Source organism: Streptomyces sp. NPDC002125, from assembly GCF_053593715.1.
Genome location: NZ_JBSFDD010000008.1, coordinates 198308 through 253409 on the forward strand (window position 1 = coordinate 198308; position 55102 = coordinate 253409).

The window sequence follows — 55102 nt, forward strand, 5'->3', positions numbered from 1 at the left end:
GTCCATGTAGTCGACGTCGTCACCGGGGATGTAGTCGACCTCTCCGCCACGACGGCGGACCAGGACGCGCGGCTCCGTGAAGCGCATGTCCTCGGAGAGCGTCGCGTTCGCCTGGGCGATCACGAAGCGGTCTTCCTCGTCGGCGGTGATGTAGTCGACCTCGTCGGTGACCTGGCCGTCGACGACCTTGCGGTACGGCGTCTCGATGAAGCCGAACGCGTTGACGCGGCCGTAGGAGGCGAGCGAACCGATCAGACCGATGTTCGGGCCTTCAGGGGTCTCGATCGGGCACATGCGTCCGTAGTGGGACGGGTGCACGTCACGGACCTCGAAGCCGGCCCGCTCACGGGAGAGACCACCCGGGCCAAGGGCCGACAGACGGCGCTTGTGGGTGAGACCCGACAGCGGGTTGTTCTGGTCCATGAACTGCGACAGCTGGCTGGTGCCGAAGAACTCCTTGATGGAGGCGACGACCGGCCGGATGTTGATCAGGGTCTGCGGCGTGATCGCCTCGACGTCCTGGGTCGTCATGCGCTCGCGCACGACGCGCTCCATACGGGCGAGACCCGTGCGGACCTGGTTCTGGATGAGCTCGCCGACGTTGCGCAGACGACGGTTGCCGAAGTGGTCGATGTCGTCGGTCTCGACGACGATCGTCCGGCCGGACTCGCCGACGGTCTCGAGCTCACCGGCGTGGAGCTTCACCAGGTACTTGATGGTGGCGATGATGTCGTCGCTGGTGAGGACACCGGCGTCGAGCGGCTCGTCGGCGCCGAGCTTCTTGTTCACCTTGTAGCGGCCGACCTTCGCGAGGTCGTAGCGCTTCGGGTTGAAGTAGAGGTTCTCGAGCAGCGTCTGAGCGGCCTCGCGCGTGGGCGGCTCGCCCGGGCGCAGCTTGCGGTAGATGTCGAGCAGCGCGTCGTCCTGGCCCTGGGTGTGGTCCTTCTCCAGGGTGGCGCGCATGGACTCGTACTCGCCGAACTCCTCGAGGATCTGCTCGGTGGTCCAGCCGAGAGCCTTCAGGAGGACGGTGACGGACTGCTTGCGCTTGCGGTCGATACGGACACCGACCATGTCGCGCTTGTCGATCTCCATCTCCAGCCAGGCACCCCGGGACGGGATGATCTTGGCGGAGAAGATGTCCTTGTCGGACGTCTTGTCGATGGAGGAGTCGAAGTAGACACCCGGCGAGCGCACGAGCTGCGACACGACGACACGCTCGGTGCCGTTGATGACGAAGGTGCCCTTGTTGGTCATGAGCGGGAAGTCGCCCATGAAGACCGTCTGGGACTTGATCTCGCCGGTCTCGTTGTTGGTGAACTCGGCCGTGACGAAGAGCGGCGCGGCGAACGTGAAGTCGCGCTCCTTGCACTCGTCGATCGAGTTCTTGGGGGGCTCGAAGCGGTGGTCGCGGAACGTGAGCGACATCGACCCGGAGAAGTCCTCGATCGGAGAGATCTCCTCGAAGATCTCCTCCAGGCCGGACTTGGTGGGGACATCTTGTCCGCTGTCCAGAGCAGCCTCGACGCGAGCCTTCCAGGCGGCATTGCCGAGGAGCCAGTCAAAGCTCTCGGTCTGCAGCGCGAGGAGGTTCGGAACCTCGAGGGGCTCCTTGATCTTTGCAAAAGAGATGCGCAGCGGGGCGGTGCTGGCACCGTTGTTCGTATTCGAGGTCGAGGCGTTGCGCGAGGCGGCCAAGAGGGGGTCCTTCCGAGGGCTCGGACTCACTACGCGCGTACCGGCCCCAAGCCGCACACGGAGACAGAAAACCCAAGGTCAGGGAATATCCGGCCATCGGTGCTAAGCGTGGGCATGCCCCTGGTGACGGGCAGGAGGCAGCTAACAGGCAGCGCAAAGGGTCAGTGTAGCCAAGTGGCACACTGATGTCCAGTCGGGGTTCTCAGAGACCCACGTTGCTCTCAACAGCTGTTCTCAACACCTATGAATAGCCCTCGCGCGGTGTGCGCTCTTCTTTACTGCCCTCTTCGCTCTCGATCCATGCCTCGGAAGCGGATCGAGATGATGACGCGTCCTGAGAATTGCGCGCCTCGTGCGGTTCGTCAAGGCCCTGAGGCCCCGGCGGACGCCCGGCGATCTTCACCTGCGCCCTGAGGACGCCTGTTGACTGCCCCCTGCGCGGCCCGGAGAAACGCACGGCGAAGATCACCCTACTCGTCGAGGGCGGAAGATCAAGGCAGCCGCCGGGGGCACGCCAAAGGGCGACCACCCGGATGGGTGATCGCCCTTTGCGATGTGACATCTCAGCCTTGCGGCTGAGAGCGCCGTGCGGAGTCAGATGACTCGCAGGGTCACTTGACCTCGACGGAGGCGCCGGCGGCCTTGAGGGACTCGGCAGCCTTGTCAGCGGCCTCCTTGGCGACCTTCTCGAGGACCGGCTTCGGGGTGCCGTCGACGAGGTCCTTGGCCTCCTTCAGACCCAGGGAGGTCAGCTCACGCACGACCTTGATGACCTGGATCTTCTTCTCGCCGGCACCGGTGAGGATGACGTCGAACTCGTCCTGCTCGGCCTCGGCCTCGGCCGGGGCACCCGGGGCGCCGGGGGCGGCAACGGCGACGGCCGCGGCGGCGGTGACGTCGAACTTCTCCTCGAAGGCCTTCACGAACTCGGAGAGCTCGATGAGGGTGAGCTCCTCGAACTGAGCGAGCAGGTCTTCCTGGCTGAGCTTCGCCATGATGGCGTCCTTCCACTAATTCGGCAGGTGCCGGATGTATATGTAGGCGGGCGTACGGGCCCGCTGCGAGCCGTGGGGCGGAGTGTTACTCCGCCACCTCGGCGTCGGCGGGAGCCGGCGTACCGGCACCGCCCTGCTCGGCCCTCTTGGCGCGAAGCGCTTCCGCGGTGCGGACGAACTTCGACGGCAGAGCCTGGAAGAGCTGCGCAGCCTGAGTCTGCTTGCCCTTCATGGCGCCGGCCAGCTTGGCGAGCAGAACCTCGCGGGACTCGAGGTCCGCGAGCTTCTTGATCTCATCGGCGGACAGCGCCTTACCGTCAAGGACACCGCCCTTGATGATGAGGTTGGGGTTGTCCTTGGCGAAGTCACGAAGACCCTTCGCCGACTCCACCGGGTCACCGGTGATGAAGGCAACCGCCGTCGGACCTGCGAACAGGTCGTCCAGCGTGTCGATCCCGGCCTCGTTGGCCGCAATCTTGGTCAGCGTGTTCTTCACCACGGCGTACTGGGCGTTCTCACCGAGCGAACGGCGCAGCTCCTTGAGCTGTGCCACGGTGAGACCCCGGTACTCGGTCAGCACGGCGGCGTTCGAGCCGCGGAACTGGTCCGTCAGCTCGGCTACCGCGGCAGCCTTGTCGGGCCTTGCCATGAGCGTCGGCCTCCTTCCGGGTGATGAGGACCGCTCAGAAGGGGCCGGTAAAGACGAAACGCCCCGGCGCAGGCGCCAGGGCGTAGCTCGACCGAACGAATTCGGGAGCTTTCCACAGTCACCTGCGCAGGTCGCCCGTTCTCGACGGATCCTTCGGTCACCGGTTCCTCTTACGAGTGCACGGCAACGACCAGCGGTCTTTGGCTTCCTGAGGAGCGTACGCGACCGGGGCCGTTCGGAGCAAATCCGTCCCGGTTCGACCGGTCGGAGAGGTTTGAACGCCTCTCGTACGGGTCCGGGAACGAGGACGGGCCCCGCAGAGCCTCTGGGAGGCTGCGGGGCCCGTACCGTGCCGTGACGGCGGCTACCGGGTGAGCGCGAGGGCTCAGACGGCGGCCGGGTCCTCCTCGACGAGGAGGTTGCGCACGCGGTTGGAGTCCAGCGGGATGCCGGGGCCCATCGTCGTGCTCATGGTCGCCTTCTTGATGAAGCGACCCTTCGCGGCGGACGGCTTCAGACGGAGGATCTCCTCCAGGGCCGCGCCGTAGTTCTCGACCAGCTTCGTGTCATCGAAAGAGGTCTTTCCGATGATGAAGTGCAGGTTCGAGTGCTTGTCGACGCGGAACTCGATCTTTCCGCCCTTGATGTCGTTGACAGCCTTGACGACATCGGGGGTGACGGTGCCGGTCTTCGGGTTCGGCATCAGACCACGCGGACCGAGCACGCGGCCGAGGCGGCCGACCTTGCCCATGAGGTCCGGCGTGGCGACGACGGCGTCGAAGTCCAGACGGCCCTTCGCCACCTCGTCGATGAGCTCGTCGGCGCCGACGATGTCGGCGCCCGCGGCTTCCGCGGCCGCAGCACGGTCACCGGTCGCGAAGACCAGGACCCGGGCGGTCTTGCCGGTGCCGTGCGGGAGGTTCACGGTGCCACGGACCATCTGGTCGGCCTTGCGAGGGTCAACACCCAGGCAGAACGCGACCTCGACGGTGCCGTCGAACTTGGTGGCGGCGGTTTCCTTGGCGAGACGGACGGCCTCGAGCGGGGCGTAGGTACGCTCCCGGTCGATCTTCGCGTCCGCAGCGCGGAGGTTCTTGCTGCGCTTCACATCTACTCCTGTGGTTTTTCAGAGTGTGGAGTCGTGGTGCGGACCAGCGCTTGGTCCTACCACTGGGGGGTGACGGGGCTGAATCAGCCTTCGACCGTGATGCCCATGGAACGGGCGGTGCCAGCGATGATCTTCGACGCGGCGTCGAGGTCGTTGGCGTTCAGGTCGGGAAGCTTGGTCGTGGCGATCTCGCGGACCTGGGCAGCCGTCAGCTTGGCGACCTTGGTCTTGTGCGGCTCGCCGGAGCCCTTGTCCACACCCGCGGCCTTGAGGATCAGCTTGGCGGCCGGCGGAGTCTTCGTGACGAAGGTGAAGGAGCGGTCCTCGTAGACCGTGATCTCCACCGGCACGACCATGCCACGCTGCGACTCGGTCGCGGCGTTGTAGGCCTTGCAGAACTCCATGATGTTGACGCCGTGCTGGCCCAGTGCGGGACCGACCGGCGGCGCCGGGTTGGCCGCACCGGCGTTGATCTGGAGCTTGATAAGCCCCGTGACCTTCTTCTTCTTGGGAGGCATTGCTCTCTCCGGGTCCTAGTGAGAGTGTTTCGCCGCCGATTCCGGTCATCCGGATGGAGGCATACCGCACAACGATAACGGGTATAGCTGCGCGACCAAAAACCGAGCAGGTCAGATCAGCTGCGAAGCCGGTCTGACCTGCTCGGTAGGCATGTGTCCAGAAGCTGGCGGTGAAGCCGTCAGTTCTTCTGGATCTGGTCGAAGCTGAGCTCGACCGGGGTCTCGCGACCGAAGATCTCGACGAGGCCCTTGACCTTCTTCGAGTCGGCGTTGATCTCGTTGATCGTCGCCTGCAGCGTCGCGAAGGGGCCGTCGGTGACGGTGACCGAGTCGCCGACCTCGAAGTCCAGCACCTGGACCTCGACCTTGCGGGCGGGAGCCGGCTTGCCCTCGGCCTCGGCCGCCTCGCGGGCCGCCTTCTCCTCGGCCTCGGGGGCGAGCATCTTGACGATCTCGTCCAGGGTCAGCGGGTACGGGTCGTAGGCGTTGCCCACGAAGCCGGTGACGCCGGGCGTGTTGCGGACAACACCCCAGGACTCGTTCGTCAGGTCCATGCGCACCAGGACGTAACCCGGGAGCTTGTTCTGACGGACGTTCTTCCGCTCGCCGTTCTTGATCTGGACGATCTCTTCCTCGGGCACCTCGGCCTGGTAGATGAAGTCCTCGACGTTGAGCGAGACGGCGCGCTGCTCCAGGTTGGCCTTCACGCGCTTCTCGTAACCGGCGTACGTGTGGATGACGTACCACTCGCCGGGCAGGCCGCGGAGCTCCTCGCGCAGGGCGGCGACGGCGTCGACGGGGGCGGCCGGCTCGGCCTCCTCCGCGTCCTCGTCGCTCTCGACCTCGTCGGCGGCCTCGTCGTCCTCGGACTCGTCGCTCTCGGCGTCCTCGTCGGACTCGACGCTCACGGCGTCCTGCTCGGCGGGCTCGCCCGCTTCGGCGTCAGCAGCTTCGACCTGGTCCGGGTCCACGGCATCCGCCGCCTCGACGATGTCGAGCTCGTCCTCGGCGGACTCGACGGCGCTCGCCGTGGGCTCGGCGTCGTCGTTCAGGTTCGGGTCAGACACGATGGCTGCTTCTTCCTGGATACAAATGGGTGGAACATGCGAAAGAGGCGCCGGTGAGGCGCCCTCCGCGGGGATCAGCCGAAGACGTACTTGATGACCCGCGCAAATCCGAAGTCAATCACGGTGACGAGACCGATCATGACGACCACGAACACGATCACCACGGCCGTGTACGTCGAAAGCTGGCTGCGCGTGGGCCAGACGACCTTGCGGAGCTCGGCGACGATCTGGCGGTAGAACAGCGCGAGACGGCCCAGAGGGCCCTTCTTTCCGCGCTTGCCGCCCTTCCGGGTCTTCTTCTTCGACTCGGGGGCTTCGTCCTCGGCATCAGGCATGTCGATGGAGCCCACGGCGTCCGTCACGCTACTCACCTGATTCCGGGTCGTGGCCGTGCCGCGCCCGGTGGAGCCGCACGGCGGTGCATTGAAGTACGTACATGCGCACACATCCTGGCGAAGGAGTGTGTAGCAGGGCCGGAGGGACTTGAACCCCCAACCGCTGGTTTTGGAGACCAGTGCTCTACCAATTGAGCTACGACCCTTTGTGGTTTCCACCAACCTACCGCATGTTCTCCGGTGACCCGGATGGAAAACGGTGCGGCTGGTGAAGGCCAACGACAGGTGAGTGTACGTGCTCAGGGGCGCCGCGTCGAACAGACAACAACCGACCGGTCCTGTCCGGATGCTGTCCGAGTGCTGTCCGGTCCCTGAAACCCCTGTGCCGACGGCATTTCCGGTCTGGGAGCATGGGGACATGAGCGCTGCAACTTCTCCGTCCGAGCGCCGGGTCTCGGCCCGCATCGGTGCGATCTCCGAGTCCGCCACCCTCGCCGTCGACGCCAAGGCCAAGGCCCTCAAGGCCGCCGGGCGTCCGGTGATCGGCTTCGGCGCCGGCGAGCCCGACTTCCCGACCCCCGGTTACATCGTTGAGGCCGCCGTCGAGGCGTGCCGCAACCCGAAGTACCACCGCTACACCCCGGCGGGCGGGCTCCCCGAGCTCAAGGCCGCCATCGTGGCGAAGACGCTGCGCGACTCCGGCTACGAGATCGACCCCTCCCAGGTCCTGGTGACCAACGGCGGCAAGCAGGCCATCTACGAGGCCTTCGCCGCGGTCCTCGACCCGGGCGACGAGGTCATCGTCCCCGCCCCGTACTGGACGACCTACCCCGAGTCGATCCGTCTGGCCGGCGGTGTCCCGGTCGAGGTGGTGGCCGACGAGACCACCAACTACCGGGTCTCGGTCGAGCAGCTGGAGGCAGCGCGCACGGAGCGCACGAAGGTCGTCCTGTTCGTGTCGCCGTCCAACCCGACGGGCGCCGTCTACAGCGAGGCCGAGACCGAGGCGATCGGCCGCTGGGCCGTCGAGCACGGCCTCTGGGTGATGACCGACGAGATCTACGAGCACCTGGTCTACGGCGGCGCCGCAGCGGCCTCGCTCCCGGCCGTCGTGCCCGAGCTGCGCGACAAGTGCATCGTGGTCAACGGTGTCGCGAAGACGTACGCCATGACCGGCTGGCGGGTGGGCTGGATCATCGGCCCGAAGGACATCGTGAAGGCCGCGACGAACCTCCAGTCGCACGCCACCTCCAACGTCAGCAACGTCGCGCAGGCCGCCGCGCTGGCCGCGGTCTCCGGTTCGCTGGACGCGGTCGCCGAGATGCGGACGGCCTTCGACCGCCGCCGCAAGACGATCGTGCACATGCTGAACGAGATCAACGGCGTGCTCTGCCCCGAGCCGGAGGGCGCGTTCTACGCGTACCCTTCGGTCAAGGGCCTGCTCGGCAAGGAGATCCGCGGCAAGCGCCCGGCGGACTCCGTCGAGCTCGCGGCCCTCATTCTGGACGAGGCCGAGGTCGCGGTCGTGCCCGGCGAGGCCTTCGGTACGCCCGGCTACCTGCGGCTGTCGTACGCCCTGGGCGACGACGACCTCGTCGAGGGTGTCTCGCGGATCCAGAAGCTGCTGGGCGAGGCCCGCGACTGATCCGCTGATCCGCGCACGCGGGTGAGGTGGCTCCCGGCTCCGGCCGGGGGCCACTTTTTTGTTCGAGGGGCAACTCGGATGGGGAACCCGCTACCGCGGCACCCCTCGTGTGCGGCAAGATCCTTCAATGGAGCGTGACGTACGGCTGTTGCCCAAGGCCCATCTGCATCTGCACTTCACCGGGTCGATGCGGCCCACGACGCTGCTCGAACTCGCGGACAAGTACGGGGTGCATCTGCCGGACGCGCTGACCGGCGGTGAACCGCCCAAGCTGCGGGCCACCGACGAGCGCGGCTGGTTCCGCTTCCAGCGTCTCTACGACATCGCCAGATCCTGCCTCCGTGCCCCGGAGGACATCCAGCGGCTGGTGCGCGAGACGGCCATGGAGGACGTCGCGGACGGCTCGGGGTGGCTGGAGATCCAGGTCGACCCGACCTCGTACGCCCCGCTGCTCGGCGGGCTCATCCCGGCGATCGAGATCATCCTGGACGCCGTGGACAGCGCGTCCAGGGAGACCGGGCTCGGGATGCGTGTGGTGATCGCGGCGAACCGGATGAAGCACCCGCTGGACGCCCGGACCCTGGCCAGGCTCGCCGTGCGGTACGCCGACCGGGGCGTCATCGGCTTCGGGCTCTCCAACGACGAGCGGCGCGGGATGGCGCGCGACTTCGACCGTGCCTTCGCCATCGCCCGCGAGGGCGGTCTGCTCGCGGCCCCGCACGGCGGCGAGCTCTCGGGGCCCTCCAGCATCCGGGACTGCCTGGACGACCTCGACGCGTCCCGCATCGGGCACGGCGTACGGGCGGCGGAGGACCCCCGGCTGATGCGCAGGCTCGCGGAGCGGGGTGTGACGTGCGAGGTCTGCCCGGCGTCCAATGTGGCGCTCGGCGTCTACGAGAAGCCCTCCGACGTACCCCTGCGCACTCTGTTCGACGCCGGCGTCCCTATGGCGCTGGGCGCGGACGACCCGCTGCTCTTCGGCTCCCGGCTGGCCGCGCAGTACGACCTCGTACGCCGCCATCACGGCTTCACCGACGAGGAACTCGCCGAGCTGGCCCGGCAGTCCGTGCGGGGATCGGTGGCCCCGGCCGAGGTGCGGGAGAAGCTGCTCGGCGGGATCGACGCCTGGATCGCTAACTGATCCCGCGCAGCAGGGTGCGCGCGAGGGAGGCCGCGAAGTCGTCCAGCGACTGCGGGGAGCCGCCCATCTCGTAGGCGAACGCGCGCTGCGAGCAGGCCCCCAGGAGCAGCGAGGCGGCCGCGTAGGTGTCTGCCCCGGCGTCGACCCTGCCCGCCCGCTGTTCGGCGCGCAGATAGGCGTCGAGGCCCTCGATCGGCTTGTGCGGCCCGGTGCCCATCTCGCGCATCGCCTCGTCGTGGCGGCGCTTGAGCCGGGGCTCGGCGTGGAGCGAGGCGAGCACGGGGAAGGTCTGCTCGTAGAAGAGCGCGGCCTGGCGGGCGATCTCGCGGAGGTTCTCCTCCAGGTCGCCCTCCCCTGCCTCCAGATCCCCCAGGAGCGGCCCCAGCCGGGGCATCCGTTCGCCGAGGACGGTAACGAAGAGCTCTTCCTTGCTCCGGAAGTACTTGTAGAGCGCCGCCTCCGAGCACCCGGCGGCCTTGGCGATCTCCTTGGTCGTCACCCGCGCGAGACCGATGCCGAGCATGAGTTCGTGGGCGGCGTCGACGATGCGGACGCGGGCCGGCTTATTTTCCATGCGTGCTCCAACAAGCCTTGACGAGGGGGTGAGTGCCCGCTCACCCTATAGGTGAGTGAATACTCACCCACTGGGGAAGGGGAGTGCGCCATGAGGCTCACCGTGTTCGGAGCGACCGGGGCCATCGGCCAGGAGATCGTGCGCCAGGCTCGCGCGGCGGGGCACGAGGTGACGGCGGTGGTCCGCGATCCCGGCAGGCTTCCGGAGGGCCTGCGGGAGGCGGAGCCGGACGGGATCGTGCGGCTGGACGACCCCGTGGCGGTCCGCGCGGCCGTCGCGGGGCGGGACGCCGTGCTCTCGGGGCTGGGGGCCCGGGGCCGGAAGGCGGGCGATGTCGCCGAGCGGCTCACCGGTCTGGTGCTGGCGGCCATGGAGGCGGAGGGCACCCGGCGACTGCTGGTCGTGAGCGCGGCGCCGGTCGGCCCCGAGCCTGCGGACGACCCGCTGCTGGACCGGACGGTCCGCAAGGTGATCGGCGCGGTCCTCAAGGAGGTGTACGCCGATCTGACGCGCATGGAGGCCGCGTTGGCGGCGAGCGCGACGGACTGGACGTCGGTGCGCCCGCCGAAGCTGACGAACGGCCCGCTGACGGGGACGTACCGGACGGTCGTGGGCGGCACGCCGCGCAGTGGCCGCTCCATCGCACGGGCCGATGTGGCCCACGCGATGCTGGCGCTGGCCGACGAGCCGGCCGCGGTGAAGCAGGGCGTGGGCGTCGCCTACTGAACGCCCGCGGGGGCCCGCCGTGCTCGGCGGGCCCCCGGGCCGTCCGGCCGTCTGGCCGTCTGGCCGTCTGGTCGTCCGGGGGCCCGCGTACTGCTCTACAGGCTGACGCCGACCGTCACCGGCTCATTGACGAGGGTGACCCCGAAGGCCTCGTGGACCCCGGCGACGACCTCGCGCGCCAGGGCGAGCAGGTCCTCGGTGGTCGCGGCGCCCCTGTTGGTGAGGGCGAGCGTGTGCTTGGTGGAGATCCGGGCAGGGCCGGTCCCGTACCCCTTGGTGAAGCCCGCCTTGTCGATGAGCCAGGCGGCCGAGGTCTTGACCATGCCCTCACCCGCGGGGAAGGCGGGGGGCGTGACCTCGGCGCCCAGGCGCTCCCTGGCGCGGGCGAGGAAGTCCGCGTACCCGGCCTCGTCCAGGATCGGATTGGTGAAGAAGGACCCGGCCGACCAGGTGTCGTGGTCCTCGGGGTCGAGCACCATGCCCTTGCCGGCCCGCAGGCGCAGCACCGTCTCGCGGGCCGCCGCGGCCGGCACCCGGTCGCCCTGTTCGACGCCCATGGCGCGGGCGGTCTCCGGATACCGCAGGGGCGCGGACTGCCCGCCCGCGTCCTCCAGCGCGAACCGGACACGGAGCACCACGAAGCGGTCGGGTTCGGCCTTGAAACGACTGTGGCGGTACGAGAACGCGCACGCCGCGTTGGAGAGCGTGACGGTCTCCCGGGCGAGCCGGTCGTAGGCGACGACCTCCGTGATGACCGAGGACACCTCCTGGCCGTACGCGCCGACGTTCTGGATCGGTGTGGCCCCGGCGGACCCGGGGATTCCGGCCAGGCACTCGATCCCGGCGAGACCCGCCTCGACCGTACGGGCCACGGCGTCGGTCCAGACCTCGCCGGCGGCCAGTTCGAGCGTCGTGCCGGAGAGCTCGAAGCCCTCGGTGGCGATGCGCAGGGCCGTTCCGACGAAGCCCTTGTCGCCGATGACCAGGTTGGAGCCGCCGCCGATGACCAGGAGCGGGGTGCCGCTGTCGTCGGCCTCACGTACGGCGGCGATCACCTCGGCATCGGTGGTGGCCGTCAGGAGGCGGTCGGCCGGGCCGCCGAGCCTGAAGGTGGTCAGGGGGGCGAGGGGGGCGTCGTGGAGTTCCTGCACGGGGACAAGAGTACGGTCCGTGCCCGGCCGCCCGGGCGGGCGGAGGGCACCGGGCGGGCCGGGCGGCGTGGCGGGGGCCGGGAGCGCGAAGGGTGCTCGGCGGGGCACAGCGCGGGGGCGGGGCAGGGCGGGCTGTGCGGCGCGATGCGACGGGCCGGGCCGGGCCGGGCCGGGAGCGTGGACGGCACTCGGACGGGCCGGGCAGCGCGAAGGGCGCCCTCCCCGGGCAGCGCGAAGGGCGCCCTCCCCGGGGAGAGCGCCCTTCGGCCTTCGTCGCGTTTCAGGCCAGGCGGACGACGGCGCGGGACATGCCCAGCACCTTCTTGCCGTCGCTCATCGCCGTCAGGTCGACCCGCACGAGGTTGTCGTCCAGCTTCGCGGCGACCTTGCCGCTCACCTCGATCTGCGCCCCGGTCTCGTCGTTCGGCACGACGACCGGCTTGGTGAACCGCACCCCGTACTCGACGACGGCGCCCGGGTCGCCCGCCCAGTCCGTGACCACGCGGATCGCTTCGGCCATGGTGAACATGCCGTGCGCGATGACGTCCGGCAGTCCGACCTCGCGTGCGAACTTCTCGTTCCAGTGGATCGGGTTGAAGTCGCCGGAGGCGCCCGCGTACTGCACCAGGGTCGCCCGCGTCACCGGGAACGACTGCGCCGGCAGCTCCGTGCCGACCTCAACCGCTCCGTAAGCGATGTTCGCCGTCATCACGCCTCCTCGGCGGCCCGGGCCACCAGCTTCGTCCACGCCGTCACGACGTGCTCACCGGACTCGTCGTGGACCTCGCCGCGGATGTCCAGGATGTCGTTGCCCGCCATCGACTTGACGGCCTCGATGGTCGAGGTGACCGTCAGCCGGTCCCCCGCCCGCACGGGGCGCACGTAGGCGAACTTCTGGTCGCCGTGCACCACGCGGCTGTAGTCCAGGCCCAGCTGCGGGTCCTGGATCACCTGTCCGGCGGCCCTGAAGGTGATCGAGAAGACGAATGTGGGCGGGGCGATCACATCCGGGTGCCCCAGAGCCTTGGCGGCTTCCTGATCGACGTACGCGGGATTGGTGTCACCCACCGCTTCCGCGAACTCCCGGATCTTCTCCCGGCCGACCTCGTACGCCGGGGTGGGCGGATAGGTCCGCCCCACGAAGGACTGGTCGAGCGCCATGAGCCCGGTACCTCCTGGTGAAAGTCGAATAGGGCTGGGAACCCAATACAACGACACGAGGCCGCCCCCAGTGGGGACGGCCTCGTGCACGAGCCTGTTTTTCAGCGCGTTTCGCGGTGCGCGGTGTGCGAGTTGCAGCGCGGGCAGTGCTTCTTCATCTCAAGACGGTCCGGGTTGTTACGCCGGTTCTTCTTGGTGATGTAGTTCCGCTCCTTGCACTCCACGCAGGCCAGCGTGATCTTCGGGCGGACGTCGGTGGCAGCCACGTGAGTGCTCCTTGGACGGACGATGGACGGATGAACGCATAAAAGAGTAGCCGATCGAAGGACCGACCCCACAATCGGCTACCGTTAGTAGCGGTGACCGGACTTGAACCGGTGACACAGCGATTATGAGCCGCTTGCTCTACCGACTGAGCTACACCGCTTTGATGCCGGGTTTCCCCGCCGAAGCGGGGAGACCCGATCACCAGAGCCCCAATGCGGAATCGAACCGCAGACCTTCTCCTTACCATGGAGACGCTCTACCGACTGAGCTATTGGGGCGAGCGAGGAAGACATTACACGGTCTCTCGCCGATCGCCCAAATCCGTTTCCGCGGCCCCCGCCCGGCCCCCGGCCACCCATGCGGACGCCCCCCTGATCAGGCCCTTGATCAGCCCGTACGCCGCCCCCGCGGGCTGCCTCCCCTCACTCTGCGGACCCCCGCTCCCCGGCCCCCCGGGAGGGCCGCGTTCGTACGACTAATGCGGCCCTCCCGGGGGCGTGCCGGACGCCCGCCTAGGCTCGGCGCTCCTTGCGCGATCTTGAACCCCTTCCAGGAGCGGCACGATGTCCGACAGTCCCGGCGACGAGGCCACGCTCCTGCTCCACGGGGCCAGGCTCGCGGACGGGCGCACGGTCGACGTACGGATCGGCGGCCCCCGGATCGAGGCGGTCGGCACGGCGGGCAGCCTCGCCACCCGGGGGAACCGTCTGGACCTGCGCGGCTGGCTGCTGCTGCCCGCCCCCGCCGAGGCCCACGCCCATGCCGACACGGCGCTCACCGGGGCAGCCGGGGGCCCGGAGTCCCAGCACCCCGACGACGTCAGGCGCCGCGCCACCGAGGCCGCCCTGCTCCAGCTCAGCCACGGCGCCACGGCTCTGCGGGCCCATGTGCGCGTCGGCGGCGTGCACGGCCTCGGCTCCCTCGAAGCCGTGCTGGACGCGCGCGCGGCCCTGCGGGGTCTCGCCGACCTGAGGGTCGTCGCCGTGCCCCGGCTGCTGACCGGCACCGCGGGCGCCGACGGTCTCGCCGCGCTCCGGGACGCCGTGGGGATGGGCGCGGACGTCGTCGGGGGCTGCCCCGACCTCGATCCCGACCCTGCCGGGCACACCGAAGCCGTGCTGGACGTCGCCGCCGCCCACGGGCGGCCCGTCGATCTGCACACGGACGGCGACGATCCCGCGCGGCTGGCCCGGCTCGCCGCCATGGCCGGCGGTCTCCGGCCCGGCGTCTGCTTCGGCCCCTGTGCGGGCCTCTCGCGGCTTCCGGAGGACGAGGCGGCCCGTACCGCCGACCGGCTCGCCGCCGCCGCTGTCACCGTGGTCTGCCTGCCCCAGGGCGGCTGCTCGGGGGCGCGCCTGCGGGGGACCCCGCCGGTACGGCTGCTGCGCGCCGCCGGGGTGCGGGTGGCGGCGGGCAGCGGCGCGCTGCGCGACGCCTTCAGCCCGGTCGGCCGGGGCGACCCGCTGGAGGCCGCCTATCTGCTGGCCTCACAGCAGGGCCTCACCCCGCACGACGCCTACGAGGCCGTCTCCGAGGCCGCCAGGGCTGCTCTGGGCCTGCCGGAGGTGCGGATCGAGGCCGGCTTCCCCGCCGAACTGCTCGCCGTGCGCGGGGACCAGCTGGCCGGGGCGCTCTCACTGGCGTACAGCAGGATCGTGGTGCACCGGGGCCGGGTCGTCGCGCGGACCAGCGCCGTACGCGAGTACTGCGACTCCGGGGCCGCCGAGGCCCTGGGCCTCCCCCGCCAGGGGCGCACCGATTCCGGCCCCGGCGGCGGGCCTTGAGCACGAGCGCGGCGTCCGGCGTACGGTCGGAAGCATGCGCATTGTCATTGCAGGTGGACATGGTCAGATCGCGCTGCGGCTGGAGCGGCTGCTCGCCGCGCGCGGTGACGAAGCGGTGGGCGTCATCCGCAATCCGCAGCAGAGCGAGGACCTCCGGGCCGCAGGGGCCGAACCCGCCGTCCTGGACCTCGAATCGGCGTCCGTGGAGGACGTGGCGGAGCTGCTGCGCGGAGCGGACGCGGCGGTCTTCGCAGCCGGTGCCGGGCCGAACAGCGGCTCGGCGCGGAAGGACACGGTGGACCGCGGAGCGGCGGTGCTCTTCGCGGACGCGGCGGAGCGGGCCGGGGTGCGCCGCTATGTCGTGGTGTCCTCCATGGGGGCCGACCCCGAGCACCCCGGCGACGAGGTCTTCGACGTCTACCAGCGCGCCAAGGGGGAGGCGGACGCCTACGTACGCGCGCGCAGCGGCCTGGACTGGACGGTCCTGCGTCCCGGGATGCTCACGAACGACGCGGGCACGGGCCAGGTCCTGCTGGCTGCGTCGACGGGCCGTGGTCCGATCCCCCGCGACGACGTGGCGGCGGTGCTGCTGGAGCTGCTGGACACCCCGGCGACGGCGGGTCTCACGCTCGAACTGATCAGCGGGAGCAAGCCGGTGGCGGTCGCGGTGAAGGACATCGCGGGCAACTGAGGGGCCATCGGGCCGGCGCCCTCCGAGGTCCTCGGCACCGGCCCGGACGGCCGTCTCCATACGCGCCCTTGATCTGCGGTTTCCTACCGTGGAGCGTGTTCGGGGTACACGCCCCGGGTGACTGCCCGCCGGCTTGGAGACTTCATATGCACCTCACGCACTCGGCTGCTCTTCCCGAGGAGCCCGCGGGCGGTATCGCGGGCTGGGCCGCCGGGCTCGTCGATGCCATGGGAGGGCCGGGAGCCGGTCTGGCCATCGCCCTGGAGAACCTCTTCCCGCCGCTGCCGAGCGAGGTGATCCTTCCGCTGACCGGCTTCGCCGCGGGGCAGGGCGTCCTCAGCCTGGCCTCGGCGCTGTTCTGGACCACGCTGGGCTCGGTGGTGGGAGCCGTGGCCCTGTACTGGATCGGCGCGGGCGTGGGCCGTGCACGCATGCACGCCGCCTGGGCGAAGCTGCCGCTGGTGAAGGCCTCCGACCTGGTGCGCACGGAGGAGTGGTTCGCGAGGCACGGCACGAAGGCGGTCTTCTTCGGCCGCATGGTGCCGGTCTTCCGCAGCCTCATCTCCGTCCCCGCCGGCGTGGAGCGCATGCCCCTGCACGTCTTCCTCACGCTGACGGCACTCGGCAGCCTGATCTGGAACTCGGTGCTGGTGATGGCCGGTTACTGGCTGGGAGACCGGTGGGAATCGGTGGGGACCTATGTCGGGCTCGCCTCCAAGGTGGTGCTGGGGCTGGCGGTCGTGGCGGTGGCGACGTACGTGTTCGTGCGGATGCGCGGCTCGAACCGCACTGGGAACCGGCGCAGTTGACGGCCTGGGGTGCCCGTGGCGCATGCACGTGGTTCGCGGCTCGGGGATAACACCTGGCGGTCCCGCCACGGACGTGAACCACGGGCCGTTGCACCACGACGCGCCGGCGACGGGGCGGTGCGCAACGAACCGTCGGCGACGGACCCGTACGCCAGGACTCGTCAACGACGGGGCGGTGCGCACCAGCCGCCGGCAGCGGGCCGTTGCACCACGAGCCGTCGGCGACACCCGGCGCCGCGAGGCGTTGCCATCCGTCGGAGCGACCGCGGGATAGCGTCGGCCGCATGGACGGTGGCCTTGATCGCCGAGGTTGGCTCCCCTGCTACGCGGGCGGGGCGGTCTTCGCCGTGTGCATGGCCGGGACCACCCTGCCGACCCCCCTCTACAGCCTCTACCAGGACAAGCTCGGCTTCTCCGAGCTGACGGTGACCGTCGTGTACGCCGTGTACGCCTTCGGTGTCATCGGGGTGCTCCTGCTGGCGGGCAACGCCTCCGACGCGGTGGGCAGACGCCCGGTGCTGCTCTGGGGCCTGGTCTGCGCGGCAGCCAGCGCCGTCTGCTTCCTGTGCGCGGCGGCCCTGGGCTGGCTCTACACGGGACGGCTGCTGTCGGGCCTGTCCGCCGGGCTGTTCACCGGGGCGGCCACGGCGTACGTCATGGAGCTGGCGCCCGGCAAGGGCTCCCCCAGAGCCTCGTTCGTGGCGACGGCCGCCAACATGGGCGGCCTGGGCTGCGGGCCGCTGCTCGCCGGAGTCCTCGCGCAGTACGCCCCCTGGCCGCTGTACCTGCCGTTCCTCGTGCACCTGGCGCTGCTGGCAGTGTCGGCTGTCGTCCTGCTGGCTCTGAGGGAGACCGTGCGCGAACGACGCCCCCTCGGCACCGTCCGCCCGCAGCGACCCGGGCTGCCGCCCGAGGTGCGCGCGGTGTTCCAGCCTGCGGCGCTCGCCTCGTTCGTGGGATTCGCGCTGTTCGGGGTGTTCACCTCGGTCAGTCCGGCGTTCCTCGCCCAGTTCCTGGACGTGGACAACCACGCCGTGGGCGGGCTGATCGTCGCGCTGGCCTTCTTCGCCTCGATCGCCGGACAGTCGGCGGTCGGCAGGATCGGCGAGAGCCGGTCCCTCCCCCTGGGCTGCGCGGGCCTCCTCGGCGGACTCGCCCTGCTGGCCTCCGCCCTGTGGTGGCAGCTGCTTCCCCTGGTCGTACTGAGCGCGCTCCTGGGCGGCGCAGGCCAGGGCCTCGCCTTCCGGGCCGCCCTGGCCCAGGTGGCCGCGGCCTCACCCGGTGACCGGCGGGCTGCGGTGATCTCCACGCTGTTCGTGGTGGCGTACGCGGGCATCTCGCTGCCGGTGATCGGCGTCGGCGTCCTCTCGGTCCACATCGGCCTCCGGGACGCGGGGCTGGTCTTCATCGCCTGCATGGCGGTCCTGGTGGCCTGCGCCGGCGCGTATCTGCTGCGACGCCCGGCCGGGGCCCGAACGTAGGCGGCTCGGACAGCGCTCAGACCTCACGCTCCGTGGGAATGCCGTCGATCTCTTCCTCGTCACGGCCGTCACCGGTGTCGAGCACGAGTCCTGTGGTCCGGACGGTGAGCCCTGAAGGCTTCGCCGGCTTCGGCTCCCCCTCACGCCCGCCGCGACGCTCCTTCTCGCCCCGGCCCCGATCCGCGCCCTCGCGGCTTCGCTTCGGCTCGTCCGGCGACGGGTTGTCCCTGTTCATGGCGCTCCTCGACCTGCCTGATGGGAACCAGCGTTACGACCAGGCTGGCACGGGGCCGAGCAGCCCGCACGCACAGCGAAGTCGCACTTCCGAGGTCGCGTTTCCGAGGGCTTCCGGGCCCCCTCGTGCACACACGAAAAAACCCCGTCCGACCTGGTGTTCAATCAGGTCGGACGGGGTTTCCCGTCCTGTGGCGGCGCCAGGGTTCGAACCTGGGTAGGCTGAGCCGGCAGATTTACAGTCTGCTCCCTTTGGCCACTCGGGCACACCGCCTGGAACGACGCGTCGGATCCCTGTTCGGGGCTCCTTGGCGACGACGTAAACGATACCTGATGCCCAGGGGTGCTCCGCCACCTGATTGATCAGCACCGGGGGCGGGCGGGGGTGGCTAGGCTTTGTGCCGTACCCAACGCATACGACGCAAGGAGCCACACGTCATGGCCGACTCCAGTTTCGACATCGTCTCGAAGGTCGAGCGGCAGGAGGTCGACAACGCCCTCAACCAGGCCGCCAAGGAGATCTCCCAGCGCTACGACTTCAAGGGCACGGGCGCGTCGATCTCCTGGTCCGGCGAGAAGATCCTGATGGAGGCGAACGGCGAGGAGCGGGTCAAGGCGATCCTCGACATCTTCCAGTCCAAGCTGATCAAGCGCGGGATCTCCCTGAAGTCGCTGGACGCGGGCGAGCCGCAGCTCTCCGGCAAGGAGTACAAGATCTTCGCCACGATCGAGGAGGGCATCTCCCAGGAGAACGCCAAGAAGGTGGCGAAGATCATCCGTGATGAGGGCCCGAAGGGCGTAAAGGCGCAGGTCCAGGGCGACGAGCTGCGTGTCAGCTCCAAGAGCCGGGACGACCTTCAGGCGGTGCAGGCGCTGATCAAGGGCAAGGACCTCGACTTCGCGGTGCAGTTCGCCAACTACCGGTAGGCGGTTCGCTGCCGTGTGCAGCGGGTCGCGGCGGGGCGGGGCGTGCCGGTCGGCATGGTCCGCCCCGCAGCCGTACCGCGGTCGTATCCGGAAGGGCGGTGCGGTGCGGGTCAGCGGCGGTCGCGGGAGTTGCCGAAGAGCAGCCGGTAGGCGATGAGCAGGACCAGGGACCCGGCGATGGCCGCGACCCAGGTGGCCGTGTCGTAGAAGTCGGTGCTGATGGGGCGATCGAGGAAGCGCGACGACAGCCAGCCGCCGAGGAAGGCACCCACGATCCCGATGAGGGTGGTGCCGACGATGCCGCCGGGGTCACGGCCGGGCAGAAGCAGCTTGGCTATGGCGCCGGCGAGCAGTCCGAGGATGATCCAGCTGATGATGCTCATGTTGGCGAACCTACCCGTCAGTTGTTCTTGCAAGCCAAGACGCCTGCGGGACGGGAACGGTTGCCGGGAGCCGGTCTAGCGGGCGGCGAAGGGCTGGTCGGTGCGGACGATCTCCTTGCCGAAGGGCATCAGCGAGACCGGGATGAGCTTGAAGTTCGCGATGCCCAGCGGGATGCCGATGATCGTGATGCACAGGGCGATGCCGGTGGTGATGTGGCCGAGCGCGAGCCACCAGCCCGCCAGGATGACCCAGAGGACGTTGCCGATGAGGGAGCCGCCTCCGGCGCCGGGACGGTCCACCACGGTGTAGCCGAAGGGCCAGAGCGCGTACACGCCGATGCGGAACGCGGCGAGGCCGAAGGGGATGCCGATGATCGTGATGCAGAGCAGGAGCCCTGCGGCCATGTAGCCGAGGAACATCCAGAATCCGCACAGGACCAGCCATATGACGTTCAGGATTGTCTTCACGGTCGATACCCTGCCATCTGCTCGAGACGGGCGATGCGTTCAGCCATCGGGGGGTGGGTGGAGAACATCTTGGACATGCCCTGGCCGGGCCGGAAAGGGTTCGCGATCATCATGTGACTCGCGGTCTCCAGCCGGGGTTCGGGCGGCAGCGGAAGCTGTTTGGTGCCGGCGTCGAGCTTGCGCAGGGCGCCGGCCAGGGCGAGCGGGTCGCCTGTGAGCTGGGCTCCGGAGGCATCGGCCTCGTACTCCCGGGAGCGGCTGACGGCCAGCTGGATCACCGAGGCGGCGAGCGGGCCGAGGATCATGACCAGGAGCATCCCGAGGAGTCCTGGGCCGTCGTCGTCGTCCGACCGTCCCACGGGGATGAGCCAGGCGAAGTTGACCAGGAACATGACGACGGAGGCCAGGGCGCCCGCGACGGACGAGATGAGGATGTCGCGGTTGTAGACGTGGCTCAGCTCATGGCCGAGGACACCGCGAAGCTCTCGCTCGTCCAGGATCTGGAGGATGCCTTCGGTGCAGCACACCGCGGCGTTGCGCGGGTTGCGGCCGGTGGCGAAGGCGTTGGGCGCCTGGGTCGGGGAGATGTAGAGCCGGGGCATGGGCTGGCGGGCCGCGGTCGAGAGCTCGCGCACGATGCGGTAGAGCTGCGGTGCCTCGAACTCACTGACCGGGCGGGCCCTCATGGCACGCAGGGCGAGCTTGTCGCTGTTCCAGTACGCGTAGGCGTTGGTGGCGAGCGCGACGAAGAGGGCCACGATCAGGCCGGTGCGTCCGAAGAAGCTGCCGATGACGATGATGAGGGCCGAGAGGCCCCCGAGGAGTACAGCGGTTTTCAGCCCGTTGTGCCGGCGGTGCACGGTACGCCCTCCAAGTGGTGCAGCAGGGGAACCCTTGCTCTGTGGTGCTCCACTCCCCAGTGGAGCCTCCTGTTCTGGTCAACGCGAGGCGAGGGGAGCTAGTTCCCTTGTGCGAGGAGGCCGGGGACACAGGCGGCAGGGGCGGATCCTGGTGGATCCGCCCCTGGGCCGTACGGGTGGGTCTGTCCGCGCCGGGCCGTACCGGGCCGCGGCGGTGGGTCAGCGCTGGGCGGGGAGCCCCGCGAGCGCGCGGGCCTCCGCGTCGGGCTCGACCTCGCTGGTGCAGTGGGCGCACCGGGTGGCGATCACGGGGATCTCGGTGAAGCAGCGCGGGCAGTCGCGGAGTGCGGCCTTGATGTCGGCCTGCTTCTCCTCCTCCTTGGCGGTGAAGCGGTTCTGGACCTTCGCCATGGGGAGGACGACCAGGAAGTAGAGGACCGCGGCGGTGATGAGGAAGGCGATGGCGGCGCTGATGAACAGGCCGTAGGGGAACTTCACGCCGTCGACGGTGTAGGAGGCCTTGCTGAAGTCGCCCGTGCCCCGGGTGAAGAGGCCGATCAGCGGCACGATGAACGCGTTGCTGAAGCCGGTGACGACGGCGGTGAAGGCAGCTCCCACCGCGAGGCCGATGGCCATGGAGATGACGTTCCCGCGAAGGATGAAGTCCTTGAACCCGTTCAGCACCGCTCTGGCTCCTCTGTGCTCTTCTTGTGTGCTCGTCCTGCGGCGCGCCGGGCGGGTCGTCCTGGCGGGACCGCCCCGTTGTGTGCTCTGTCCGTGTGACGCGTGCACGCAAGACCATGCCCTGTGGACCGCTCCAGGGGCAAGCCGGACGGAGTGGGTCAGAAGAGACTCACGGCCGCGAAGCGGAGGATGAGCTGGGGCGCCCCGGAGAGTGTGATTCCGGCTACGGCGGTGAGGACGATCGCCAAGGTGAGCGGGGTGGGGACCCGGTGTCCGCGGGCCGCGGGCGCCGCGTCGGACGCGGGGGCCGTCCCCGGGGCCCGGAAGAGCGCGGCGGTCCACTGAAGGTAGTAGTACAGCGCGATCACGACGTTGACGGCCATGACGACGGCGAGCCAGCCGAGCCCGGCGTCGACGGCCGACGAGAAGACCGTGACCTTGGCGAAGAGCCCGATGATGCCGGGCGGCAGACCGGCCAGGCAGAGCAGGAAGAAGCCCAGGGCGAGCGCGGCCAGGGGCCGGGTGGCGTACAGGCCGCGGTAGTCGCTGAGCCGGTTGCCGGGGTGGCTGCGGGCGACGAGGGCGGCCACCGCGAAGGCCCCGAGGTTCACCACGGCGTACATCAGCGCGTAGGCGACGGTGGAGCCGATCTGCGCGTCGTCGGTGTACGCGGCGGCGATCGGCACGAGGAGGTAGCCGGCCTGGCCGACGGACGACCAGGCGAGGAGGCGTACGGCGCTGCGGGCGCGGGTGGCGGTCTGCCGGAGCGCGGCGACGTTGCCCGTGGTCATGGTGAGCGCGGCGAGGACGGCCAGGGCGGGGCCCCAGAGGTCGCCGTAGGACGGGAAGCCGACCACCGTGACGAGGACGAGGCCGGAGAAGCCGACCGCCTTGCCGACGACCGAGAGGTAGGCGGCGATGGGCAGCGGGGCTCCGACGTAGGTGTCGGGGACCCAGAAGTGGAAGGGTGCGGCGGCCGTCTTGAAGGCGAAGCCGACGAGGGTGAGGACGACGCCCGCCTCGGCGAGGGTGGTGAACTGTCCGGGTACGTCGTCGAGGCGTGCGGCGATCTCCGTGAGGTGCATGGTGCCGGTGGCCGCGTAGACGAAGCTGACGCCCATGAGCATGACGGCGGTGGCGACGACGGAGGAGAGGAAGAACTTCAGGGCCGCTTCGGAGGAGCGCCGGTCGCCGCGTTTGATGCCCACCAGAGCGAACGCGGGGAGCGAGGCGACCTCCAGGGCGACGACGAGGGTCGCGAGGTCCCTGGAGGCGGGCAGGAGCGCCGCGCCCGCGGCGGAGGACAGCAGCAGGAACCAGAACTCGCCCGCGGGGAGCTTGCGGGTGTCGCCGATCGAGAGCAGCGCGGTCAGCAGGGCTCCGCCGAGCACGAGGGCCTGGATGACGAGGGCGAAGTGGTCGGCGGTGTAGCCGCAGGCATGGGTGCCGCCGGTGAGGCAGAAGGTGGAGCGGTCACCGTCGCGGAGCGGGATGAGCAGGGCGAGTGCGGCGACGAGCCCGGCGACGGCTCCGTAGCCGAGGAGGGGCTTGCGCCTCTCGCTGGTGAAGAGGTCGGCGACGAGGACGAGGAGCGCCGTGGAAGCGGCGACGACGGGGGGTGCGATCGCGAGCCAGTCGACGGACTGGACGAGGCTTGCCGCCCCGGTTGCGCTGTCGGCTGCCACGGTCACGACTTGCCTCCTGCGAGGAGCTTCTGCACGGCCGGGTCGGTGAGGCCGAGGAGGACGGCGGGCCAGAGTCCGGCGAGGACGGTCAGGGCGGCGAGCGGGGTCCAGGCGGCGAATTCGTAGCGCTGGATGTCGGCGACCTGGTGCGGCTGTTCACGGGGCTCGCCCATGCAGACGCGGCGTACGACGATCAGCATGTACGCGGCCGTCAGCAGGGTTCCGAAGGCGCCGATGGACATGAAGGTGAGGAAGGCGGGGCGGCTGAGCCCCTCGGCGGGGTCGAACGCGCCGAACAGGGTGAGCATCTCGCCCCAGAATCCGGCGAGGCCCGGCAGCCCCAGCGAGGCGACGGCGGCGAAGGCGAGGAGTCCGCCGAGCCGGGGCGCGCGGCCGTAGAGGGCGGCGCCCGTGGCGCCGGACAGGGTGTCGAGGTCGGCGGTGCCGTAGCGGTCCTTGACGGCGCCGACGAGGAAGAAGAGCAGGCCGGTGATGAGGCCGTGGGCGATGTTGGCGAAGAGCGCGCCGTTCACGCCGGTGGGGGTCATGGTGGCGATGCCGAGGAGGACGAAGCCCATGTGGCCCACGGAGGAGTAGGCGATCAGGCGCTTGAGGTCGCCCTTGGCGCCGGGCCGGGCGAGGGCGAGGCAGGCGAGGGACCCGTAGATGATCCCGACGACGGCGAACGCGGCGAGGTACGGCGCGAAGGTCTCCATCCCGTCCGGGGTGACGGGGAGCAGGATGCGGACGAATCCGTACGTACCCATTTTCAGCAGTACGCCGGCGAGGAGGACCGAGCCCACGGTCGGGGCCGCGGTGTGGGCGTCGGGCAGCCAGCTGTGCAGCGGCCACATCGGGGTCTTCACCGCGAGGCCGATCCCGACCGCGAGTACGGCGATGACCTGCACGGACGCGGTCAGTTCCCGGCCGTTGTCAGTGGCGAGTGCCACCATGTCGAATGTGCCGCTCTCCAGTCCGATGAGGAGCAGGCCGAGCAGCATGATCACTGAACCGAGCAGCGTGTAGAGGATGAACTTCCAGGCCGCGGGCTGCTTCCTGTCGCCGCCCCAGCGGGCGATGAGGAAGTACATCGGGATGAGGACCATCTCGAAGGCCAGGAAGAACAGCAGCAGGTCGAGGACGGCGAAGGTCGCGAGGGTGCCGGACTCCAGGACGAGGACGAGAGCGACGAAGGCCTTCGGGGAGGGGCCCGCGGGGAGCTTGAAGTAGCTGTAGAGCGCGCAGAGGAAGGTCAGCAGCGCGGTCAGCACGAGAAGGGGGAGCGAGATGCCGTCGGTGCCGAGGTGGATCCGGACGTCCAGTGCCGGGATCCAGCTGATGTCCGTCGTGGCCTGCATCTTCGACGGGTGGTCGTGGTCGAAGCCGGCGGCCAGGACCAGCGCCGCGAGGAGCACGGCGCCGGTGACGGTCACGCCGTGGCGGAGCACGGCCTGGTCCGGGTTCCGGCCCTTGAGCCCGGGCGGGGCGGGCAGGAGCGCGGCGACCGCGCCGAGGAGCGGGGCGACGACGATGAACGCCAGAAGGAACTGCATCACGGATGCGCTGATATCGAACACGGCTCACGCCCCGGCGTAGACGTTGGCAAAGACGACGGCGGCGATCGCCAGGACAAGGGTTCCGGCCAGCAGCGCCCCGAGGTAGGTCTGCACGTTGCCGGTCTGGGCGCGGCGGACCGCGGTGCCGAGTCCGCGGGCGATGCTGCCCGAGCCGCGCACGTAGGTGTCGACGACCTCACGGTCCAGGAAGCGGACGAGCCGGGCGGCGGCCCCGACGGGGCGGACGAACAGCGCCGTGTACAGGGCGTCGAGGTGGAATCCGGTGACGGCGTGGCGGTGGAGCGGGCCGAGCAGCAGCCGGCCGGGGTCCGAGGGGTCCGGGGCGTCCGCGATGGTGCCGTAGGCCGCCGTGTGCGAGGCCATCGCCTCGACCTCCACGAGGGCGGGTTCGGCGTCGGGGTGGGCGGCCACCGCGCCGACCGGGGGGCGGTCGGCGAGCGCGGTGGTGTGGCGCCAGGCCCCGTAGGTGACGAGTCCGCCGGCGAGTCCCACGCCGGTGGAGAGGACGGCGGTCGTGAGGGAGGGCGTGAGGCTGTGTCCGTCGAACCAGTCGGTGAGGACGCCGGCGGCGAGACCGAAGGCGATGGTGGGGACGGCGAGGACCCAGAGGACCGAGGTCATCGCGACGGGCTGCCTGCCGTGGCCGGGGACCTCGGCGCCGCGTCCCCGGAAGGCGAGGAGCCAGAGCCGGGTGGCATAGGCGGCGGTGAGGACGGCGGCGAGGAGCCCCGCGACCAGGATCGTCCAGCCCGCGGCGGCGGGGGCGACGTCGCGGTCACCGAAGGCGGTGTGCTCGGCGGCCACGAGGACGGCTTCCTTGGAGAAGAAGCCGGCGAACGGGGGGATGGCGGCGAGCGCGAGGAGGGCGACGGTCATCGTCCAGTAGGCGTCGGGGATGCGCTTGCTCAGGCCGCCCATGCGGGACATGGCGGCCAGTGAGTTGGTTCCCGCCGCGTGGATGACGACGCCTGCCGCCAGGAAGAGGACGGCTTTGAAGGCACCGTGCGACAGGAGGTGGAAGACGGCGGCCCCGCGGTCGCCGACGGCCAGGGCACCGGACATGTAGCCGAGCTGGCCGATCGTCGAGTAGGCGAGGACGCGCTTGATGTCGTCCTGGGCGAGTGCGGCGAGACCGGAGCCGATCATCGTGACGGCCGCCATGACGGCGAGCACGACGAGGGCCGCGCCGGAGGCGGCGAAGACGGGGAGGAGCCGGGCCACGAAGTAGATGCCGGCGGCGACCATCGTCGCGGCGTGAATGAGCGCCGAGACGGGGGTGGGGCCTGCCATCGCGTCGGGCAGCCAGGTGTGCAGGGGGAACTGCGCGGACTTGCCTGCGACACCGGCGAGGAGCAGCAGGGCGATGAGAGTGGGGTGGTCGAGTCCGCCGTTGTCGACGGCGGCCAGGATGCCGGTGATGCGGAAGGTGCCGGTGTCCGCTGCCAGGGCGAACAGGCCGATGAGGAACGGCACGTCGCCGAGCTTGGTGACGAGGAAGGCCTTGAGCGAGGCGGCGCGGGCCTCGGGGGTCTCCCAGTAGTGCCCGACGAGGAAGTACGAGCAGATGCCCATGATCTCCCAGCCGACCAGGAGCACCATCAGGTCGCCGGAGTAGACGACGAGCAGCATCGCGGAGGTGAAGAGGGAGACGAGGGCGGCGTACGACGGGTAGCGGGCGTCGTTCCTGAGGTAGGCCGTCGAGTAGATCTGCACACAGGTGGCGACGAGCCCGACGAGTACGGCGACGAGGACGGCGAAGCCGTCCAGGTGCAGGGCCAGATCGATCGGGACCGAGCCGGTGGGGGTGAGCTCGGTCGCGGCGTCGATGGCCCGGCCGCCGCCCTGACGCGCGGCGACGACGACGGCGATGACGGCGGCGGCGAGGGTCGGGAGCACCGCGAGGGGGCGGACGAAGCCGGGGGCGGTGCGGCCGAGGAGGAGTCCGGCGACCGCGCCCAGGAAGGGGAGGAGGGGGACGAGGACGGCGAGGGTCGTGGTGGTCACGCGGTGGCCTCTGCCTTCTTTGCCTTCCCTGCCGGAGCAGTGGCCTGGTCAGCGGTGGTGTCCCGGCCGGCGTCGGCCTCGGCGTCGTCGGGGAGTGTCTCGGCGTCGTCGGTCTCCGCGGTGTCGCGGAGGCGGTCGATGTCCGAGCTGCCGCGCTTGCGGTAGACGGCCAGGACGATCGCGAGGCCGATGCCGATCTCGGCGGCGGCGATGGCGATCGTGAAGAGCGTGAGGGCCTGGCCGGAGTGGACGGCGTCGCGGAGCCAGACGTCGAAGGCGACCAGGTTGAGGTTGACGGCGTTGAGCATGAGCTCGACGGACATCAGGACGAGGATCGTGTTGCGGCGGGCGAGTACGCCGTACAGCCCGGTGCAGAAGAGGAGGACGGCGAGGACGGCGGGATAGGCGAGGTGCATCAGCTCTTGTCCTCCCGGTTCGCGGCGGGTCGTTCCGTGCTGCCCGGGCGGTGCTGCGGGGCCCTGCCGCCCTGCTGGTCCTTGCCGTCCTGCGGGGTCTTGGTGCCCTGCGGGGTCTTGCTGCCGAGCGGGCTCCTGCTGCCGAGCGGGCCCTTGCGGTCCGGCTGGTCCTTGCCGCCCTTGCCGCCCTTGGCGTCCTTGCCGTCCTTGCGGGAGAGGACGATCGCGCCGACGAGGGCGGCGAGCAGCAGGACGGAGAGCGCCTCGAAGGGCAGGACCCAGTGCCGGAAGAGAAACTCCCCGGAGGCCTTGGTGGAGCCCTGGGCCGGGCCGTCCAGATTGATCCAGGTCGTGCGGAAGGCGTCCACGACGACCCAGACGAGAGCCCCGGCGGCGGCGACGGAGGCGCCGAGCGCGACCCACCGGTTGCCGGAGTCGGCGTCCGGGGAGCGGCCGATGGGGGCCCTGGTGAGCATCAGCCCGAAGAGGAGGAGGACGACGACGGAACCGACGTAGATCAGGACCTGCACCCACGCGATGAACTCGGCCGTGAGCAGGAGGTACTCCACCGCGATGCCGCCGAGTGCGACGACGAGCCAGAGGGCGGCGTGCACGAGCTGCTTGGTGGTGACGGTGACGACGGCCGCGCCGAGGGTGGCGAGGCCGACGAGGACGAAGGCGATCTCGACGCCGGTCGGGGAGAGGAAGCCGGGCTGACCGGCGATGGCCGCGAGGGTCACTCCTGCCCCTCCTGTTCTGCCGGCCTGCCCGGCCGGTTGTCCTGCTCCGCCTGAGCCTGCTGTGACTGCTGCGACTCCTGGGCCTGCTGGGTCTGCTGGGCTTCCAGGGCCTGCTGTGCCGCCTGGGCCTGGAGCTTGTCGGCCGTCTTGCGTGCGGCGGCGATCTCCTTGGGCTCCTCGGCCCCCGGGTCCAGCGCCGGTGGTTCGGGGACGGTCCACATCCACTCGCGGAGCTTGTCGCGCTCGTGGGTGAGCTCGTGGATGTCCGTCTCCGCGTACTCGAACTCGGGCGACCAGAACAGCGCGTCGAAAGGACAGACCTCGATGCAGATACCGCAGTACATGCAGAGGGCGAAGTCGATCGCGAAGCGGTCGAGGACATTGCGGCTGCGCTCGCGGCCGCCGGGTGCGGCGGCGGGCACCGTCTCCTTGTGGGAGTCGATGTAGATGCACCAGTCGGGGCATTCACGGGCGCAGAGCATGCAGACCGTGCAGTTCTCCTCGAACAGCCCGATGACCCCCCGGGTACGGGGCGGAAGTTCGGGCTGCACGTCCGGGTACTGCGCGGTGACCGTGCGCTTCGTCATGGTCCGCAGGGTCACGGCGAGGCCCTTGGCCAGGCCTGAGCCGGGGATCGGAGGCACTAGTTGATCGCCACCTTCACGATGCCGGTGAGCGCGATCTGCGCGAGAGCGAGGGGGATGAGCGTGGTCCAGGCGAGCTTCTGCAGCTGGTCCTCACGCAGACGGGGGTAGGTGACCCGCAGCCAGATGACGACGAACGCGAGGACGGCGGTCTTGAGCAGGGTCCAGACCCAGCCGAGCCCGTCGGCACCGAGCGGCCCGTGCCATCCGCCGAGGAAGAGGACGGTCGTCAGACCGCACAGGACGACGATTCCGGCGTACTCGGCGAGGAGGAACAGGGCGAAGCGGAGACCGGTGTACTCGGTGTACGCGCCGAAGATGATCTCCGAGTCCGCGACCGGCATGTCGAAGGGCGGGCGCTGGAGTTCGGCGAGTCCGGCCACGAAGAAGACCAGGGCGCCGACGATCTGCCAGGGCAGCCACCACCACTCGAAGGCGTTGAGGATGCCGGGGAGCGAGACGGTGCCTGCCGCCATCGCCACAGAGGCGGCGGCGAGCAGCATCGGCAGTTCGTACGCGAGCAGCTGTGCGGCGGTACGGAGGCCGCCGAGGAGGGAGAACTTGTTGGCCGAGGCCCAGCCCGCCATGAGCGAGCCGAGCACGCCGACGCCCATGATCGCGAGGACGAAGAAGATGCCCGCGTCGACAACCTGGCCGACCGCTCCCTCGCCGGGGCCGATCGGGATGGCGACGATCACGAGGAGGTACGGGAGCAGCGCCACGGCGGGGGCCAGTTGGAAGATGCGCCGGTCCGCGTCGGCCGGTACGACGTCTTCCTTCTGCGCGAACTTCACCCCGTCCGCGACGAGCTGGGCCCAGCCGTGGAACCCGCCCGCGTACATCGGGCCGAGCCGGCCCTGCATGTGGGCCATCACCTTGTGCTCGGCCTGTCCCACGACGAGCGGGACGACCATGAACACGGCAAAGACGATGACGAGGCGGAGGGCGACGTCGAGTACGTCGTTCACGCGGTATCGCCTCCGGCGGGGCGGTCGGGATGGTCGGGGCGGCGGTCGGGATCGTCCGCGCTGTCGGTGCGGTCCGTGGTGTGTGCGCGGTCCGTGTCGTCCGTACGAGCCGCGCTGTCGGAGCCGCCGGAGCTGTCTGGCCCGTCCGAGCCGTTGGAGCTGCCGGAGTCGTCCGTGCTGTCCGTCCGGGGGGCGGGCGCGGCCTGTTGCGGCGCAGCGGCCGACTCCGGGGCGGTCCGCTCCGGCTCAGGCGCAGCCTGCTCAGGTGCGGCCTGTTCCGGCGCAGCGGCCGACTCCGGGGCGGCCGGCTCCCGCTCAGGCGCAGCCTGCTCAGGTGCGGCCGACTCCGGCTTCGTGTCGAAAGCGGGGCGGGCGTCGTGCCAGGGGGCGTCCGCGCTGCCCGCCGCGCCCTTCGCTCGGGGTGCTTCCGCGCCCGCGTCGCTCGCCGCCCCGGCCTCGGGCGCCGTCGTCGGGCCCGGGGTCTGGCTCGCCGAGCCCTGGGAGGCGCTGCGGGTACGGCGCGGTCGCGCCGCGCGAGGGGCCTCCGCCCCTCCCGCGGAAGCGTCCGGAGCCGGAGCTGGAGCCGTGCCCCGAGCACCCGGAGCCACGCCGGACGCATCCGGTGCGGCGTCCGGAGCCGCCGCGGACCGCTGTGCGGCCGAGCCCTCGCTCACGCTGCGGGCCCGGCGCGCCGGACGGTCGCCCGCCGCGCCCGCAGCTCGCGCGCCCCGGGCCGGGCGGGCGGGAGCGGGCGGGAGCTGGCCCTTGAGCGGGCCCCACTCGTTGGGGTCGGGCACGCCCGGCGGCAGCATCGTGCGCCGCTTGGGCCCGCCGTGTTCGGACTCGCCCGGCTCCTTGGCGCCCGGCCACGCCTTGGCGACCCGCGCCGCCAGGACGAAGTCCTTGCGCAGCGGATGCCCTTCGAAGGCCTCGGGCAGCAGCAGCGGGACCAGATGGGGGTGGCCGTCGAAGCCGACACCGAACATCTCGTGCGTCTCGCGCTCGTGCCACGCCGCGCCCGCGTAGACGCCGATGGCGCTGGGCAGGACGGGGGCCTCGTGCGGAACGGTCGTACGGACCAGCAGCCGCCGGACCCTGCCCTCCCCGAGCGCCGCGACATGGGCGCAGACCCGGAAGCCGGTGCCGGGCTCGTCGACGGCGCTCAGCCAGTCGAAGTAGGTGCAGCCCAGTGCGTCGCGCGCCGTTTCGAGGGCGGTGATCCAGGAGGCGGCGGGGACGTCCACGGTCAGCAGGTCGTAGGCGTGCGTGGCGGTGGCGTCAGCGCCGAAGACGTCGGTGACGGCGTCGGGCAGCCGGTCGTAGGCAGCGGCAGCGGTGTCGGCGGCGGTCACTCCCGCTCCTCCCCCGGTGCCTTCGGGGCGGCGACGAGCCCGCTGCGCAGCGCGGCGGTCGAGGGGCGGGCGGTGTCCTGCGTGCCGTACCGCTCGGCGAGCGATTCGCGGGCGATCTTCTCCTGGAGCTTGAGGATGCCCTGGAGGAGCGCCTCGGGCCGGGGCGGGCAGCCGGGCACATAGACGTCGACGGGGATGATCTGGTCGACGCCCTTCGTCACGGAGTACGAATCCCAGTACGGTCCGCCGCAGTTGGAGCAGGCTCCGAAGGAGATGACGTACTTCGGCTCGGGCATCTGCTCGTACAGCCGCTTGACCGCCGGGGCCATCTTGTCCGTCACCGTGCCGGAGACGACCATCAGGTCGGCCTGCCGGGGGCCCGGGGCGAAGGGAATGACGCCGAGCCGGATGAAGTCGTGGCGGGCCATGGACGCGGCGATGAATTCGATGGCGCAGCAGGCGAGTCCGAAGTTGAAGACCCACAGGCTGTAGCGGCGGCCCCAGTTGAGGACCACCTTCATCGGTTCGGGCGCGAGCCGGGACAGCACGCCGAGCTTCTTCGGCTCGGGCAGCAGCGTCGGATCGGGCAGCGACACGGGGGGTTCGGGGTTCGGCCGGCTGGTCACGCCCATTCGAGGACGCCCTTCTTCCATGCGTAGAGCAGTCCCACGGCCAGGAAACCGAGGAAGATGAACATCTCCACCAGCGTCGTCGCACCGTATCCGGGGGCCGCGAAGACCGTCGCCCACGGGAACAGGAAGATCGAGTCGACTGCGAAGATCACGTACAGGAACGCGTACACGTAATAGCGAACCTGGGTGTGGGCCCAGCCCTCCCCCACGGGGTCCACTCCGCATTCGTACGTGAGGAGTTTCTCCGGCGTCGGGACCACGGGCCTCAGCAGCCGGCCGGCCCCGAAGGCGACGGCGACGAACAGCACGCCGACCAGGGCGAGCAGTCCGACCACTGAATAGCTCTGGAAGTAGTCCGACGCGAGAACGGTCGGTCCCGGCACGTCCGCCACGTCCGCCCCTCGCTCCCTAACCTGTTCGACGGTCTGTACGCACGGGAGTCTAGGCCCTGTTAAAGGGACGGTAAGCAGCCCGTGGCACAACAGGTGATGCGAGCGTGACGCGAGCGGTGGCGCGCGAGGTGGGGTTATCCCTACTCCGCCTCACCCACGGACCCCATGGCGTGGGGGCGCCCCGCCCGGCACGCTGGTCGTATGACCATGAGCCCCTCCCTGCCGGACAACGACCGGCCGCCGCCCGCGCGCTTCGCCTTCGACCGGTACACGTGGAAGGAGATCGCCTATCTCCTGGCCAATCTGCCGATGGCGGTCGCGGGCTTCGTCTATGCCGTGTTCCTGGTCGGTGTGGGTGCCGGGCTCTCGGTCACCGTGATCGGTCTGCCGCTGCTCGCGCTCGGGCTGACGGGCGCGCGGTGGCTCGGCCGGGCCGAGCGCGGCAGGGCGCGCGGCATGCTCGGCCTGCGGGTCGAGGAGCCGAGTCCGATGCCTCGCGGTCTGCGCGGCGGGGGCTTCTTCACCTGGCTCTGGTCGGGGCTGAGGGACCCGGTGGGCTGGCGGGCGTTGCTGTTCTCGTTCATGCGGCTGCCGTGGGGGATCGCGACGTTCGTGGTGACGCTGGTGGGCCTGTTCGTGCTCTGGCCGGTGCTTCCGTTCATCGCACGCGGTCTGACGAACGCGGACCGGGCGATGGTGCGGGGGCTGCTCTCGCCCTCCGACGAGCTGGAGCGCAGGATCGCCGAGCTGGAGTCGGACCGGGGCGTGGTCGTCGACACCGCCGCCGCCGACCTGCGCCGCATCGAGCGTGACCTCCACGACGGCGCGCAGGCCCGCCTCGTCGCCCTCGCCATGGGCCTCGGCCTGGCGAAGGAGAAGCTCTCCGACGACCCGGAGGCCGCAGCCCGCATGGTCGACGAGGCACACGGCGAGGTCAAGGTCGCCCTCCAGGAACTCCGCGACCTCGCCCGGGGTATCCACCCCGCCGTCCTCACCGACCGTGGCCTGGACGCCGCGCTCTCCGCCATCGCCTCACGCTGCACCGTCCCCGTGACCGTGTCGGTGCAGCTGACGGGCCGGCCGGCCGAGGCCATCGAGGGCATCGCGTACTTCACGGTCTCCGAACTGCTCCAGAACGTCAGCAAGCACAGCCGCGCCGCCTCCGCGGCGGTCGACGTCTGGCGGTCCGGCGACCGGCTGATGCTCCAGGTCCGGGACGACGGCGTCGGCGGTGCAAGCCTCGAGGGGGGTACGGGCATGTCGGGGCTCGCGGAGCGGCTCGGGGCGGTCGACGGGCTGTTCGTACTGGACTCCCCGGAGGGCGGCCCCACGACGGTCACCGCGGAACTGCCGTGGCGCGACCGCGCCGGCGTACCGGCGAAACGGGTCGAACGCGCGTGACCCGACAGGGACCCGACGGCACGCCCTCGGGCCCCCACGCCCCCACACCGTCAGGGTGGGGAAAACCCCCTGCCGGATACGGAGACCCTCCTCATGGTGTGTGGTCCCCCGGCACAGCAGTCTTGAGATATCAGCCGTTGTATCGGCCCGCGGGGGCCATCCCCGCCAGAAGAAACGGACGGACGCCACTCATGGCCACGGCATACGGACCGGACACCCGGGACCATTACAGGCGGCCCGGCACCGGGTCGGGGAGCCGGCCCCCGGCGAAGCACTTCTTCCCGGCGGCTCTCCGCGCGCCCTTCGAGGCGCGTATCTGGCGCGAGCTGGGCTATGTGGTCCTGAGCCTGCCGATCAGCGTGGTGCTGTTCAGCTTCGCGGTCACCATGGTGTCGCTGGGCCTGGGCATGCTGATCACCTTTCTCGGCGTTCCTGTCCTCGCCGCCGGCCTGGCCATGTGCCGCGCGTTCGGGGCGATGGAGCGGGGCCGGGCGCGCGCGCTGCTGAAGCTGGACGTCGCCGAGCCCGCACCGGTGCGCGGCAAGGGCGGCATGATGTCCTGGGTCGGCGCGGTGCTGAAGAGCGGGGTGTCCTGGCGGCATCTGCTGTACGCGGTGCTGCACATGCCGTGGGCGGTGTTCGCGTTCAACGTCGCGGTGATCCTCTGGGCGTACGGCTGGGCGATGTTCACGTATCCGCTGTGGCGCTGGGTCTTCCCGGTGTTCGTGGGTGTCGACGGCATCCAGTTGTACGGCGACAGGACGCACGCGATCTACCTGGACACGCCCTTCGAGATCGCGGTCACCAGCCTGCTGGGCCTGGCGCTCGTGCTGGTCACCCCGTGGGTCGTGCGCGGCCTGGTGTCCGTGGACCGGGCGATGGTGCGGGGGCTGCTCGGCCCCTCCCGGCTGGCCAGCCGGGTCTCGGAGCTGGAGTCGGACCGGGGTGTGGTCGTGGACACCGCCGCCGCCGACCTGCGCCGCATCGAGCGTGACCTCCACGACGGCGCGCAGGCCCGGCTCGTCGCCCTCGCCATGGACCTGGGTCTGGCGAAGGAGAAGATGAACGAGGACCCGGAGGCCGCGGCCCGGATGGTCGACGAGGCCCACGGCGAGGTCAAGGTCGCCCTCCAGGAACTCCGCGACCTCGCCCGGGGCATCCACCCCGCCGTCCTCACCGACCGCGGCCTGGACGCCGCGCTCTCCGCCATCGCCTCACGCTGCACCGTCCCCGTGAAGGTCGTGGTGGACCTGGACGCACGGCCCGCGCAGGCGATCGAGGGCATCGCCTACTTCACGGTCTCCGAACTGCTCCAGAACATCAGCAAGCACGCCCGGGCCACCCGCGCGTCGGTCGACGTGTGGCGGGCGGGCGACCGGCTGATGCTCCAGATCACCGACAACGGGCGCGGCGGGGCCGATGTGTCGGCGGGCAGCGGGCTGGCCGGTCTGACGGAGCGGCTGGACGCGGTCGACGGCGTCCTCGTCGTCGACTCCCCCGCCGGCGGCCCGACCACGGTCACCGCCGAGCTCCCCTGGCGGGGCTGATCACGGGTCCCGTACGGGCCCGACCGCAGTGGTGCCCCGGCCGCCGTCATGGCGGCCGGGGCAGCACTGCGTGCCCGGTGGGCGGCGCGACCACGGGTGTACGGCCCGTCCGGGCGCCGATGCTGGAATGCTGGACCGACAGTGCGGCGCGGAGAGCGGCGTACACGGGGAACAACCGACAGTGGGGGACACAACGTCGTGGAGGAAAGAGTGCGGGTCGTCATCGCCGAGGATTCGGTGCTGCTCCGGGAGGGGCTCACCCGGCTGCTGACAGATCTCGGGCACGACGTCGTCGCGGGAGTGGGGGACGCCGAGGCGCTGATCAAGACGGTGAACGACCTCGCCGCGCAGGACGCGCTGCCGGACGTGGTCGTCGCCGATGTGCGGATGCCGCCGACCCACACCGACGAGGGCGTGCGGGCCGCGGTGCGGCTGCGGAAGGACTACCCGCACATCGGGGTGCTGGTGCTCTCCCAGTACGTCGAGGAGGAGTACGCCACCGAGCTGCTGGCCGGGAGCAGCCGCGGGGTGGGCTATCTGCTCAAGGACCGGGTCGCCGAGGTCAGGGAGTTCGTGGACGCCGTGGTGCGGGTGGCGCAGGGCGGGACCGCGCTGGACCCGGAGGTGGTGGCCCAGCTGCTGGGCCGGAGCCGCAAGCAGGACGTGCTGGCGGGGCTCACACCGCGCGAGCGCGAGGTCCTCGGCCTGATGGCGGAAGGGCGTACGAATTCGGCCGTCGCCCGGCAGCTGGTGGTGAGCGACGGGGCCGTGGAGAAGCACGTCAGCAACATCTTCCTGAAACTGGGCCTGTCGCCCAGCGACGGAGATCATCGGCGCGTTCTCGCTGTTCTGACCTACCTGAAGTCCTAGCAACCCGATGATCTATCGGCGATGATCTGAACGATCAACCCCCTGGTCAAGCGGAACACCGGACCTACGACGAAAGGATTATCGGCGCGGTCGTCGGGGTGTTTCATCTCCGGCGGTGCTCACCTCCGATGTTTGATCTCCGGCGGTGTTCACCTCCGGTGACCGGGGGCCCGGGAATATGGCCGAACGTGAGGGATCGATGTCTCGAAAGAGCATGGGTGCCTCGGAAACGCGTCCACCATATGACCGGTCCAAGGAAGGCGACCCTTACAGAAGTAGGGTGGGGCCTGGACCGCCGGCGGGCCGGCCGGTCCCGAGCCGCCGCCCCTAGGGAGGTCCAGTTCAGTGACCAGCCAGGTCAGTAGCCCAGCCGGTAAGTCCGATGAGGCCAGCGAGGCTGTCGTCGGGGAGCAGCGCGCCCCGCACATTGAGCGTTCGGGTGCCACCGAGAAGGAAATCCGCCGTCTGGACCGGGTGATCATTCGTTTCGCGGGTGACTCGGGTGACGGCATGCAGTTGACGGGTGACCGGTTCACGTCGGAGACGGCGTCGTTCGGGAACGACCTGTCGACGCTGCCGAACTTCCCGGCCGAGATCCGGGCGCCCGCGGGGACGCTGCCGGGTGTGTCGTCGTTCCAGCTGCATTTCGCGGACCACGACATCCTGACGCCCGGCGACGCGCCGAATGTGCTGGTCGCGATGAATCCCGCCGCCCTGAAGGCGAATATCGCCGATGTGCCGCGCGGGGCGGACATCATCGTGAACACGGACGAGTTCACGAAGCGCCCGATGGCGAAGGTCGGATATACGGAGTCGCCCCTCGAGGACGATTCACTCGGGGCGTACAACGTACATCCCGTGCCTTTGACGACGTTGACGATCGAGGCGCTGAAGGAGTTCGGGCTTTCCCGTAAGGAGGCCGAGCGGTCGAAGAACATGTTCGCGCTCGGGCTGTTGTCCTGGATGTACAACCGTCCGACCGAGGGTACGGAGGCGTTCCTCCGGTCGAAGTTCGCGAAGAAGCCGACCATCGCAGAGGCGAATGTGGCGGCGTTCAGGGCGGGCTGGAATTTCGGTGAGACCACGGAGGATTTCGCGGTCTCGTACGAGGTCGCACCGGCGTCGCAGGCATTCCCCACGGGCACCTACCGAAATATCTCGGGGAACCTGGCTTTGTCGTACGGCCTGATCGCGGCGGGCCGGCAGGCCGAACTCCCGGTGTACCTGGGTTCGTATCCGATCACTCCGGCCTCCGACATCCTGCATGAACTCAGCAAGCACAAGAATTTCGGTGTGCGGACCTTCCAGGCGGAGGACGAGATCGCCGGGATCGGGGCGGCGCTGGGTGCCGCCTTCGGCGGGTCCCTGGGGGTGACGACGACGTCGGGGCCGGGTGTGGCGCTGAAGTCGGAGACGATCGGTCTGGCGGTGTCGCTGGAGCTCCCGCTGCTGATCATCGACATCCAGCGCGGCGGCCCCTCCACCGGTCTGCCGACCAAGACGGAGCAGGCGGACCTGCTCCAGGCCATGTACGGGCGCAACGGCGAGGCGCCGGTCCCGATCGTGGCGCCGAGGACCCCGGCGGACTGCTTCGACGCGGCCCTGGACGCCGCGCGGATCGCGCTGACGTACCGGACCCCGGTCTTCCTGCTGTCCGACGGCTATCTGGCGAACGGCTCCGAGCCGTGGCGGATCCCCGAGACGGACAGCCTCCCCGATCTGCGGACGCGGTTCGCCAGCGGGCCGAACCACGAACTCGCGGACGGCACGGAGGTGTTCTGGCCCTACAAGCGGGACCCCCAGACCCTGGCGCGTCCCTGGGCCGTGCCCGGCACTCCCGGCCTCGAACACCGCATCGGCGGGATCGAGAAGCAGGACGGCACGGGCAACATCTCCTACGACCCGGCCAACCACGACTTCATGGTCCGCACCCGCCAGGCGAAGATCGACGGCATCGAGGTGCCCGATCTGGAGGTCGACGACCCGGCCGAGGCGAGGACCCTGGTCCTGGGCTGGGGCTCGACGTACGGGCCGATCACCGCGGCGGTGCGCAGGCTCCGCGCGGCGGGCGAGACGATCGCGCAGGCCCATCTGCGCCATCTCAACCCGTTCCCGGGGAATCTGGGCGAGGTGCTGAGGCGTTACGACAAGGTCGTCGTCCCCGAGATGAACCTCGGCCAGCTCGCCCTGCTGCTGAGGGCCAAGTACCTCGTGGACGCGCGGAGTTACAACCAGGTCAACGGAATGCCCTTCAAGGCCGAGCAGCTCGCCACCGCCCTCAAGGAGGCCATCGATGCCTGACGCCAACGAACTCCTCCAGCTGGTCCCCAAGGCCGAGGGCGCGCAGTCCATGAAGGACTTCAAGTCCGACCAGGAGGTGCGCTGGTGCCCGGGCTGCGGTGACTACGCGGTCCTCGCGGCCGTGCAGGGCTTCATGCCCGAACTGGGGCTGGCCAAGGAGAACATCACGTTCGTCTCCGGCATCGGCTGCTCGTCCCGCTTCCCGTACTACATGAACACGTACGGGATGCACTCCATCCACGGCCGGGCCCCCTCCATCGCGACCGGCCTGGCCACCTCCCGCCGTGACCTGTCCGTCTGGGTCGTCACCGGCGACGGCGACGCCCTCTCCATCGGCGGCAACCACCTCATCCACGCCCTGCGCCGCAACGTCAACCTCAAGATCCTGCTCTTCAACAACCGGATCTACGGCCTCACCAAGGGCCAGTACAGCCCGACCTCCGAGGTCGGCAAGATCACCAAGTCGACGCCGATGGGCTCCCTGGACGCGCCCTTCAACCCGGTCTCGCTCGCCCTCGGCGCCGAGGCCACCTTCGTCGCCCGCACCGTGGACTCCGACCGCAAGCACCTCACGAGCGTGCTGCGCGCGGCGGCCGACCACCCCGGCACGGCGCTCGTGGAGATCTACCAGAACTGCAACATCTTCAACGACGGCGCGTTCGAGGTCCTCAAGGACAAGGAGCGGGCCGAGGAGGCGGTCATCCGCCTCGAACACGGCAAGCCGATCCGATTCGGTGCGGAAGGCTCCAAGGGCGTCGTCCGCGACCCCCTGACGGGTGACCTGAGCGTGGTGGCGGTCACCGAGGAGAACCAGTCGCGGATCCTCGTCCACGACGCGCACAACCCCAGCCCCACGACAGCCTTCGCGCTGTCCCGGCTGGCCGACGCCGACACCCTGCACCACACGCCCATCGGCGTCCTGCGCAGTGTGGAGCGCCCGGTCTACGACGTGCTCATGTCCGACCAGCTCGACACCGCGGTCGAGCAGCAGGGCAAGGGCGACCTGGGCGCGCTGCTGGCCGGGAACGACACCTGGACCGTGGTCGGCTGACCCGCCGTCACCCCTGGCCACCGGGGCCCGGAGCCGGTCGGCTCCGGGCTTCGTCGTATGCCTCGCGGGACGTCTCGACGTCGTCGAGCCGGCGCTCCGCCCACCTGGCGAGGCCCCAGACCTGGTCGGCGGCCTCCTTGCCCAGCGGGGTGAGCGAGTAGTCCACCCTCGGCGGGATGACGGGCTTGGCGTCCCGGTGCACGAAGCCGTCGCGCTCCAGTGTCTGCAGGGTCTGGGCCAGCATCTTCTCGCTGACGCCGCCCACGGAGCGGCGGAGCTCGCTGAAGCGGTACGAGCGCTCCAGCAGCGCCGCGAGCACGAGTACTCCCCAGCGGCTGGTGACGTGTTCCAGCACCAGCCGGGAGGGGCACATCGGCTGGTTGACGCTGGCGGTCCTGCTGGTGCTTACGCTCATACCAGTACCTTACTTCAAAGTGGGTACTTTCTTCTGGAAAGTGCCCGTCCTACAGTGAGTGGACAGAGCCCCAAGGATCAGCGCAGCAGGAGGAACCCCCATGAGCATCGTTGTCACCGGAGCCACCGGCGAGCTCGGCCGTCTCGTCGTCGAGCGGCTGCTCGCCACCGTCCCGGCCGATTCGGTCGCCGCGGTCGTGCGGGACAAGGAGAAGGCCGCCCCGCTCGCCGCCCGGGGCGTCGAGATCCGGGTCGCCGACTACGACAGCCCCGAGACCCTCGCCGCCGCCTTCCGGGCCGGCGACCGCGTGCTGCTGATCTCGGCCAACGAGGTCGGCAGGCGGATTCCGCAGCACACCGCCGTGATCGACGCCGCCAAGGCCGCGGGCGTCGCCCAGCTCGCGTACACGGGCGTGCTGGGCGGGCCGGACGCGGACTTCCGGCTGGCCGCCGAGCACAAGGTGACCGAGCAGCTGATCCTGGACTCCGGGCTCCCGTACACCTTCCTGCGCAACGGCTGGTACACCGAGAACTACACCGCGAACCTGGCTCCGGTCCTGGAGCACGGCGCCGTCGTCGCCAACGCGGGCGAGGGCCGGATCGCCGTCGCCACCCGCGCCGACTACGCGGACGCCGCCGCGGCCGTGCTGACCGGCGAGGGACACCTCGGCATGGCGTACGAGCTGAGCGGGGACACCGCCTGGTCGCTGGCCGAGTACGCCGCGGTGGTGTCGGAGGCGGCCGGCCGGGAGATCGCGTACAGGAACGTCCCGGCCGCCGTGCACCAGGAGATCCTCGTCGGGGCCGGGCTGCCCGAGCCCTTCGCCGCGATCCTGGTCGACGTCGACGAGGCCATCGCGCGCGGCCTGCTCGCCGGCACGAGCGGGGACCTGGCCCGTCTGATCGGCCGGCCGACGACGCCGCTGGCCGAGACGGTCGCCGCGGCGGTGGCCGCCGCCTGAGCGGACATCCCCACCACCCATGTCACGACCGTTTCCATGAGACGGCAATGACAGAGGGCTCCCCCGGGCGCTACCGTCGTGCAGTCGGCCGACCGCCGGCTCCAGGAGTGCCGGGGAGGGCCCGTGAAGGGGAAGAACGAGCAGCGGGCAGGCCTGCTGTACGGAATCGGCGCGTACGGGATGTGGGGCCTGGTGCCCCTGTTCTGGCCGCTGCTGGAGCCGTCGGGCGCGGTGGAGATCCTCGCCCACCGCATGGTCTGGTCGCTGGGGGTCGTCGGCATCGCCCTGCTGTTCCTGCGCCGCTGGGCCTGGGTCGGCGAGCTGCTGCACCAGCCCCGGCGGCTGGGGCTGATCGCGGTCGCCGCGACCGTGATCTCGGTCAACTGGGGGCTGTACATCTGGGCCGTCAACGACGGCCATGTCGTCGAGGCCTCGCTCGGCTACTTCATCAACCCGCTGGTCACCATCGCCATGGGCGTCGTGCTGCTCGGCGAGCGCCTGCGGCCCGTGCAGTGGGCGGCGGTGGCGACGGGTTTCGCGGCGGTGCTCGTGCTGGCGATCGGCTACGGGCAACCGCCGTGGATCTCGCTGGTGCTGGCCTTCTCCTTCGCGACGTACGGCCTGGCGAAGAAGAAGGTCGACATGGGCGGCCTGGAGTCCCTGGCCGCCGAGACCGCCGTCCTCTTCCTGCCCGCGCTCGGCTTCCTGCTGTGGCTCGGGGCGAGCGGCGACGCGACCTTCCTCTCCGGGGGCGCGGGCCACGGAGCCCTGCTCGCCGCCACCGGGCTCGTCACCGCGATCCCGCTCGTCTGCTTCGGCGCCGCGGCGATCCGGGTGCCGCTGTCCGTGCTGGGACTGCTCCAGTACCTGGCGCCGGTCTTCCAGTTCACCCTCGGCATCCTGTACTTCCACGAGGAGATGCCGCCCGAGCGCTGGGCCGGCTTCGGGCTGGTCTGGGTGGCGCTGGTGATGCTGACCTGGGACGCGCTGCGGACCGCGCGGCGCACCCGGGCGGAGGCGCTGCGTCTGGCCGTACGGGCCGCGGAGGCGGCCTCGCCCACAGGAGCGACCGCCGCGTCCCCGGCCGGGTCGGACACCTCGGGCATAAAATAATTACCCAGTTGCCTTTTTAACTCGGTTGCGTTTTCCTGGACCCACAGGACGACGCGAACCGAGGAGCAGGCATGACCGACGTACTGATCGTGGGCGCGGGCCCGACCGGACTGACGCTCGCGTGCGATCTCGCCCGGCGCGGGATCGCCGTACGGATCGTGGACAGGTCGCCGGAGCATCCGCGCACCTCCCGGTCCAAGGGGCCCAACCCCCGCTCGCTGGAGGTCCTGGAGGACCTCGGTGTCATCGGCGCGGTGCTGGAGTCGAGCGCGGCGCCGCCGGTCATGCGCAAGTACCGCGACGGCGAGCCCGTCGCCGACACCGACCCGTACGCCGGCTCCTCGCCCGCCCCGGACGCGCCCTACGACCGGGGCCGGCTGATCGCCCAGTGGCGGCTGGAGGAGATCCTCCGCGACCGCCTCGCCGAGCACGGCGCCGCCGTCGAGACGGGCAGCGAGGTCGTGGGGCTCACCGACGACGGGACCTCGGTGGCCGTGGCCTTCGCCGACGGCTCCCGTACCGAGGCGCGCTACGTGGTGGGCTGCGACGGCGCCCACAGCCGCGTACGCAAACTGCTGGGCGTCCCGTTCGACGGCGAGACGGACGAGGAACAGGTGATGGTCTGCGGCGACGTCGAGATCACCCCGGGCGTGCTGGACCGGGGCGTCTGGCACCAGTGGTTCGACACGGACGGCGCCGTCATGCTCTGCCCCGTCCCCGGCACCCGGTCCGGCTGGTGGTTCCAGTCCGGCCCGGAGAGGGACTCCGGCGGGCGCCCGCTCGCCCCCACCGTGGAAGGCTTCCGGCGGCTCTTCGCCCGGCACACCCGGCTCCCCGCCGACCGTCTCACCGGGGGCGCCCTGCTCTCGACGTACCGGGTTAACGTGCGGATGGCGGACCGCTACCGGGTGGGCAGGGTGCTGCTCGCGGGGGACGCCGCGCATGTGCACGCGATCGCGGGCGGCCTCGGTATGAACACCGGCATCCAGGACTCCTTCAACCTCGGCTGGAAGCTCGCCCAGGTGGTGCGGGGCCGGGCGGACACGGAGCTGCTGGACACCTACGAGGAGGAGCGGCTGCCGGTCGCCGCCTGGACGCTGGACATCACCTCGGAGCGGCTGCGGGCCACGCTGGAGGCGATCACGAAGCCGGGCGGCGGGCTCGACAGCGCCGTCACGCCGGCCATGTCGGGGCTCGACCGGGGCTACCGGTGGAGTTCGCTCGCCCGGCCGGGAGGCGGGGGCGAGCTGCGGTCCGGCGACCGCGCGCCGGACGCCCCCTGCCACGACGCGGCGAGCGGGGAGCCCACCCGGCTCTTCCAGGTCTTCGCCGGACCGCACATCACCGTGCTGGGCTTCGGTGCGGCCAGCGGGCCCGCACTGCGCGCGGCGGCCTCGACCCACGGCGACGCGGTGCGCACCTGCCTGGTGGACGGCCCCGGGGCCGTGGCCGCCGGGTCGGCCGACGCCGGACCGTACGCCCTGCACGACCGGCAGGGGCTGGCCCGCGCGGCGTACGGGGTCCGGGGGGACGGCGTCGTGGTGGTCCGGCCCGACAACCACGTGGGGCTGATCGCGAAGGCGGACGACGAGCGCTCCGTACGGGAGTATCTGGCCGCTCTCGACGGGGCCCGGGAGCCGGACCGCGTGGAGTGGGCAGGCATGGTGGACGGCGCACGCAAAGGCTGATTGAGTGCCCGGATGGGGACCATCCTGAGGGACATGAGGCACGTTCAGTGGCATGAGCTGCGCCACGCCCAGGGCTCCGCGTCCCAGGTCCCCGGGCTGCTCTCACGGATCGCCTGGGGCGACAGCGAGTCGGCCGAGGACGCGCTCAGCGATCTCGGCCGGTGGATAGCCACGATGTCCGTGTTCGACGCGACGGTCGCCACCGTGCCGTTCCTCTGGGAGCTCGCCGCCATGGAGACGGTGAAGGACCGGGCCGGGGTGCTCGGCCTGCTGGGGACGATCCTCGCGCACGGCCACGCCCACCACCCGGAGTGGACCAGGGGCGCGCATCTGGCGGTCCTGGCGGGCCGGACGACCGCCGAGCGGCTGGCCGGGGACGAGGACCCGGCGGTGCGGGCGGCGGCGGACGAGCTGCTCGGGGCCCTCGGCGGTCACGTCTGCGAGACCTGCCCGCCGCGGTGAGGCACCGCTCCTCTCCCCCGCCTTCCGGCCGCCCTCGCGGGCCTTCGCCGTCCGCCGGAGCGCGCCGCACGGTTCACGGGCGCGGCCCGGCCGTATAAACAGGTCCCATGACCCTGCACTGGAAACTCGTCGTCGACGCCGGCGACCCGCATGCCCAGGCCGACTTCTGGGCGGAGACGCTCGGCTATCTCGTCGAGGACAACAGCGCCCTGATCGCTGAGCTGCTCGCCGCCGGGGCGGCGCCCGAGGCCGCCACGGTCGAGTCGCACGGGCGCCGGGCCTGGCGCGATCTCGTCGCGGTACGGCATCCGGACGATCCGTACGACGCGAGGAGCGGGACCGGGCTCGGGCGGCGGCTGCTCTTCCAGCGCGTACCGGAGCCGAAGACGGTGAAGAACCGCCTGCATGTGGACGTCCACTCGGCCGCCGGGGAGCGCGAGGCGGAGGTGGAGCGGATCGTGGGGCTGGGCGCGAGCGTGCTGAGGGCCGTCGAGCACCCCGGGGGCTCGTGGACGGTGCTCCAGGACCCGGAGGGCAACGAATTCTGCGTCCACTGAGAGGCGCCCGCCGTCCTCGCAGGTCAGCGGCGTACGGCCGGAAGGCGATCTCTCTAGGCTGACCTCATGTTCACGCCACCCGCCGCATACACCCTCGTCGCCACGGATCTGGACGGCACCCTGCTGCGTTCCGACGACTCCGTGAGCCCCCGTTCCCGCGCCGCGCTGGCCCGCGCCGCGTCGGCCGGCGCGCGGCATCTGATCGTCACGGGCCGCCCCGTGCCCGGCATACGCGCCCTGCTCCCGGACCTCGGCTACGACGGCCTCGCGGTCTGCGGGCAGGGCGCGCAGGTGTACGACGCCGGGTCGGCCCGCATGCTGAGCTCGGTGCCGCTGGACCGGGGCCTGGCCGACACCGCGCTCGGCAAGATCGAGGCCGAGGTGGGGCAGGTCTTCGCCGCGGTCGACCAGGACGGCCCCGACGGCAGGACACTGATCGAGCCGGGCTACCGCATGCCGCACCCCAGCCTCCCCGCCCAACGGGCCGGGCGGCGCCAGGAGCTCTGGGCGGCGCCGGTCATCAAGGTGCTCATACGCCACCCCGAGCTGACGGACGACGAACTGGCCGCCGCCGCGCGGGGCGCCGTGGGCGATCTGGCGTCCGTGACGATGGCAGGCCCCGGCACGGTCGAGCTGGCTCCGTACGGCGTGGACAAGGGCACCGGCATCGCCCTGGCCGCCGGGCTGCTGGACCGTGACCTCGCCGGGGCGGTGGCGTTCGGCGACATGCCCAACGACCTGCCGATGTTCCGCCGTTCGGGCCACCGGGTGGCGATGGGGAACGCCCACGCGGAGCTGAAGGCCGAGGCCGACGAGATCACGCTGTCGAACGGGGACGACGGGGTCGCGGTGGTCCTTGAGCGGCTGTTCGACTGAGGGCGCGCTCAATGCCGGCTCACGCGGGGCCTCACGCCCGGACTTCACCCCTGGCACCGGCGGCCGAAAAACACCTCCCGGAAACTTCATGCACATGCATATGATGCGTACGCCGGTAAAAACCGCACGCGCCATATTGGGGGCACCTCATGAGCACACGCAGTTTCCTCTTCCTCCTCGGCAGCAGCCGCTCCGACGGCAACACGCTGAGGCTCGCCCGGCTCGCGGCGGAGCAGCTCCCGCCCGGCACGGAGCAGCGGTGGCTGGACCTGCGGGACTTCCCCCTGCCGGATTTCGAGGACCGCCGGCACGCGGACGGCCACGACGCCCCCGCCGGGCACGCCGCGACCCTGCTGGAGGCGACCCTCGCCGCGACCGACGTGGTCGTCGCCTCCCCGCTGTACTGGTACGCCGTCTCCACCTCCGCCAAGCGCTACCTCGACCACTGGTCGGGGTGGCTGGAGGTCCCCGGGACCGACTTCAAGCAGCGGATGGCCGGGAAGACCCTGTGGGGCGTCACCGCACTCGCGGACGACGACCCGGAGGTCGCCGAGCCTCTCGTGGGAACGCTGCGGAACTCGGCGCACTACCTCGGGATGCACTGGGGCGGGGTGCTGCTGGGCAACGGCAGCAAGCCCGGCGACGTACTGTCCGACACCGGCGCCACAGCGCGGGCGAAGGACTTCTTCAGCTGACGAGGACTTCCTCAGCAGACGGTGCCGTCCGGGGCCGGGGCGGGAACGGTCCCGCAGGCCCCGTCCGGGACGGCGCGCAGGGACCGCAGGACGTGGGCGACCAGGGAGGCGACGGTCGCCTCGTCCTGCGCCGGCTTCCGCAGGACATGGCGGTAGTAGACGGGCCCGTAGAGCAACTCCACCGCGAGCGGCAGATCGGCGCCGTCCGGTATCTGCCCCTGCTCCTGGGCGCGCCGCAGGCGCCCCACGGCGGCCTCGACGCGCGGGCCGACCAGGTCCTCGCGTACGGCCAGCGCGAGGGCGTCGTCGTGATGCATCTCCGACAGGACACCGCCGTAGACCGGGCCGTAGGGCGGTGTGGAGATCAGCCTCACCAGACCGTTGACGTGTGTCCGCAGATCGGCCTCGATGTCGCCGGTGTCGACGAACGGTGTGGCACCGACGAGCAGCTCGGCGAACGCCTCCAGCATCACCGCGCCCTTCGACGGCCACCAGCGGTAGATCGTCTTCTTGCTCACGCCGGCGCGTGCCGCGATGGCCTCGACGGTGGTCCTGCCGTATCCCCTCTCCGTACACAGCTCCAGGGCGGCGTCCAGCGTCGCCCTTCGTGACCTCTCGCTGCGGCGCAGGGAACTCGGCGATGTGATCATTCGGTGAGCATAGGGGGATTCCGTACACCGCTTATTGACAGGTCGTCGCCAGAAGTCGAACAATGACCAGGCTGGAAACGGAACGTACCGTGTCGTGACGTTCCGTGCCGCACACCGTTCGTGCCGTTCGTGCCGCGACGAGCCGATCGGGGGACGGCTCGACCGGCCGACGGTGCGGACGGATCTTGGCGGGCCCCCTCAGACGGTGATGTCCTTCGCCGTGAAGCGCGCCCACGCCGCCGAGCCGAACACCGCCGCGTAGAGCGCCTGGAGACCCAGGTTCCGCACCATCTCGTCCCAGTAGACGGGGTCGCGCAGCAGGTCCGTGAAGGACAGCCAGTAGTGCGGGAAGAGATACGGATGGACCGCGTCCAGCTGCGGCATCGTGTCCAGGATCTGCGCGGTGATCAGCACCCCGACGGTGGCGGCCATCGCCGCGATCCCGCTGTTGGTGAGGGTCGACACGAAGAGCCCGAGCGCCGCGAACCCCACGAGTGAGGCGGCCACCACGAGCGCGATCAGCCCGGCCCTCAGCAGCCCTTCGCCGAATCCGATCCGGGTTCCCGAAATCGTCGTGACCTCCCCGACGGGGAAGAGCAGGGCCCCCGTCACGAGCGCAAACACCGCGACGACCAGGGTGGCGGTCAGGCAGAAGGCCAGCACCGACGCGTACTTCGCGAGCAGCAGCCGGGTGCGGCCCGCCGGGGCGACCAGCAGATAGCGCAGGGTGCCGCCGCTCGCCTCTCCCGCGACGGAGTCCCCCGCGATGACGCCCACGGCCATCGGCAGGAAGACGGGCAGCGTGGCGGAGAGCGCCGCGAAGACCAGGAACAGGCCGTTGTTGGTGACCTGGGAGAGGAACGCGGGGCCTCCCCCGTCACCGCCCGGCCCGCCCCGGGAGCCGTCGCCGGTCTCGATGCGCACGGCGATCCCGATGAGCACGGGCACCGCGGCCAGCACTCCGAGCAGGGCCACGGTGCGCCATCTGCGCAGGGTGGTGACCAGCTCGGAGCGGAGGATGCCGAGCGTCCACAGCGCGCGGGGCGGCGGGGCGGTCGTGAGTTCAGCCTGCGACATCGAATCCCTCTCCGGTGAGTGCGACGAAGGCGTCCTCCAGCGAGGCCCGTTCGACGCCGAAGGCGCGTACGCGGACGCCTCCGCGCACCAGGGCGGCGCTGAGGTCGGCGAGCTCCACCTCGCCCGGCGGCGCGTCGGCGCTCACCCGGTCCCCGTCGGTGACGAGGCCCCTCACGCCGTGCTCCGCGAGGATGCGGGCGGCCTCGCCCGGGTCCGGGGTGGTGACGGCGAGCCGGCCCCGGGCGCCCGCGGCGAGCGCGGCAACCGGGCCCTGGACGAGGAGCCGGCCCCGGGCCATCACCGCCGCGTGGGTGCAGACCTGTTCGATCTCGTCGAGCAGATGGGAGGAGAGGAAGACGGTGGTGCCCTCGGCCGCCAGCTCCCTGACCAGGGACCGGATCTCGCGCATGCCCTGCGGGTCGAGCCCGTTGGTCGGTTCGTCCAGGACGAGCAGTCGGCGCGGCTGGAGCAGGGCGGCGGCGAGCCCGAGGCGCTGCTTCATCCCGAGCGAGTAGGCCTTGGCCTTCTTCCCCGCCGCCGCGCCGAGCCCGACCCGCTCCAGGGCGTTCTCCACCCGGGCGCGCCGGGTGCGGGGGTCCGCCGTCGGGTCGGCGGAGTCGAACCGGCCGAGATTGGCCCGGCCCGTCAGGAAGCCGTACAGCGCGGGGCCTTCGATCAGGGCGCCGACCTGCGGGAGCACGGTGCGGGCCGCGCCGGGCATGGGGCGGCCCAGGACATGGGCGGTGCCGGCCGTCGGGTCGATGAGGCCCATGAGCATCCGGATCGTGGTGGTCTTGCCCGAGCCGTTGGGCCCCAGGAAGCCGAAGACGCTCCCGGCGGGCACGGAGAGGTCGAGCCCGTCGACGGCCAACTGCCCTCCCCGGAAGCGCTTGGTGAGCCCGCGCGTCTCGATCACGGTGCCGGGCCCGGCCTCCGTGTCCCCCTCCGCCGCCGCGGCCTCCGCTGTGTCGGTCATGCGCACTCCCGGTCCTGTGTCCCGCCCTGTACGGGCCGTCCGTGCCCACGTGCACGGACCCGTCCGCCCCTGCCGTGTACCGCCGTGCTCGGGCCGGGTCCCCGCCGTGCGGGAGCCGTCCCGTGGCGCACGGTCGGCCGGTCCCGTCGCACGGACCCGTCCGTGTACGGCCCCGCCCCGCCGTACGGAGCGTACGACGGGGCGGGGCGTGCGGTGCGTCCTACTTGGCGGTGTCGGCCGCCTTCACCAGGGTGTCCTGGGTGACCGCGCCGACGTAGACCTTGCCGTCGTCCGTCAGCAGGGCGTTGACCAGGCGCGTCTTGAAGACCGTGCCCGAGCCGAAGTCGCCGGTGACCTTGTCGCCGAGGGCGTCCAGGAACTGCTGCGCCTGGGCCGGCACGTCGCCGGAGCCCTGGGCGGGGAGTCCGGCGCCGCCCGGGATCTCGATCTCGGCGACGGCGTTCCAGCCCTCACCGATGACGTTGAGGCCCTTGAAGTCCTCCAGCGCGCCGAGCTCCTTGTGCGCCTTGTCCTCGGCGCCCTTCCCGGCCTCGTCCTTCAGCTCGTCGGCCTCGGTCACCTTCGCGCCCTTGGGCGGGGTGAAGGAGAACGAGGACGCGGCGGGCTTCGCGAAGTCGACCTTGGTGAAGCCGGCGTCGACCGCCGCCTTGCCGCCGCCGCTCGGTGCCAGCGTGAACTTCAGGGGCACGCCGGTCGAGGCGTCGACCGCGACGGTGACGGACCCGATCGTCGAACCGGACTGCTTCGGCTTGATCAGCAGCTTGTACGCGTCGCGTCCGGCCACCTGCGCCGTGCCGTCGACCGTGACGGACGTGGTGTCGCCCGCCGCGGCGAGCGCCTCCTCGGCGAGCTCCTTCGGGGTGGCCGGCACCTCCTTCGGCGCCTTGCGCTCCCCGGTCTTCCCCGGCTGCGCGTCGGACCGCGCGTGGTAGACCTCGTTGCTCTCGCTGTCGTAGCCCCAGACGTCGTCGCCGTTGTGGACGACGCTGTATTCGGAGCCCTCGCCGAGGATGGACAGGCGCTGCTTGTCGGGGCCGTCGACCGCCACCCGCAGCGTGTGCGTCCCGGAGGCGAGCTCCATCAGCTTGGCGTCCGGTGAGGCGCTCGACTCCGAGCCGCCCGTCTCCGGGGCGAAGGAGCCGGCGAGCCCGCCGAGCGCGGGGATACCGAGGTCGGTGCTGACCTTCAGCGTGCCCGAGAGCTGTTCCTCGTCGGACGCGGCGATCTTCTCGATGAGTTCCTGCGCGGTGATGTCCGGCAGCTCCGGGTCGCCGGAGTCCGCGAGCGCCGGGACGAGTCCGATCGTCGCCGCCGCCACTCCCGCCACCGCGAAGGGGACGATGTAGCGCGCCGCCTTCCGACGGCCCACGACAGTGCCCGTGGCCTGGCCGTTGGTCTCCGCGCTGTCGTTCGGTGCCATGTGTGCTCTACCTCCGTGGTCGGCGGCTGCCATCCCGTTGCACGTGTCCACTCCTCGCCGCCATTCTCACCCGATGTGGTCAGGAGTGGTTGTCTTCCATCTGACCAAATCGGGCGGGAACAAGCGTCAGCCCTCGGGAGCAACTGCGTGTACGTCTACGGGATGACCCCGGCGAAGGGCCCCTAAGGGTCAGCCCGCGCGGTGCACCACAGCGTCGCACAGCTCTTCCAGCGCGGCCTTCGCATAGCACTCGGGCAGCGGAGCCAGGGTCGCCCTGGCCTCCTGGGCGTAGCGGACGGTGTCCCGCCGCGCCTGCTCCAGCGCCGGGTGGGCGCGCAGCGCGCTCAGCGCCTCACCGAGCCGGGCGTCGTCGCCGAGGTCGCCGTCCAGCAGCGCGACGAGCTCCTTGTCCTCCGGACGGCCCTCGGCCGCGGCCCGCGCGCGCAGATGGAGGACCGGGAGGGTGGGGATGCCCTCGCGGAGGTCGGTGCCCGGGGTCTTGCCCGACTCGTGGGAGTCGGAGGCGATGTCCAGGACGTCGTCGGCGAGCTGGAAGGCGATGCCGAGGCGCTCGCCGTACTGGGTGAGGATGTCGACGACCGATTCGTCGGCGCCGGCCATCAGGGCACCGAACCGCCCGGACACGGCGACCAGCGAGCCGGTCTTGCCGCCCAGGACGTCCATGTAGTGGTCCACCGGGTCGCGGCCGTCGCGCGGGCCCGCGGTCTCCAGGATCTGGCCGGTGACCAGACGTTCGAACGCCTCGGCCTGGATGCGTACGGCCTCGGGGCCGAGGTCGGCCAGGATGTGCGAGGCACGGGCGAAGAGGAAGTCGCCGGTCAGTACGGCGACGGAGTTCCCCCAGCGGGTGTTGGCACTGTCCACCCCCCGGCGTACGTCCGCCTCGTCCATCACGTCGTCGTGGTACAGCGTCGCCAGGTGCGTCAGCTCCACGACCACGGCCGAGGGGACCACGCCCGGGGCGTCGGGGTCGCCGAACTGGGCGGCGAGCATCACCAGCAGCGGCCTGAAGCGCTTGCCGCCCGCGCTGACGAGGTGCTGTGCGGCCTCGGTGATGAACGGGACCTCACTTTTGGTGGCATCCAGCAGCCCCGCCTCGACAGCGGCCAAACCGGCCTGGACATCGGCCTCAAGCGCCTGGTCCCGCACGCGCAGTCCGAACGGCCCGACGACGGTCACGAGGGGATCTCCTGTCTGCTGACGATCACACTGAATGTCGATGTGTCGCTGTCATCACTCAACTCAGCGTATCCGGTCCCGTTTGGATCACCGTGGGCGCCTTCCCGCCACCGCCGGTATGTTCGGGATCAGCTCATACGATCAGGAGTTTTCGCTTTGTCGCACACCACGACCGGTACGGAACCGGCCCAGCCGCCGCCCGGCGACGACACCGCCTTCTTCGGCCAGCCGCGGGGTCTGATGACCCTGTCCGGGCTGGAGGTCTGGGAGAGGTTCTCGTTCCTCGGGATGCAGGCGATCCTCGTCCTCTTCTTCGCCGACAAGGTGTCCGACGGCGGCATGGGCATGGAGCCGGGCACGGCGGCCTCGGTCTCCGCCGCCTACGGCACGCTGGTCTATCTGGTCTCGGTCGCCGGCGGCTGGCTGGCCGACCGGATCCTCGGTTCGTACCGCGCCGTGCTGTACGGCGGCATCCTCATCGCCTGCGGGCACTACGCCATGGCCGTGCCGACCGCGACGATGACCTGGGTGGGCCTCGGCCTGATCAGCGCGGGCACCGGGCTGCTCAAGCCCAATGTGGCCTCGATGGTCGGCAAGCTCTACAGCACCGAGGACAGCCGCCGCGACGCCGGCTTCGCGCTCTATTACATGGGCATCAACATCGGCGCGTTCGCCGGTCCGCTGGTCACCGGCTGGCTGGGTGACCACGCGAGCTGGCACTGGGGATTCTCGGCCGCCGCGTTCGGCATGACGCTCGGCCTGATCCAGTACGTCGTGGGCCGGCGTCACCTGGCCGGCCGAAAGCACTCCGCCGAGTACGCCCTGGCACCGGACGCCATGCGCCGGGCCGTGCTGCTGATCGTGGCCGGGGTCGTCGTGGCCGCCCTGGTGGCGACCGCGCTGGTGCTGGCCGGCTGGCTGACGATCGATCGTTTCGTCGACGTGCTCACCCTCATCTCGGTGATCGCGCCCGTCGTGTACTTCGTGGTGATGTTCCGCAGCCCCCGGGTGACCCCGGAGGAGCGCGGCAGGCTCCGGCCGTACGTCGTGCTGTTCCTGGCCTCGGTCGTCTTCAACTTCATCCTCTTCCAGGCGTACTCGACGATGATGCTGCTGGCCTCGACGAACGCCCGTACGGAGATCTTCGGCTTCCACTTCCCGGCCAGCTGGTACGCCTCCGCGCTGGGCGCCTTCGAGGTGGCGCTCGCACCCGTCGTGGCGGCCGTCTGGGCCCGCATGGGACCGCGCCAGCCGCACGCGTCGAACAAGATCGCGATCGGGGTGATCCTCGGCGGTCTGTCCTTCCTGCTGATGGTCCTGCCCACCTCCGGGCACGCCGACGACACCTACCGGATGGCCGCCTGGTGGATCGTCGGCTCCTACCTGCTGCTCGGACTCGGCGACATCCTGCTGGAGACCTCCGGCATGTCCGCGACCACGAAGCTCGCCCCCAAGGCGTTCGCCAGTCAGACGATGGCGCTGTGGTTCCTGTCCCTGGCCCTCGCCAACGGCATCCAGGCACAGATCGTGAAGCTGTACGGCGAGGTCTCCAACCCCGCCTACTTCGGTGTCAATGGCGCTATCGCGGTGGCTGCCGGTGTGGCCGTCATCGCCGCCGCTCCCTGGCTCAAGCGCACCATGCACCCCGTCCACTGAGGTTCCGCCATGCACATCCGCACAAAATTCCCGTACGAGACCATCCACGAGGACCTCTACATCCCCCTGGCGGATGGCACGCAGCTGTACGCACGGATCTGGCGGCCGGTCACCGACGAACCGGTGCCCGCCCTGCTGGAGTACCTGCCCTACCGGCTGAGCGACTGGACGGCGCCGCGCGACTGGCAGCGCCATCCCTGGTACGCGGGCCACGGCTACGCCTCCGTGCGTGTCGATGTGCGCGGGCACGGCAACAGCGAGGGGATGCCGGGCGACGAGTACGACGCGACGGAGCTCGCGGACGGTGTGGCCGTGGTGCACTGGCTGGCCCGGCAGGAGTGGTGCTCGGGCAGGGTCGGCATGTTCGGCATCTCCTGGGGCGGCTTCAACTCGCTCCAGATCGCCGCGCTCGCCCCCGAGCCGCTGAAGGCGATCGTCACCGTGTGCTCGGCGGACGACCGCTACGACAACGACGTCCACTACATGGGCGGCTCCGTCCTGGGTGTGGACATGCACGCCTGGGCCTCCACCATGCTGGCCTTCGTCTCCCGGCCCCCGGACCCGGCGGACGTCGGCGACGACTGGCGGGACATGTGGCTGCGGCGGCTGGAGAAGGTGGAGCCGTTGATCCATACGTGGCTGGCCCACCAGACCCGCGACGACTACTGGAAGCACGGCAGCGTCTGCGAGGACTACGGGGCGGTCAAGGCGAAGGTCCTGGCAGTGGGCGGCTGGCACGACCCGTACCGCGACACCGTCCTGCGGCTCGTCGAGCACCTGGACCCCGGGCAGGTGCGCGGGCTGATCGGCCCCTGGTCGCACCAGTACCCGGACCGCGGGCTTCCGCCCGGGCCCTCGATCGGCTTCCTCCAGGAGACGCTGCGCTGGTGGGACGAGCACCTCAAGGACAAGGAGACCGGGGTGATGAACGAGCCCCTGCTGCGGTCCTGGATCAGCGGCTCGCACCGTCCCGCCACGGTCTACGAGACGCTGCCGGGCCGCTGGGTCGGCGACGCGGCCTGGCCGTCGGAGAACGTCGCCCCGGTCACCTACGCCCTGGGGGGCGGGGCGCAGACCGTCGACTCCCCGCAGCAAACGGGGCTGGACGCCGGACGCTTCTTCCCCTTCGGCAACGAGGCCGACCTGCCACCCGACCAGCGCGACGAGGACGCCAAGTCGGTGTGCTTCGAGTTCCCCGTCGAGGACGCCCCGATCGAGATCCTCGGCCGCCCCCGGGTGACGCTCCTGCTCCGGATGGACGTACCGCGCGGCCAGGTGATCGCGCGGCTCTGCGACGTGGCCCCGGACGGTGCTTCCACCCTGGTGACCCGCGGCGCCCTCAATCTGGCCACCCGTCACGGGCGCGACCGCGCGGAGGACTGGCCCGTCGGGGAGGCCGAGTACGTGAACTTCGAGCTGAACGGCATCGGGCACACGTTCCCGCCCGGCCACCGGATCAGGGTCGCCATCTCCTCCTCGTACTGGCCGTGGATCTGGCCCCAGGCCGGTTCGGCGGGCTTCACGCTGGAGGCGGAGGGCAGCCTCGTCGAGCTCCCGGTGCGCCGGCACACCGAGGACCCGGCGATCACCTTCGGCGAACCGGAGCAGTCGGAGCCGCTCGGTGTCGTGTATCCGGTGACGCTCGAAGAGCCCCGGCCGGAACGCCTGGTGGTCCGTGACGTCGCCAAGGGCGAATGGCGTCTGGAGGTCGATCCGCGCTACGGCGGCACCCGGGTCTACCCCGACGGTCTGGAGTTCACCGAGGACGCACTGGAGACGTACACGATCCAGCAGGACGACCCGCTGTCGGCCAGGGCCCGCTCGGACTGGGCGATCCGGCTGCACCGCCCCGAGATGTCCTGGGACGTGCGGATCGAGACGCGTTCGGAGACGAGTGCGGACGCGGACGACTTCATCACCTCCAACGAGGTCGTGTGCAGGGACGGCGAGGAGGTCGTCTTCCACCGGACCTGGGAGAAACGAATCCCCCGCACGGCTGGCTGACCAGGGTTATCACGTAACTTTCCGGGCATCACGCCTACTTGAGGCACTGCCGCCGACCGGCGCCGCCGACGTACCGTGTGTTCCTCAAGCCACTGGAAAGGGGCAGCGACAGATGCCCGAGCAGAGCAGCCCGCTCGATCTGGCCGAGGGCGATCCCTTCGGCCCGCACAACCTCCCGTACGGCGTGTTCTCCACCCCCGGGCACCCGCAGGAGCGCAGGGTCGGCGTCCGCGTCGGCGGACATGTACTGGACGGGGGCGCGGCGGCGCACGCGCTCGGCTCGCCGTACGCCCGGCTGCTGGCGCAGCCGAGCCTGATGCCGCTCCTGGCGGCGGGGCGGACCGCGTGGCGGGACGTGCGGCGGGCGCTGACGGCGTGGGTGACCGTCCCGGCGC

The 55102-nt window shown here is 70.7% G+C and carries 56 protein-coding genes and 4 tRNA genes (2 of these 60 cut by a window edge); 23 read left to right on the forward strand and 37 right to left on the reverse strand.

Going from position 1 to position 55102, the window contains the following annotated elements; genetic code table 11:
• The 8 genes from rpoB to ACWCQM_RS16790 all read right to left on the reverse strand — a co-directional run.
• On the reverse strand, positions 1–1698 hold the 5' portion of the coding sequence (rpoB, locus tag ACWCQM_RS16755) for a DNA-directed RNA polymerase subunit beta (RefSeq protein WP_450916009.1). It extends 1788 nt beyond the left edge of the window; only the first 1698 of its 3486 coding nucleotides appear in the window; it begins with the start codon at positions 1696–1698; its stop codon lies beyond the left edge, outside the window.
• 611 nt (positions 1699–2309) lie between these two features.
• A complete protein-coding gene (rplL, locus tag ACWCQM_RS16760) occupies positions 2310–2693 on the reverse strand; it encodes a 50S ribosomal protein L7/L12 (protein ID WP_073744243.1) in 384 nt (127 codons plus the stop codon).
• 85 nt (positions 2694–2778) lie between these two features.
• On the reverse strand, positions 2779–3342 hold the full coding sequence (gene rplJ, locus ACWCQM_RS16765; protein WP_450916010.1) for a 50S ribosomal protein L10: 564 nt from the start codon (positions 3340–3342) through the stop codon (positions 2779–2781).
• A 385-nt stretch (positions 3343–3727) separates the two neighbouring features.
• A complete protein-coding gene (gene rplA, locus ACWCQM_RS16770) occupies positions 3728–4450 on the reverse strand; it encodes a 50S ribosomal protein L1 (RefSeq protein ID WP_073744239.1) in 723 nt (240 codons plus the stop codon).
• A gap of 83 nt (positions 4451–4533) precedes the next feature.
• The gene (rplK, locus tag ACWCQM_RS16775; protein ID WP_003967000.1) at positions 4534–4968 is read right to left on the reverse strand and encodes a 50S ribosomal protein L11; all 435 of its coding nucleotides are present in this window, start codon (positions 4966–4968) and stop codon (positions 4534–4536) included.
• A gap of 179 nt (positions 4969–5147) precedes the next feature.
• The gene (gene nusG / locus ACWCQM_RS16780) at positions 5148–6035 is read right to left on the reverse strand and encodes a transcription termination/antitermination protein NusG (protein ID WP_450916011.1); all 888 of its coding nucleotides are present in this window, start codon (positions 6033–6035) and stop codon (positions 5148–5150) included.
• 74 nt (positions 6036–6109) lie between these two features.
• The gene (gene secE, locus ACWCQM_RS16785) at positions 6110–6397 is read right to left on the reverse strand and encodes a preprotein translocase subunit SecE (protein ID WP_031096325.1); all 288 of its coding nucleotides are present in this window, start codon (positions 6395–6397) and stop codon (positions 6110–6112) included.
• Between the two features lie 106 nt (positions 6398–6503).
• Positions 6504–6576, reverse strand: a tRNA-Trp gene (locus ACWCQM_RS16790).
• 212 nt (positions 6577–6788) lie between these two features.
• Between ACWCQM_RS16790 and ACWCQM_RS16795 the strand changes: the two genes are divergently transcribed.
• Both ACWCQM_RS16795 and ACWCQM_RS16800 read left to right on the forward strand, forming a co-directional pair.
• Entirely contained in the window at positions 6789–8015 is a 1227-nt protein-coding gene (locus ACWCQM_RS16795) for a pyridoxal phosphate-dependent aminotransferase (protein WP_450916012.1), read from the forward strand.
• Between the two features lie 127 nt (positions 8016–8142).
• The gene (locus ACWCQM_RS16800; RefSeq protein WP_450916013.1) at positions 8143–9156 is read left to right on the forward strand and encodes an adenosine deaminase; all 1014 of its coding nucleotides are present in this window, start codon (positions 8143–8145) and stop codon (positions 9154–9156) included.
• Here the strand turns inward: ACWCQM_RS16800 and ACWCQM_RS16805 are convergent.
• Positions 9149–9730 carry a TetR/AcrR family transcriptional regulator gene (locus ACWCQM_RS16805; protein WP_450916014.1) on the reverse strand — a complete coding sequence of 194 codons (582 nt, stop codon included), beginning with the start codon at positions 9728–9730 and terminating at the stop codon, positions 9149–9151. The genes ACWCQM_RS16800 and ACWCQM_RS16805 overlap by 8 nt on opposite strands.
• A gap of 90 nt (positions 9731–9820) precedes the next feature.
• On the opposite strand from ACWCQM_RS16805, the gene ACWCQM_RS16810 reads away from it, so the two are divergent.
• A complete protein-coding gene (locus ACWCQM_RS16810) occupies positions 9821–10456 on the forward strand; it encodes an NAD(P)-dependent oxidoreductase (protein ID WP_450916015.1) in 636 nt (211 codons plus the stop codon).
• A gap of 95 nt (positions 10457–10551) precedes the next feature.
• On the opposite strand, the gene ACWCQM_RS16815 is transcribed toward ACWCQM_RS16810, so the two are convergent.
• From ACWCQM_RS16815 to ACWCQM_RS16840, 6 genes are all read right to left on the reverse strand, one after another.
• Positions 10552–11607: a UDP-N-acetylmuramate dehydrogenase gene (locus ACWCQM_RS16815; protein WP_450916016.1), complete on the reverse strand. Its 1056-nt coding sequence runs from the start codon at positions 11605–11607 to the stop codon at positions 10552–10554.
• A gap of 280 nt (positions 11608–11887) precedes the next feature.
• Entirely contained in the window at positions 11888–12316 is a 429-nt protein-coding gene (locus ACWCQM_RS16820) for a MaoC family dehydratase (protein WP_450916017.1), read from the reverse strand.
• A complete protein-coding gene (locus ACWCQM_RS16825; RefSeq protein ID WP_267074140.1) occupies positions 12316–12768 on the reverse strand; it encodes a MaoC family dehydratase N-terminal domain-containing protein in 453 nt (150 codons plus the stop codon). Before ACWCQM_RS16825 ends, ACWCQM_RS16820 begins: the two co-directional genes overlap by 1 nt.
• A 101-nt stretch (positions 12769–12869) precedes the next feature.
• Positions 12870–13034, reverse strand: a complete 165-nt coding sequence (gene rpmG / locus ACWCQM_RS16830) for a 50S ribosomal protein L33 (protein WP_003956487.1) — start codon at positions 13032–13034, stop codon at positions 12870–12872.
• Positions 13035–13122: 88 nt separating this feature from the next.
• A tRNA-Met gene (locus ACWCQM_RS16835) sits at positions 13123–13195 on the reverse strand.
• 45 nt (positions 13196–13240) lie between these two features.
• Positions 13241–13313: transfer RNA gene (locus tag ACWCQM_RS16840), tRNA-Thr, on the reverse strand.
• Between the two features lie 285 nt (positions 13314–13598).
• Here ACWCQM_RS16840 and ACWCQM_RS16845 point away from each other — a divergent pair.
• The 4 genes from ACWCQM_RS16845 to ACWCQM_RS16860 all read left to right on the forward strand — a co-directional run bounded on the left by ACWCQM_RS16845 (position 13599) and on the right by ACWCQM_RS16860 (position 17800).
• Positions 13599–14819 (forward strand): amidohydrolase family protein, encoded by a 1221-nt coding sequence (locus ACWCQM_RS16845; RefSeq protein WP_450916018.1) that lies wholly within the window; start codon positions 13599–13601, stop codon positions 14817–14819.
• 34 nt (positions 14820–14853) lie between these two features.
• Positions 14854–15510 (forward strand): SDR family oxidoreductase, encoded by a 657-nt coding sequence (locus ACWCQM_RS16850; protein ID WP_267074142.1) that lies wholly within the window; start codon positions 14854–14856, stop codon positions 15508–15510.
• A gap of 146 nt (positions 15511–15656) precedes the next feature.
• Positions 15657–16319, forward strand: coding sequence for a DedA family protein (locus ACWCQM_RS16855; RefSeq protein WP_450916019.1), 663 nt, complete (start codon positions 15657–15659; stop codon positions 16317–16319).
• A gap of 284 nt (positions 16320–16603) precedes the next feature.
• The gene (locus ACWCQM_RS16860; RefSeq protein WP_450916020.1) at positions 16604–17800 is read left to right on the forward strand and encodes an MFS transporter; all 1197 of its coding nucleotides are present in this window, start codon (positions 16604–16606) and stop codon (positions 17798–17800) included.
• Positions 17801–17816: 16 nt separating this feature from the next.
• On the opposite strand, the gene ACWCQM_RS16865 is transcribed toward ACWCQM_RS16860, so the two are convergent.
• Both ACWCQM_RS16865 and ACWCQM_RS16870 read right to left on the reverse strand, forming a co-directional pair.
• Positions 17817–18035 carry a hypothetical protein gene (locus tag ACWCQM_RS16865; RefSeq protein WP_450916021.1) on the reverse strand — a complete coding sequence of 73 codons (219 nt, stop codon included), beginning with the start codon at positions 18033–18035 and terminating at the stop codon, positions 17817–17819.
• Between the two features lie 191 nt (positions 18036–18226).
• Positions 18227–18308 (reverse strand) — tRNA-Tyr (locus ACWCQM_RS16870).
• A 164-nt stretch (positions 18309–18472) separates the two neighbouring features.
• Between ACWCQM_RS16870 and ACWCQM_RS16875 the strand changes: the two genes are divergently transcribed.
• The gene (locus ACWCQM_RS16875) at positions 18473–18961 is read left to right on the forward strand and encodes a YajQ family cyclic di-GMP-binding protein (protein ID WP_073744205.1); all 489 of its coding nucleotides are present in this window, start codon (positions 18473–18475) and stop codon (positions 18959–18961) included.
• Positions 18962–19071: 110 nt separating this feature from the next.
• Here the strand turns inward: ACWCQM_RS16875 and ACWCQM_RS16880 are convergent, their stop codons facing one another.
• From ACWCQM_RS16880 to ACWCQM_RS16945, 14 genes are all read right to left on the reverse strand, one after another.
• The gene (locus ACWCQM_RS16880; RefSeq protein WP_267074168.1) at positions 19072–19344 is read right to left on the reverse strand and encodes a GlsB/YeaQ/YmgE family stress response membrane protein; all 273 of its coding nucleotides are present in this window, start codon (positions 19342–19344) and stop codon (positions 19072–19074) included.
• Between the two features lie 75 nt (positions 19345–19419).
• On the reverse strand, positions 19420–19812 hold the full coding sequence (locus ACWCQM_RS16885) for a YccF domain-containing protein (protein ID WP_450916022.1): 393 nt from the start codon (positions 19810–19812) through the stop codon (positions 19420–19422).
• Positions 19809–20672: a zinc metalloprotease HtpX gene (gene htpX / locus ACWCQM_RS16890; RefSeq protein WP_450916023.1), complete on the reverse strand. Its 864-nt coding sequence runs from the start codon at positions 20670–20672 to the stop codon at positions 19809–19811. The genes ACWCQM_RS16885 and htpX overlap by 4 nt, the downstream gene beginning before the upstream one ends.
• Positions 20673–20891: 219 nt before the next feature.
• The gene (gene mscL / locus ACWCQM_RS16895; RefSeq protein ID WP_450916024.1) at positions 20892–21356 is read right to left on the reverse strand and encodes a large conductance mechanosensitive channel protein MscL; all 465 of its coding nucleotides are present in this window, start codon (positions 21354–21356) and stop codon (positions 20892–20894) included.
• A gap of 158 nt (positions 21357–21514) precedes the next feature.
• Positions 21515–23047, reverse strand: a complete 1533-nt coding sequence (locus ACWCQM_RS16900) for an NADH-quinone oxidoreductase subunit N (protein ID WP_450916025.1) — start codon at positions 23045–23047, stop codon at positions 21515–21517.
• Positions 23044–24594, reverse strand: coding sequence for a complex I subunit 4 family protein (locus ACWCQM_RS16905; protein WP_450916086.1), 1551 nt, complete (start codon positions 24592–24594; stop codon positions 23044–23046). Before ACWCQM_RS16905 ends, ACWCQM_RS16900 begins: the two co-directional genes overlap by 4 nt.
• A gap of 27 nt (positions 24595–24621) precedes the next feature.
• Positions 24622–26622: an NADH-quinone oxidoreductase subunit 5 family protein gene (locus ACWCQM_RS16910; protein ID WP_450916026.1), complete on the reverse strand. Its 2001-nt coding sequence runs from the start codon at positions 26620–26622 to the stop codon at positions 24622–24624.
• Complete coding sequence (gene nuoK / locus ACWCQM_RS16915; RefSeq protein WP_450916027.1) at positions 26619–27038, reverse strand: NADH-quinone oxidoreductase subunit NuoK; 420 nt, start codon at positions 27036–27038, stop codon at positions 26619–26621. Before nuoK ends, ACWCQM_RS16910 begins: the two co-directional genes overlap by 4 nt.
• A complete protein-coding gene (locus ACWCQM_RS16920; protein ID WP_450916028.1) occupies positions 27038–27778 on the reverse strand; it encodes an NADH-quinone oxidoreductase subunit J family protein in 741 nt (246 codons plus the stop codon). Before ACWCQM_RS16920 ends, nuoK begins: the two co-directional genes overlap by 1 nt.
• Positions 27775–28422: a NuoI/complex I 23 kDa subunit family protein gene (locus ACWCQM_RS16925; RefSeq protein ID WP_450916029.1), complete on the reverse strand. Its 648-nt coding sequence runs from the start codon at positions 28420–28422 to the stop codon at positions 27775–27777. Before ACWCQM_RS16925 ends, ACWCQM_RS16920 begins: the two co-directional genes overlap by 4 nt.
• Positions 28422–29390 carry a complex I subunit 1/NuoH family protein gene (locus ACWCQM_RS16930; RefSeq protein WP_450916030.1) on the reverse strand — a complete coding sequence of 323 codons (969 nt, stop codon included), beginning with the start codon at positions 29388–29390 and terminating at the stop codon, positions 28422–28424. Before ACWCQM_RS16930 ends, ACWCQM_RS16925 begins: the two co-directional genes overlap by 1 nt.
• Positions 29387–30742, reverse strand: coding sequence for an NADH-quinone oxidoreductase subunit C (locus tag ACWCQM_RS16935; RefSeq protein ID WP_450916031.1), 1356 nt, complete (start codon positions 30740–30742; stop codon positions 29387–29389). Before ACWCQM_RS16935 ends, ACWCQM_RS16930 begins: the two co-directional genes overlap by 4 nt.
• Positions 30739–31374 (reverse strand): NADH-quinone oxidoreductase subunit B, encoded by a 636-nt coding sequence (locus ACWCQM_RS16940; protein WP_450916032.1) that lies wholly within the window; start codon positions 31372–31374, stop codon positions 30739–30741. The genes ACWCQM_RS16935 and ACWCQM_RS16940 overlap by 4 nt, the downstream gene beginning before the upstream one ends.
• Positions 31365–31766 (reverse strand): NADH-quinone oxidoreductase subunit A, encoded by a 402-nt coding sequence (locus ACWCQM_RS16945; protein ID WP_053930253.1) that lies wholly within the window; start codon positions 31764–31766, stop codon positions 31365–31367. Before ACWCQM_RS16945 ends, ACWCQM_RS16940 begins: the two co-directional genes overlap by 10 nt.
• A gap of 201 nt (positions 31767–31967) precedes the next feature.
• On the opposite strand from ACWCQM_RS16945, the gene ACWCQM_RS16950 reads away from it, so the two are divergent.
• The 5 genes from ACWCQM_RS16950 (at position 31968) to ACWCQM_RS16970 (ending at position 38936) form a co-directional block, all read left to right on the forward strand.
• The gene (locus tag ACWCQM_RS16950) at positions 31968–33167 is read left to right on the forward strand and encodes a sensor histidine kinase (protein WP_450916033.1); all 1200 of its coding nucleotides are present in this window, start codon (positions 31968–31970) and stop codon (positions 33165–33167) included.
• A 191-nt stretch (positions 33168–33358) separates the two neighbouring features.
• Entirely contained in the window at positions 33359–34714 is a 1356-nt protein-coding gene (locus ACWCQM_RS16955) for a sensor histidine kinase (protein ID WP_450916034.1), read from the forward strand.
• A gap of 210 nt (positions 34715–34924) precedes the next feature.
• Positions 34925–35584 (forward strand): response regulator, encoded by a 660-nt coding sequence (locus ACWCQM_RS16960; protein ID WP_450916087.1) that lies wholly within the window; start codon positions 34925–34927, stop codon positions 35582–35584.
• 345 nt (positions 35585–35929) lie between these two features.
• Positions 35930–37885, forward strand: coding sequence for a 2-oxoacid:acceptor oxidoreductase subunit alpha (locus tag ACWCQM_RS16965; RefSeq protein WP_450916035.1), 1956 nt, complete (start codon positions 35930–35932; stop codon positions 37883–37885).
• Positions 37878–38936: a 2-oxoacid:ferredoxin oxidoreductase subunit beta gene (locus tag ACWCQM_RS16970; protein ID WP_450916036.1), complete on the forward strand. Its 1059-nt coding sequence runs from the start codon at positions 37878–37880 to the stop codon at positions 38934–38936. The genes ACWCQM_RS16965 and ACWCQM_RS16970 overlap by 8 nt, the downstream gene beginning before the upstream one ends.
• 7 nt (positions 38937–38943) lie before the next feature.
• On the opposite strand, the gene ACWCQM_RS16975 is transcribed toward ACWCQM_RS16970, so the two are convergent.
• Entirely contained in the window at positions 38944–39351 is a 408-nt protein-coding gene (locus ACWCQM_RS16975; protein ID WP_450916037.1) for a winged helix-turn-helix transcriptional regulator, read from the reverse strand.
• Positions 39352–39451: 100 nt separating this feature from the next.
• Here ACWCQM_RS16975 and ACWCQM_RS16980 point away from each other — a divergent pair, with 100 nt between their 5' ends.
• The 7 genes from ACWCQM_RS16980 to ACWCQM_RS17010 all read left to right on the forward strand — a co-directional run bounded on the left by ACWCQM_RS16980 (position 39452) and on the right by ACWCQM_RS17010 (position 45703).
• Complete coding sequence (locus tag ACWCQM_RS16980) at positions 39452–40312, forward strand: SDR family oxidoreductase (RefSeq protein WP_450916038.1); 861 nt, start codon at positions 39452–39454, stop codon at positions 40310–40312.
• A 123-nt stretch (positions 40313–40435) separates the two neighbouring features.
• Positions 40436–41425: an EamA family transporter RarD gene (gene rarD, locus ACWCQM_RS16985; RefSeq protein WP_450916039.1), complete on the forward strand. Its 990-nt coding sequence runs from the start codon at positions 40436–40438 to the stop codon at positions 41423–41425.
• Between the two features lie 71 nt (positions 41426–41496).
• Entirely contained in the window at positions 41497–43113 is a 1617-nt protein-coding gene (locus ACWCQM_RS16990; protein ID WP_450916040.1) for an FAD-dependent monooxygenase, read from the forward strand.
• 12 nt (positions 43114–43125) lie between these two features.
• The gene (locus ACWCQM_RS16995) at positions 43126–43575 is read left to right on the forward strand and encodes a hypothetical protein (RefSeq protein WP_450916041.1); all 450 of its coding nucleotides are present in this window, start codon (positions 43126–43128) and stop codon (positions 43573–43575) included.
• A gap of 107 nt (positions 43576–43682) precedes the next feature.
• Positions 43683–44132, forward strand: coding sequence for a VOC family protein (locus ACWCQM_RS17000; RefSeq protein ID WP_450916042.1), 450 nt, complete (start codon positions 43683–43685; stop codon positions 44130–44132).
• A 66-nt stretch (positions 44133–44198) separates the two neighbouring features.
• Positions 44199–45008, forward strand: coding sequence for an HAD family hydrolase (locus ACWCQM_RS17005; protein WP_450916043.1), 810 nt, complete (start codon positions 44199–44201; stop codon positions 45006–45008).
• Positions 45009–45157: 149 nt separating this feature from the next.
• Complete coding sequence (locus tag ACWCQM_RS17010) at positions 45158–45703, forward strand: flavodoxin family protein (RefSeq protein ID WP_450916044.1); 546 nt, start codon at positions 45158–45160, stop codon at positions 45701–45703.
• 11 nt (positions 45704–45714) lie between these two features.
• Here ACWCQM_RS17010 and ACWCQM_RS17015 read toward each other — a convergent pair whose 3' ends face one another.
• The 5 genes from ACWCQM_RS17015 to ACWCQM_RS17035 all read right to left on the reverse strand — a co-directional run bounded on the left by ACWCQM_RS17015 (position 45715) and on the right by ACWCQM_RS17035 (position 51047).
• On the reverse strand, positions 45715–46353 hold the full coding sequence (locus tag ACWCQM_RS17015; protein WP_450916045.1) for a TetR/AcrR family transcriptional regulator: 639 nt from the start codon (positions 46351–46353) through the stop codon (positions 45715–45717).
• 198 nt (positions 46354–46551) lie between these two features.
• Positions 46552–47430 carry an ABC transporter permease gene (locus ACWCQM_RS17020; protein WP_450916046.1) on the reverse strand — a complete coding sequence of 293 codons (879 nt, stop codon included), beginning with the start codon at positions 47428–47430 and terminating at the stop codon, positions 46552–46554.
• Positions 47417–48406, reverse strand: a complete 990-nt coding sequence (locus ACWCQM_RS17025; RefSeq protein WP_450916047.1) for an ABC transporter ATP-binding protein — start codon at positions 48404–48406, stop codon at positions 47417–47419. Before ACWCQM_RS17025 ends, ACWCQM_RS17020 begins: the two co-directional genes overlap by 14 nt.
• Before the next feature lie 220 nt (positions 48407–48626).
• Positions 48627–49847, reverse strand: coding sequence for a LolA family protein (locus tag ACWCQM_RS17030; protein WP_450916048.1), 1221 nt, complete (start codon positions 49845–49847; stop codon positions 48627–48629).
• A 189-nt stretch (positions 49848–50036) separates the two neighbouring features.
• Positions 50037–51047, reverse strand: coding sequence for a polyprenyl synthetase family protein (locus ACWCQM_RS17035; protein ID WP_450916049.1), 1011 nt, complete (start codon positions 51045–51047; stop codon positions 50037–50039).
• 156 nt (positions 51048–51203) lie between these two features.
• Between ACWCQM_RS17035 and ACWCQM_RS17040 the strand changes: the two genes are divergently transcribed.
• The 3 genes from ACWCQM_RS17040 to fahA all read left to right on the forward strand — a co-directional run.
• The gene (locus tag ACWCQM_RS17040; RefSeq protein ID WP_450916050.1) at positions 51204–52703 is read left to right on the forward strand and encodes a peptide MFS transporter; all 1500 of its coding nucleotides are present in this window, start codon (positions 51204–51206) and stop codon (positions 52701–52703) included.
• 9 nt (positions 52704–52712) lie between these two features.
• Positions 52713–54707 (forward strand): CocE/NonD family hydrolase, encoded by a 1995-nt coding sequence (locus ACWCQM_RS17045; RefSeq protein ID WP_450916051.1) that lies wholly within the window; start codon positions 52713–52715, stop codon positions 54705–54707.
• Positions 54708–54819: 112 nt separating this feature from the next.
• On the forward strand, positions 54820–55102 hold the start of the coding sequence (gene fahA / locus ACWCQM_RS17050) for a fumarylacetoacetase (protein ID WP_450916052.1). Its footprint extends 947 nt past the window's final position; only the first 283 of its 1230 coding nucleotides appear in the window; its start codon is at positions 54820–54822; its stop codon lies off the right edge, out of view.

Excerpts from the sequence above, each read along its gene's own strand:
- ACWCQM_RS16880 (WP_267074168.1), bottom strand. The coding sequence starts at position 19,344 with ATGAGCATCATCAGCTGGATCATCCTCGGACTGCTCGCCGGCGCCATA.
- ACWCQM_RS17030 (WP_450916048.1), bottom strand. The coding sequence starts at position 49,847 with ATGGCACCGAACGACAGCGCGGAGACCAACGGCCAGGCCACGGGCACT.
- ACWCQM_RS16855 (WP_450916019.1), top strand. The coding sequence starts at position 15,657 with ATGCACCTCACGCACTCGGCTGCTCTTCCCGAGGAGCCCGCGGGCGGT.
- ACWCQM_RS16905 (WP_450916086.1), bottom strand. The coding sequence starts at position 24,594 with ATGCAGTTCCTTCTGGCGTTCATCGTCGTCGCCCCGCTCCTCGGCGCG.
- ACWCQM_RS16950 (WP_450916033.1), top strand. The coding sequence starts at position 31,968 with ATGACCATGAGCCCCTCCCTGCCGGACAACGACCGGCCGCCGCCCGCG.
- ACWCQM_RS16940 (WP_450916032.1), bottom strand. The coding sequence starts at position 31,374 with ATGGGCGTGACCAGCCGGCCGAACCCCGAACCCCCCGTGTCGCTGCCC.
- ACWCQM_RS16850 (WP_267074142.1), top strand. The coding sequence starts at position 14,854 with ATGCGCATTGTCATTGCAGGTGGACATGGTCAGATCGCGCTGCGGCTG.
- rplK (WP_003967000.1), bottom strand. The coding sequence starts at position 4,968 with ATGCCTCCCAAGAAGAAGAAGGTCACGGGGCTTATCAAGCTCCAGATC.
- ACWCQM_RS16975 (WP_450916037.1), bottom strand. The coding sequence starts at position 39,351 with ATGAGCGTAAGCACCAGCAGGACCGCCAGCGTCAACCAGCCGATGTGC.
- ACWCQM_RS16800 (WP_450916013.1), top strand. The coding sequence starts at position 8,143 with ATGGAGCGTGACGTACGGCTGTTGCCCAAGGCCCATCTGCATCTGCAC.
- ACWCQM_RS17020 (WP_450916046.1), bottom strand. The coding sequence starts at position 47,430 with ATGTCGCAGGCTGAACTCACGACCGCCCCGCCGCCCCGCGCGCTGTGG.
- ACWCQM_RS17000 (WP_450916042.1), top strand. The coding sequence starts at position 43,683 with ATGACCCTGCACTGGAAACTCGTCGTCGACGCCGGCGACCCGCATGCC.
- ACWCQM_RS16955 (WP_450916034.1), top strand. The coding sequence starts at position 33,359 with ATGGCCACGGCATACGGACCGGACACCCGGGACCATTACAGGCGGCCC.
- ACWCQM_RS16970 (WP_450916036.1), top strand. The coding sequence starts at position 37,878 with ATGCCTGACGCCAACGAACTCCTCCAGCTGGTCCCCAAGGCCGAGGGC.
- ACWCQM_RS17015 (WP_450916045.1), bottom strand. The coding sequence starts at position 46,353 with ATGATCACATCGCCGAGTTCCCTGCGCCGCAGCGAGAGGTCACGAAGG.
- ACWCQM_RS16820 (WP_450916017.1), bottom strand. The coding sequence starts at position 12,316 with ATGACGGCGAACATCGCTTACGGAGCGGTTGAGGTCGGCACGGAGCTG.
- ACWCQM_RS17005 (WP_450916043.1), top strand. The coding sequence starts at position 44,199 with ATGTTCACGCCACCCGCCGCATACACCCTCGTCGCCACGGATCTGGAC.
- ACWCQM_RS16810 (WP_450916015.1), top strand. The coding sequence starts at position 9,821 with ATGAGGCTCACCGTGTTCGGAGCGACCGGGGCCATCGGCCAGGAGATC.
- nuoK (WP_450916027.1), bottom strand. The coding sequence starts at position 27,038 with ATGCACCTCGCCTATCCCGCCGTCCTCGCCGTCCTCCTCTTCTGCACC.
- ACWCQM_RS17045 (WP_450916051.1), top strand. The coding sequence starts at position 52,713 with ATGCACATCCGCACAAAATTCCCGTACGAGACCATCCACGAGGACCTC.
- ACWCQM_RS16825 (WP_267074140.1), bottom strand. The coding sequence starts at position 12,768 with ATGGCGCTCGACCAGTCCTTCGTGGGGCGGACCTATCCGCCCACCCCG.
- ACWCQM_RS16865 (WP_450916021.1), bottom strand. The coding sequence starts at position 18,035 with ATGAACAGGGACAACCCGTCGCCGGACGAGCCGAAGCGAAGCCGCGAG.
- ACWCQM_RS16805 (WP_450916014.1), bottom strand. The coding sequence starts at position 9,730 with ATGGAAAATAAGCCGGCCCGCGTCCGCATCGTCGACGCCGCCCACGAA.
- ACWCQM_RS16845 (WP_450916018.1), top strand. The coding sequence starts at position 13,599 with ATGTCCGACAGTCCCGGCGACGAGGCCACGCTCCTGCTCCACGGGGCC.
- rplL (WP_073744243.1), bottom strand. The coding sequence starts at position 2,693 with ATGGCGAAGCTCAGCCAGGAAGACCTGCTCGCTCAGTTCGAGGAGCTC.
- ACWCQM_RS17025 (WP_450916047.1), bottom strand. The coding sequence starts at position 48,406 with ATGACCGACACAGCGGAGGCCGCGGCGGCGGAGGGGGACACGGAGGCC.
- ACWCQM_RS16795 (WP_450916012.1), top strand. The coding sequence starts at position 6,789 with ATGAGCGCTGCAACTTCTCCGTCCGAGCGCCGGGTCTCGGCCCGCATC.
- ACWCQM_RS17010 (WP_450916044.1), top strand. The coding sequence starts at position 45,158 with ATGAGCACACGCAGTTTCCTCTTCCTCCTCGGCAGCAGCCGCTCCGAC.
- ACWCQM_RS16875 (WP_073744205.1), top strand. The coding sequence starts at position 18,473 with ATGGCCGACTCCAGTTTCGACATCGTCTCGAAGGTCGAGCGGCAGGAG.
- ACWCQM_RS16995 (WP_450916041.1), top strand. The coding sequence starts at position 43,126 with ATGGGGACCATCCTGAGGGACATGAGGCACGTTCAGTGGCATGAGCTG.
- ACWCQM_RS16860 (WP_450916020.1), top strand. The coding sequence starts at position 16,604 with ATGGACGGTGGCCTTGATCGCCGAGGTTGGCTCCCCTGCTACGCGGGC.
- rplJ (WP_450916010.1), bottom strand. The coding sequence starts at position 3,342 with ATGGCAAGGCCCGACAAGGCTGCCGCGGTAGCCGAGCTGACGGACCAG.
- ACWCQM_RS16980 (WP_450916038.1), top strand. The coding sequence starts at position 39,452 with ATGAGCATCGTTGTCACCGGAGCCACCGGCGAGCTCGGCCGTCTCGTC.
- ACWCQM_RS16990 (WP_450916040.1), top strand. The coding sequence starts at position 41,497 with ATGACCGACGTACTGATCGTGGGCGCGGGCCCGACCGGACTGACGCTC.